Source organism: Winogradskyella eckloniae (genome assembly GCF_013249045.1).
Lineage (GTDB): Bacteria > Bacteroidota > Bacteroidia > Flavobacteriales > Flavobacteriaceae > Winogradskyella > Winogradskyella eckloniae.
Genome location: NZ_JABRWP010000004.1, coordinates 288358 through 346028, shown reverse-complemented (window position 1 = coordinate 346028; position 57671 = coordinate 288358). Strand labels below are relative to the sequence as shown.

The window sequence follows — 57671 nt, the reverse complement described above, 5'->3', positions numbered from 1 at the left end:
AAGAAGAACACTTTAAATGGTATTCACCAACCTTAAGTAAGGATATTGAAATGCTTGTCTTTGGGCATGCTGGTTATCCAATAATTTTGTTTCCCACTACAATGGGAAAGCATAATGAATGTAGAGATATGCAACTTGTAGAATCAATAAGATGGTTTGTAGAACAAGGTCTAGTTCAAATTTATTGTCCGGATAGTATTAATGAATTAAGTTGGTACAATAAAGGTATTCATCCTGCAGATCGTGCTAAAAATCATAATTGGTATGATGAGTTTATTATGAATGAACTCGTTAATAAAATCTGTTATGAGAAAGGCTTGAGTAAATTAGCGGTTGCTGGTCCTAGTTTTGGAGGTTACCAAGCGGCAAATTTTGCCTTTAGACATCCAGAGCGCGTGAGCCATATGTTTAGCATGAGTGGTTCTTTTGATATAAAATCTTTCGTAGATGGTTACTATGACGATAATGTGTATTATAACAACCCAGTAGATTTTTTACCTGGTGCTAATCATCCCGATTTATGGAATATGAAAATTGTACTTGGTGTAGGCGAATGGGATATTTGTTTGGATGCAAATAAAAGACTTGCTAGTATATTAACAGAAAAAAACATACCTTTCTGGTATGACGAGCATAAATGGGCAGAACATGATTGGCCTTTATGGAATAGAATGTTTCCACATTATTTATCAAAACTATAAACTTACTTACAAATTAATTAAACCAACTAATCCATTATTAATATGAGAAAAATAGGAATTTTATTCGGTCAAGAAAATACCTTCCCTTGGGCATTTATTGATAGAGTTAACGAAAAAATAAAAGAACAAGGCATTAAGGATATGATGGCAGAAGCCGTGTCTATTGATACAGTAGAGCAAGCAAAATCCGATGAGTATGCTGTAATTATAGATAGAATATCTCAAGATGTTCCTTTTTATAGAGCCTATTTAAAAAATGCTGCGATTACAGGAACGGCTGTTATTAATAATCCGTTTTGGTGGAGTGCAGACGAAAAATTCTTCAATAATGCCTTAGCGGAATCTATTGGAGTGCCTGTTCCAAAAACCTTTATTTTACCTTCATCACATCGTCCACCAGACACTGATGAAAATTCGTTTAGAAACATGAAATTTCCTTTTGATTGGGAAAAGATGTTTAACACTATAGGTTTTCCTGCATATATGAAACCGCATGATGGTGGTGGTTGGAAAAGTGTTTACCGTGTAGAAAACCCTGAAGACTTATGGGCTAAGCATGGCGAAACTGAGAATTTGGTAATGATGCTTCAAGAAGAAATAAATTTTACGGAGTATTTTAGATGTTATGCGCTTGGTACGGATCAAATTCATATTATGCAATATGAACCAAGAAATCCACACCACTTAAGGTATGTTATTGATGGACCTCCTGTAGATAAGAAATTATTAGATTTAATAGAATCTTATTGTATTAAGCTTAATAAGGCTTTAGGATATGACTTTAATACGGTAGAATTTGCGGTAAGAGATGGTATACCGTATGCAATTGATTTTTGTAATCCTGCACCAGATGCTGATGTGCATTCTGTAGGTCAAGAAAATTTTGATTGGATTGTAGAAAATGCAGCGAATTTAGCGATTGCAAAAGCAAAGCAATACAAAAAAGGTCAAATGAATTTAACTTGGGGAACCTTTGTGAAAGATCAAATGGAAGCGCCAAAAAAGGCTGTAAAAAAAGCAGCAAAAAAGAAAGCACCAGTTAAAAAAGCAACACCAAAAAAAGGAACACCAAAAAAGGTCGCAGAGAAAAAGGTAGATGCTAAAAAGGTGACACCAAAAAAGACCACTTCTAAAAAAGTTGCTAAAAAGACAGTAACAAAAAAGGCAGCGGTTAAAAAAGTGGTAGCAGATGACTTAAAGAAAATAGAAGGTATTGGTCCTAAAATAGCAACCACATTAGCAACAGCAGGTATAACCACTTTTGCTAAATTGGCTAAAACAAAATCTGATGCAATTAGTAAAATAATAGCAGAGGTTAGAGGGAACCATGTCACTGATACTTGGCCAAAACAGGCAAAACTAGCTGCTGACGGAAAATGGGATGCGCTAAAAAAATGGCAAGATGAATTAAATGGTGGCAAAGCAAAATAGCTAAATCACAATAGGTTTTAAGCCATATAAAGGCGTATTAGAACTATCATATTGAGCGCGACCGTAAGCTGTAAATTGTATTTCTGTTTTAGGCTGCGCTCATTTTGTCATAACTCTATTTTGTTTACTAACTAACCCGTAACTCCTTATTATGAAATTTACTTTAGGCATTGAAGAAGAGTATCAAATTATAGATCCGCATTCTAGAGAATTAATTTCTCACGACCAACAAATTGTTACAGAAGCCGCCAAAGTCTTAAATGACCAGGTAAAAGCAGAAATGCATCAGGCTGTGGTAGAAGTTGGTACCAATATATGTGAAGACATAACAGATGCGAGACAACAAATTTCTCATTTACGTAAATCTATTTCTAATATAGCCAATGATTTAGGTTTTAAAATTGGTGCAGCTGGCACACACCCTTTTTCTAAATGGGAACACCAACTCATTACGCCAAATCCACGTTATGATGAAATTATTACGGAGTTACAAGACACTGCACGTTCTAACTTAATTTTTGGATTACACGTCCATGTAGGAATGGCAGATAAAGAAATGGCGATACATTTGGTAAATGCCATGCGCTATTTTTTACCACATTTGTACGCATTGTCTACAAATTCGCCTTTTTGGGAAGGAAGAAATACAGGCTTTAAATCGTTTAGATCTAAGGTGTTTGATAAATTCCCAAGAACAGGAATTCCAGGTGTGTTTGAAAATTATGCGCATTATGAAAACTATGTGAATTTGTTAGTGAAAACTAAATGTATAGACAATCCTAAAAAGATTTGGTGGGATATTCGCGTGCATCCATTTTTTCCAACATTAGAAGTTAGAATATGTGATATTCCATTAACCGTAAATGAAACCATTTGTATAACAGCCATTATACAAGCCTTGGTGGCAAAATTATATGATTTAAGAACACATAATCTTAATTTTATGAATTACCATAGAGCGCTAATTAACGAAAACAAATGGCGTGCAAGCCGTTATGGAATTGATGGAAAAATGATTGATTTTGGTAAAGAAGCAGAAGTCGATACCAAATTATTAATGCTAGAGTTGTTAGATTTTATTGATGATGTTGTAGATGATCTAGGCTCTCGAAAAGAGATTGAATATATACATGAAATGATTAAAAATGGAACAGGTGCAGACCGCCAATTAGAAATTTTTAAGCAAACCAACGACCTTACTAAAGTAGTGGATTACATCACAGAACAAACTATTTTGGGTTTATAAATTACCGACGTATTACACATGATACCAAATAAATTAAAATTAGCAATTTTAGATATGAATAATGACGAGCCCAATCAAGGGTTGCGTTGTATAACCGAAATTGTAAGCACATTTAATGCAGACATTGATTTCCAGATTTTTAACATAAGAGCAAAGCAAGAAATTCCGGATACTTCTTTTGATATTTATATTTCTAGTGGTGGACCTGGTAGTCCGTTAGACCAAGGCGAATGGCGTAAACCGTATTTGGCATTAATGCAAAAGCTTTGGGATCATAATAAATCCTCGAACCTTCAAAAGAAATCTGTTTTTTTTATATGTTACTCCTTCCAAGTTATATGCGATTATTTTCAGCTTGGTGAATTAAAACCAAGACGTAGTACATCCTTTGGGATTTTAAGAGTGCATCAAACCAAAAAAGGACATAACGATTTAATATTTAAAGGATTAAACGACCCGTTTTATGCGGTAGATTCTAGAGATTGGCAACTTATTCAGCCTAAATTAACAGTGTTTAAAAAACATGGTGCCACCATTTTAAGTTTAGAAAAAATAAGAACACATGTAGAGTTAGAGCGAGCTATTATGGCGGTACGTTTTTCAGATGAATTTGTTGGGACGCAATTTCATCCCGAAGCCGAACCTGTAAGTATGGAAGCCTATTTTAAACAAGAAGAAAATAAAACGAAAGTGATTTCTAGTTTTGGCGAAAAAAAATACAATCAAATGATGGATAGAATTGACGATCCGGAGAAAATAGAACTTACATACAATACCATTTTACCAAAGTTTATTGAGAATGCAATACTAAAAATAAAGGAACCTTTAATGTCGTAATAATAATGATAAAGCCATTTAGAGACGCATATAATTCTAATTTTTCAGAACAAAAGTATCAAGATTTTATAGATGATATCAACCAAACACACCATTATAAGGTGCCGTTTAAGGTTTCTGAAACTCCTGTGTTTATACCCAAAGCGTTAAAAGACCAATTAGTAGAGGCGTGTCATGATATTATGTCTGTCATTGAGCAACCCAATTTTAAAGCCTTAACCGATGGTGCTTTTTTTGATGCCAGTACCATCGTACCAAATGAGGATGAGTGTTCTAAATTTATTCAATTAGACTTTGGTATTTGTAAGGATAAAAATGGAGCGATTGCGCCAAAACTTATAGAGCTACAAGGCTTTCCGTCGTTATATTATTTTCAAGAATTGTTAGGACGAAAGTATACAGAACATTTTGGTGCTGTGATGCCTAGTGGTTATTCTCAGCATTTAAACGGAATGACCTCTGCGGATTATTTAGCCTTATTAAAACAAGAAATTGTAGGCGATACGGATCCTAAACATATTATTTTATTAGAAATAGAACCACAACAACAAGCTACTGCGATAGATTTTTTCGCTACAGCCGACGCCATAGGTATCAAAGTGCTCTGTATTACAGACTTAAAAAAGAAAGGCAAAAAACTGTTTTATAAAGATGAGAATAATAATGACGTTGACGTTTTAAAAATTTACAACAGAATTATTTTTGATGAGTTACACCAAAGAACCGATTTAAAAACAGAATTTAGTTTTCAAGATGAGGTTGATGTAGAATGGATTGGTCATCCCAATTGGTTTTATAGAATCAGTAAATATACCATGCCGTTATTAAAAGGCGATTACGTCCCAAAATCGTATTATCTAGATCAACTAAAAGCACTACCAGCAGACTTAGAAAATTACGTATTAAAACCGTTGTATTCTTTTGCAGGAGCAGGTGTGGAGATCCATGTTACCAAAGCTATGATTGATAGTATTACCAACAAATCTAACTACTTACTACAAGAAAAAGTGACTTATGCACCTATAATAGAAACTATGGATGAACCTGCCAAATGCGAAATAAGAATGATGTTGCTACATAATTCTAAAACGAACACGACAGAGATTGTAAGCAATTTAATGCGTTTGAGTAAAGGAGAAATGGTTGGTGTTAAATATAATAAAGACAAGACTTGGGTAGGAGGTAGCACAGGCTTTTTTGAAGAGTAAAGGCTTAAAATAAAGTTTTGGTTTTAAGACTGATCAGTTGATTTAAAATGGTATTTTACTATTTTTGATTGACTATGTATTTTAGTGGTCTGTAATTTAACAAAACTATGAGTAAAGCTATTCTGAAGTTATTATTTTTTATTGTTTCTCTAATAATTTTTGGATGTAAAGTTGATAAAGAAAAGACCATAGTAGGTTCAAAATCAAATAACTGCGAAAGTCCATCTGATGCAATTGTAAAATTTAACAAAGTAAAAGAAAGTGATGTTTCTAAAAGTATTTTAAAATATGCTAAAAGTCAATTTATTGAATTTAGCAGCTTAGAAGAAAAAGAAATTTCTGATTGGATTAATAATAACGTGTTCAGCGAAAAAAGAGGTAATTCTCAAATTAAAGAATGGAATATTAATGATAATGACATTTGCTTAACACAAATTGTAAGAATTGAATCGGCTTCAGATTCATCTCAAGTTTCTGAAGTTGATATCAAAATATGTAATTCGATTTTAAGTGAAGATGTTTCTGCTGGGAATCTTTGGGAATTTGATTCAGAAAATTTTGAAATCAATTTAAGCTACTGCTTCGATTCAATAGAATTTATTATACCTGTTGGCTATTATGAAATTGTAGACAACAATGGAAAATTGGAACGTTCATTAATAACAGATTTAAGAAAATATAAATGTTCCGTAAATATTAATTTGACCTTTCTAGATAAAAAAAGTAATACAGAATATAATAAGCTGATTTTATCTGATAATGGATTTTTATATACTGATTTTAGAAACAGGAATTAGAAAATTACAGACAACAATGTGTATAATTCATTGCTATTTATAGTTTACTTTCGAAAGTCCTCTAGGACTTTCTGTCTGTGATATTTTTGCTAACTTTAGTGCTTAAACGCTTAACGAAATCATACACTAGACCGTTACCTAAATTTAAAAAAAACGATATGCAAACGAAACTAACCATTTACGAAAGAATAGAGAAGTTTTTAGACAAATCTAAAATACCAACTGCTTATGTCCTATTTATATACATCACAAGTGTACAATATATTCCTGATAATTGGGTGTCAGAGGATTTTAAAAATGTAAGCTTGTGGCCTGTAGCTATTACATTAGGTATAATAATATTGAGAATCTTTTTTGATATTTATAAAAAAATTAATGAACCCAAAAAAACGTTACCCTTTTATAATAAATGGGGAGATTTAATTGATTCTGGGGAATTTTTAAAAATATTTAAAAAGCGACTACATGATGATAAAGTATTGAATATTAAAATTATTGGAATATCATTAAGATTCCATTGGAGCTATATTAAAAATTTAATGGAAGAATATTTATTGCAAGATAAAAATGTTGAATTTAATATATCACTATCAATGTTGGACACAGATGCTTATGATAGCTTAGAATTTATCGACGAGAGTTTTAAACAGAAGTTTTTAATTCAAGCACAAGCAACTGAAAATGATATAGAACTATTTAAAAAAAATTATGAAAAGCAAAACAGAACAAGCAAGTGTAATATAACTCTTCATAAATACACATTTATGCCTTCATTTTATGGAATTTTACTCGATGACAAATTTTTGTTTTTGGGAAATACATATTGGGGAAAAGATATGATACGTAGTGCTGGCCAATCATATAATTTATATGTTGAGGATGACGATTTTAGTGGTTCAGAAAGAATAAAGATTTTTAATTCTTGGTTAAATTATATAGAAAACAAGTCAAAGTCAAAATAAAAATGATATACAGTATTGTATAATTAATTACTAGTTGTCGTTTAATTTCGAAATTCTTGATGATTTTTTTGTTCCGTTATTGTTTATTAACTTAGATCTTTAAATCATTAATTAAACATTAAACCATTTTACTCAATCTAACAAATTTTATGAAAAAATACATATTACCATTTATTGCAATTGGCCTAATAACTTGTGTTTGTTCTTCACAACAAAATACAGCTGAATTTAAAACTGAAATTAAAAAGTGGAAAGCAGAACTAATAGCAAATGGAGATGTTGGAAACCCTTGTAGAGAAGATAATGATTGGCAAAAATGGCAAGAAGAAAATCCGAAAGCATATTTTGGATTGCAGGAAATTCAGTCTAGTGAATCTGATTTTAATTCTGATGGCATTAAAGATGGACTTTTTTATTTTCCTGCTGAAAATTGTGTTGGAGGTAATGGGACAGGTTCGGATTTTGGAATGTTAGTCTATTCAAACGATGGTCAATTTTTAACAAATAAGAATATCACTTCAACTATTGAAAGTGGTATTAAAAACGAATTGGCAAAAATTGATATTCAAGATGTTTACAAAATATATATTCATTATAAAGGTCTTGGGAAAACTATAATTGGAGAATATTTTGCGTGGTCAGAAGATGATGCGAACTGTTGTCCGAGTGGTAAAGGAACCTTTGAATATAATCCAACTGAGTTAAGCACTGTAATTAAAAATATACAAGAATAAAATGTTTAGATAGTAAATTATTAATTAAGACTTTGCCTATACGCATGAGGACTCATTGTGGTTTTCTTTTTAAATATTTTACTAAAATACTGTGGGTATTCAAACCCTAAACTATAGGCAATTTCACTTGCACTTTCTGTAGAATTTAGTAATCTCGTTTTGGCCATATTGATAATGTAATTATGAATATGACTTTGGGTACTTTGGCCTGTTTCCTTTTTTAATAAATCGCTTAAATATTTTGGAGACATATGCATCGCTTTACCAAAATAATTTACGGTAGGAATGCCTAATTCTGCCTGCTTATTCGAATGGTAATAGTCTTTGATAATGGTTTCAAATTGGCTAGCTATATCTTGGTTTAAATTTGTCCTGGTAAAGAATTGTCTGTCGTAATAGCGCACACAATAATTTAATAAGAGTTCTAAATTTGAAATTATTAAGGTTTGACTATGCGCATCAATGTTGCTACTAAATTCTTTTTCTATTTTTTGGGAAATTTCAGTAATCGTTTGGCGTTCATCTTCAGAGAGGTGTAATGCTTCATTAGATGCATATTCAAAAAAGGAATAGGTATCTATACGTTTACCTAATTCTGATTTTCTTATTAAATCGGGATGAAACATAATGCTCCAGCCTGTGTCTTCTGTGTTAATTGATTGACGCTCAAACTCAAGTATTTGGTTTGGTGCCACAAATACCATGGAGCCTTCTTGGTAATCGTAGGAGTTTCTTCCGTATTTAGATATGGTGTATTCGCAGTTGTCCTTTAAACTAATATGATATAAATTTAAGGCATATTTAAAGTTTTCAACCTCAATATGTTTTAAGCCATCAGCCACTCTTAGTATGGTAATTAATGGATGTTTTGGTTTTTTTAATCCAAAATAGTTATGTACTTCAGCGATACTATTTATGGTAACTATGGCTTTCATTATTGCGTTTATTAAGTCAATATTATAAGTTTTTCCACCATTGGGAATAATCATTAATTGAATCTTTGACCAAAATTTGTTGTCCAATGGTTGGTGTAATGACCTCTAAGTTAAGGGTTTTTGCTTTAGTCATTACGCGATTAATTGGATCTGTCCATTCGTGCAATGCTAACTTAAATCCTGCCCAATGTATTGGCATTATTTTTTTTGCTTTGACATCTATACCTGCTTGTGCTGTTTCTTCTGGCATCATATGTATATCAGACCATTTTTCATTGTATTGTCCACATTCCATTAAGGCTAAATCAAAAGGACCATAAGCGTCACCTATAGCTTTAAAATGACTGGCATAGCCACTGTCGCCACTAAAAAATATATTTTCTGTTGAGGATTCTATTATCCAAGACGACCATAAGGTGCTTTGTCCGTTATTAAGTTTTCTACCAGAAAAATGTTGCGCAGGTGTACAGATTAAATTAAGGCCTTCAAATTGAGTGTCTTGCCACCAATCTAACTCTGTGATTTTATGGGTTGGGATGTTCCAAGCTTCAAGATGCGCACTGATACCTAATGGTACAAAAAAGTGATTGGTTTTATCTTTTATTTTTAAAATGGTTTTATAGTCTAAATGATCGTAATGATCGTGCGAAAAAATAACAGCATCAATTTGTGGTAGTTTTTCTATTTCTATAGGAAATTCAGCATTGAATCTATTGCCACCTAAAATGTCTAATGGTGCAGCAACTTTACCAAACATAGGATCTAATAAAATGATTTTACCGTTTATTTGTAATAAAAATGACGAATGGCCAAACCAAATCATTCGTGCTTCTCCTTTATAATTTACAATACTGGTAGAATCTATTTTTGTGGCTTTTAAATCTTCTTTAGGTCTACCATTTGGCACTTTTGTGGTAAAAAAAGTATAGGCTAATGCCATCGTTTCTGAAAAACTTAAGTTTTTTGGGACGGGATTGGTATTGTTGAATTTTCCATCTTTAAATTGTTGAGATGTCGCATATACTGCTTTTTTTTCTTTAGAAACGTTGCCACCAAAACTAGGGTAGAAGCTGGTAAAAGCCATATAGGTCACTACCAACAATGCAATTATAATAAGGGTTGTAATCATTATTCGTTTTAAAATTTTTTTAATCATTTTATCAAATTCTAAAGCAAAATTACAGAAGTTATGGGCTATTAAATGTATTCTAATTACATATAGTTGAATACTTTTTTCTGAATTTATTGATTCATTTCAATTAATTGCCAGTCGTCATTGGGTTGTTTGGTTAAGTACACACCAACCTTCACATCTTTTTTATTCCCTAAAACTGTAATGGATAGTTGTGCTTCTCCAAAACCGTTAGTAATATTTATACTACCTGATGGCATCATACCATAACCCGTTATACCACCAGTATCTTCAATTATACGTTCGTTCTGTTCTATGTTTTTTACAGCAACTTGATAGGCATCTGAATTTTTCATGGCCGCACCAACAAATAGGATCATAAACGTTATAAACACTAAACCAGCACCAACTAAGGCGAGAATTCGAAGTGTTTTACTTGGTGTATTAGGATTTTTTACAACAATAGTTTTAGCAATTTTATCACCTAAACGCTTTTTTTCATTACTTGAGGCAAGCATTATAAATTCTACAGGCCCAATTATTAAAAATATATTCCTGAAAAACAATTTACCAATGGATGGTACAATTTCTGGATTGTCTTCATCTCTAACCATAATACCAAAAATCCACTTACCAATACTAATTCCATTAATAGAATCCTTCCCAAAATAAATAGCAAAACCTATTAAAAAGGTTGTTAGCATTATTGCTGTGATTTTAGAGAAATCAGGTTCATTTAAATAATCTGGTCCTAATGCTAAAAAAGTTATGGAAACGATTAAAAATGTCATTACAAAATGATCTACTAAAAAGGCAGCAATTCTTCTTTTTCGACTTGAAAGCTGAAAATCCGTATGTTGATAGTCTTGATTGTTTTGCATGATATTTACATTATTTTGCTACTGATTTACAACTAAGTAACTATTGTTTTGGTCGTCTTAAGGCGATATTTTTATGTACCCATTCGGCTTCATCTTTTGGTGTTACCTCTCCAAGCTTACTGCTACAACGACTAAATGTTGCATTAGCAAAATCATAGGGCTTACTATCCTTAAAATATGGCCCAACAACACCTAGCATCCAGCCGTTATCTGCAGCCCAATGTGGTTCGTAGGTTTTGTATTTAAACACATGGTAAAGGACATTGTTTCCGTCAAAATCTATAGTAACTTCTTCAAGATGTTCAATCTCATCAGGTATTTTGTCTAATTCTGTTGGAAATTCTAGCCAATTGACTAAATGACTTTCTGCGGCACTAATTATGGTAAAATAGGCTTCAGGAAAAAGATCTAGCTTATGGTGTTCTTCTAAAATTTGATACGTTAATTCTCTTGTTTTATTGTCTTTAGCAAGGTTTAAGACTTCAGCACGATTCACCTCTAAACCATTGATGAGTTTATCGTATAGTGGCTTAATTCTATTAAATCTCAATAGGTCTGTTTGTCGTCGTTTTCTTCTAAACGCAATCCATCTGTAAACTACAAATAGAATGATGAGTAGTAGAATGACTCCAATGGTAATAAGCACTAACTTCAAATTAATATATGAATTAAATAAACAATTATTCAGATTTATCTGGTGCAGGTAAACTAGCATGAAATTCTTTACCTATGCGATCTGTGTATTGATCTAATAATTCTAAGACGCGCTCACTAGAATCTGAAACAACGATTAAACCAATATGCCAAGCTTTATCCATGCGCCATACAATTTCTTTGTCTGTAAAACTAGAGGTGTCTGGATGCTCAAATCGACTTAATGACACAACGATGCCTGCATATTTATTGTTGATTTTTGGTAATTTGTATTTCTTTTTTAGAAGATTAGCCGATTCTATTTTTGCCCATTCGCCCCAAAGATTAACGCCTGATGCATATTCTACCATTTCGGCTAAATTAGCACCACCAACTCTAGAGGATGTTTCTAAGAAGAACAATTCTCCAGTGGCTTTAGATTGTATAAACTCTGTGTGTGATGCGCCAAATTGCATACCGAAGGCTTTCATCACTTGAGCATTCATGTTTTGTAATCCTTTTTCAACTTTAGATCCTATTTCAGAACTAGCAGATCTAAAAATTCCGCCACCATGAGCGACTTCAAAAGGTGTGTCTAAATATTTGCTGACTCTTGCAAAAGCGACTTTTCCATCAACGTTTAATCCATCAACATGATACACATCACCTGGCGCAAATTTTTCGATCAAATAATTATCGCGTTCATCACCAAGTTCATTTACAATGTGCCATAATTGTTCTTTAGAATGTATTTTTTTTATACCTGTTGCTGAAGCTTCCATTCTAGGTTTAATTAACCATGGTGGACTCACACGATCTGCATATTCATTAATAGCGTCGTTATTAAATAAGTCTGTAAATTCTGGAACATTAACACCTTCTTCTTTAGCTTTAACACGCATAGCTAGTTTATCTCTAAAATAATGCGCAGTAGTTCTACCCATACCTGGCATTCTAAAATGTTCTCTCAGTAGAGCTACCTTTTCGACATCAAAATCGTCTAGTGCTACAAAACGATCGAATTTTATAGTTCTAAATTTATAGGCGATGCCTTTAACCACGTTGTCATAATTCCATTCTTCAATATAAAAGGTATCTTCAATAGATTCCCATGGCCAAGGTTCTTGGTTTAGTTTACTCTTCGTTAGTAAGTAAACGTTATTGCCTTCTGCTTTTACGCTCTTCAAGAAATCTTCGCCTTTAAAATAAGTAGATATACAAAGAAAGTTTAATGGTGTTTTAGACATGGTTTGGTGGTTAAATTCAAGGGTGTTTTTATATGGTATAAAATGAGACCTTGATGGGTTATGTTTTTATCGCTTATGTTACCATAAAGATATTAAGTTATTTTAACTAAGCAAGTTATGACGTGAGTTTAGTCTTAATAAATTCGGTGATTAATTGAATACCATAACCAGAGGCGCTTTTCATTTTTGCATAGGGCGAACTCCCAAAAGAAACACCTGCAATATCTAAATGCATCCAATTATTATGATCTTCGGTAAACGCTTCTAAAAACTGAGCGGCATTGGTAGCACCTGTTAAAGGTTTTCCACTAAAGTTTCTTAAATCTGCAACATCGCTATGTAAATCACTTTTGTATTCTTCAAACATTGGTAATTGCCATACGCGCTCGTGTACATTGTATCCTATTTGAGACATGGTATTGGCCATGTCTACATTGTGTGTAAACATACCAGCAGCTTCATAGCCTAAAGTTCTAACAACACTACCAGTTAGCGTCGCCAAATCGATTAAATATTCGGGTTTAATCTGTTGTACCGCATAGCTTAATCCATCTGCTAACACTAATCGGCCTTCAGCATCTGTATCAATAATTTCGATGGTTTTACCAGAGTAGGAGTCTATAACATCACCAGGTCTGTAGCTTTCTGCATCTACCGCATTCTCAGCCGAACACACAATACCAACAACATTAATATTAAGTTTTAACTTGGCGATTAATTCTATTACACCTAAAACAACGGCAGCGCCACCCATATCACTTTTCATGTAATGTAAATTGGTCGACGGTTTTATAGATAACCCTCCAGAATCAAAGGTAATACCTTTACCGACTAAAGCAATATCCACTTTTTTACTGGTGTTGCCATAATACTCATTAATAATTACAACCGGTTTGTTTACACTGCCTTTGCCTACAGATAAAACCGCTTCAAAACCTTGTTTTTTCAGTTCTTTGTGTTTTAAAACTGTGCATTTGTAATTGGCTTTTTTTGAAGATTTTTCTGCCCATTTACCTAAATACTCAGGTGTTTTTATATTTGGTGGCGCATCAACCAAAGCTTTAATTTTATTTATTGTTTGGCCAGTAAAATTACCTTCTTCTATAACACTCTTGATGGATTTTGAAGTGACTATGGCAACTGAGGTTTTTTTGCTTTTTTCTTTTTCAGATTTAAAAGCGCCAATTTGATATTGTGCCATTTCTAGGCCAATAACAGCTTTTCTAACGTTAGCTTCGGTGAGTTCCTCTGCATATACTTGTATTGACTTATCCCAATATTTTTGCGTATCAAAGGCTAATTTATGAAATGCATTTTCAAGTTGTGCGTTATGCTTTTCTTCACCTAATCCTATGAGATAAATTCTATTACCATCTTTCCCATAAAGTTGAAGGTATGTAGCAAAACTGCCATCAAAATCTGGTTGTTTTATAGGTAATAGATGTGCTATAGATTTTAAATCGTCCTTTTTGCAAGGTAGAATAAAATCGGTTGAAGTATCTAGTGTTTTAGAATGTGTATATGTCATAATTTATGAATTAAAATAAAGCCATTTTACGGCCTTTGGGAATTCTTCTCTCCAGTGCATTTCGGAATGGTTACCTTCTTCATTGATTGAAAAATGAAAATCAATATGATATCCTTTTATCATTCGTTCTTTAATAATGCTTCCTAATTTATGGGCATTAGGAAGGTGCGCATCACTTTCTTTACCACCAGAATATAAATATATTTTCGCTTCCTCTAAAGGTTGAAAAGACTTAGTGCTTTTAAATATTTTATTAGAAATCCATAGGCTAGGGGAAAAGATCATCATTTTACCAAATACTCTAGGATTTTTAAGTCCTGCATGTAAACTAATTAAGCCACCCATAGAACTACCACCAATTCCGGTGTTTTCAAAATCGGTTTTGGTTCTGTAATGACTATTAATATAAGGAATTAGTCTTTCAATCATAAACTGAATATAGAATTTACCTTTTCCTTCTCCAAAACGTGGATGAAAATAAGGTAGATATTCACTAATGCGCTCTTCGTTACCATGATCTACGGCAATTATAATGAGATCACCTAAACCTTCTTGTGCCAACTTTGCCATAGATTTATCTATAGCCCAATCACCAAATGGAGCAGAAGGGTTAAATAAATTTTGTCCGTCTTGAAGGTAGAGTACAGGGTAGCGTTTATCAGTTTCGTAATAATTGTGTGGTAATACTGCCGAAATTTTTCTGGTAGCATTAAGATGTGGTATTTCGTAGGCTTCTTCTAGAACTTCTATTATAGGTTCAAACTCCGTCACTGTCATATGTTTTAGTATTGATAATATCTCTTTAAAATGGACTCATTTTTTTTGGGATAGAATTTAAAAAATGAAAATAAAGAGTAAACAGCGAAAGTACTATTTTATGGCACGTTTTACCACAATTTTTTTAACAGATTTCAACTTTATTTTAAAGCTTTACACCAAACTTAAACCCTAAAGAGAAATTGAAAAGTTTGCGGTCATGAACACCTTCTAGATAATTATTTTGACCAAAGAATAAAAAATGCCTGTCATCATCAATCAATTGATCTGATTCTGCATTGTATTTGATATTAGGGTTGGCAAAGGTTTTGTTTCTGATACCAAAACCGGTGTACAAATCGATATACATTTGTTTTCCAACAGGGAAATTAAGTCCATATTTAATATTAAATATATCTAGTGATTTTTGTACCGCAATTTGTTCCTTAACATAGTAGTTAATGTTTTCGTTGTTGCGATAGTATTCTATGGATTTATTGTATTGATACCTTACAAAACGCGCTTCAAAACCTAAATATTCATTGACTTTTGGGTTTCTAACAAACTGTGTAAGATTATAATATTTTAGCTCATACCTAAAAGATCGCCCTTTGTTTTCAAAAAATTCTGTACGCGAACTAGAACCTAATCTTTCTGTATAGACTGTACTATATTCTGCACTAAAACTAAGATTGTTTAATGGAAAATACTCAACACCTAATGATATTTGTGGCTGAGAAAACACATCCATAGCCATTAATGGTGAAGTGTAAATAAACGTTTGGTGTTGTTTAAAAGGCCTCGCTTTTCCTTCAAATATTTTAAACCTATTGGCTGTAGAGTCTATTTCTAAAAAAAGATTTCTACGATATGTAAATCGCTTATCATTAGTAAGATCTACAAGAATACCTAAACCATAAGTATAAGGTATATTTAAATAAATTAATGAAGAAATCTCTCGGTTTATTCTTATATCAGTTGAAATGCTATCGTTAGAAATTGTAAATTCTAAAGGCTCATTTGAGCGAAATGGGTATATGGTTGTTGTGCCATTTTCAAGCGGCAATTCTTCACTTTTATATTCAACTTTAGAGTTTTGATCTGCATAGATGTTTACTCTTGTTGTTCGTCCATTTAATATAGTTGTACACGATGTAAGAACAACAGATAACAAGATAAAGGTAACTATGTTTTTCAATGTAATGAGATATGATTGCTTTCTATTAGATGTAAATCTTGTAGAATGGTTGCGTCAAAACATATTAAAATTTAATTGATATTAACCTTAACGCTTCGTTTTCAATATTAGCTAAAGAGACGTCCACGATGTTCTGGTTTTATATCCGTGTATGTGTCAATAATAATGGCGGAATTTTAAAACGCAGGACTTTCTTAACGCAAGATTTTGTTAATCTACAATTTTACCATCTACCATAGTCAACGTTCTATCTGCCATTGTAGCTAATTCTTTATTGTGCGTTACAATGACAAATGTTTGATTAAATTCATCTCTGAGCTTAAAGAATAAATTATGTAGTTGCTCTGCAGACTCACTATCTAAATTTCCTGAAGGCTCATCAGCAAATATAATATTTGGCTTATTGATTAATGCTCTTGCAACAGCAACACGCTGTTGTTCGCCACCAGACATGCTATTAGGCTTATGATGAATTCTATCTTTTAACCCTAAATACTCCAATAATTCTATTGCACGTTTTTCGGCTTCTGACTTAGAGGTGTTATTAATATATGCCGGAATACAAACATTTTCTAAGGCTGAAAATTCTGGTAATAATTGATGAAATTGAAAGATAAAACCAATATTTTGATTTCTAAATTTGGCCAAAGATTTGTCATTTAACGTCTTAATAGATTCGTCGTTAATAACGAGTTCAGTTTGTGAGGCGTAATCGGGTTTGTCTAAAGTTCCTAATATTTGAAGTAAGGTTGTTTTACCAGCTCCAGAGGCACCAACGATAGAGATCACTTCACCTTTAGAAATTTCTAAATCTACACCCTTTAATACCTGAAGATCATTATAGGCCTTTTTTATTTGCTTGGCAGAAATAACTGTTTTATTCATAAGTTGTGAAAATAATACTTAAAGAATTACTGTACAATATTAAGTGGTAGATTTGTTGCTTTTCAACACTGATTTTATCCCATTAAAATCTATAAAATATTGTACTCTTACAGAAAACGTATGCTGAATTGGTTGGTCGAATAGATTATTGAGTGTGTCAATGTAACTTTCTTCGGCTAATGTATCTCTATTAAAAAGTTGATTTCTGTAAAGCGTCGTTAAGAAGCTTCCTGGTGCAAATTGCCATGAATAACTAAAGTCAATATTCCATGTGCTAAAATTAATATCAGGACTGTCTCCAATGTTGTCAAGCGTATAGCCCGAAGCTGTAGTTAGTGATCCGTTGTCTAAAAGCGTAAAAAAGTCATTATCATACTTTACAGTATCCCAGTAGTGTCTGAACGTTAATGCTAACGTATTTAAAGGATTAAAGGTGTAGTTAGCGGATATGCTATTGGTTAAGGTTTGTCTATTTCGCTCGCCAAAAATAGGCTGATCATCTACATACGTTGCGTAACCTCTAGATCCATTAGATACATTTAGTGATGTAGAATAAACCAGTAAAAATTTATCATTAAATCGAAACCTAGGACTTAAGGTAAGGTTGTAGCCAAATAAATCTCTACCATCTTCAAATATTTTGTATGAATTTGCATTGATATCAAACGCAAATTTTTTGTTGTAATTAGAAGAGTAATAGCCTCCTGCGCTTGCTAAGTTTTCAAAGATAAAAGGTCTTCCGTCTCTAGATTCAAAAAAATCGTATTGCTTACCTGGTTCAAAATCTGCCCAAAATCCAAAGTTATTTAAGCCTTTGTTTTGCGCATTGAATTCTGCACCAAAATTTGTGCCTGAAAATGTTCCTGGATTTGCTAAATTTTCGTAATTCAGATAAGTGTTGACGCTATAACTATTTAAATTTCCTTTGGGTTCAAAAATCTGATACGAAATATCAATTCCAAAATTATTGTAGTTGTTTCTATAGATTAAGCCTAAGTCATTGATGTTGTATTTGGTGTCTGCATAACTATGATCAAAACTATATCTTAGATTGCCATGCGTTTTACCTACATATAGAAACGTACTATAACCTGTTTCTAAATCATTGTCTTGATAGTTAACGTTGCTCATTTTTAACTGAGGAATAATTCGGTAAGTATTTCTTTTATTTTTAATATCGCCAACGAGAGCCGTAGCATTACCATCTCTAAAATGGCCTTCTCTTAGCACATTGGTGTTTATTAAACCTATTGAAGAATTGCCGTTAAATTGCTGATCGACAACAAGGATATTGTAATTTGTAAATGGTTCTACAACTTCTCTACGAGATTCTTGCGTATCTGTATTAGTGATTGTTCCGTATGTTTTTTCTGTAATGGCATTAAAAAGACCAATACCAAGGCCGTCTTTTGTTCTACCTGATACTTTTAAAGCATTTAAAACCTTTACATCGTTGGGCATATTTGCTTCTTCATTTTCTGCTAAATTAAGTTGACCACTAGGACCATTACCAATACGTCTTGAAAAAAACAACCCACCTTTAGAGAACAAATCGACACCTTCTGTAAAAAACTGACGTTGCTCAGAAAAGGTTTGCTCAAAAGGACCAAGGTTAAGCGTGACATTATCAAAACCAGCTTGACTAAAATCTGGTACCAACGTCGCATCTAAAGTAAAATTATCTGTAAGACCATATTTTACGTCCATGCCAAATGTAAGATTGGTATTGGTATCACCATCGTAGATGTTAGCAAGACCTGTAGAAAAAGGATAAAGATTTAATCGTACAGGTGGTTTAATATTATCTAAACCTTTTAGTTCACCATGATATAGACCAACGTATCCTTGGGTTGGATCTAATGGATTCCATGTGTATTGAGATCGTAATCGTCTAAAATGTCTATGAAATTGAATGCCCCAAGTTGGTTCTTCTTGATCTGCAAATCGTAAAGCTCTATAAGGGATTTTCATTTCTAATGCCCAACCGTCTTCATTGATTTCTACGGCACTTTTCCAAACGGCATTCCAGCCATAGTCTTCACCAATTGTTGGGTTAGCTATAGCATCGGCTTGCTGACCTGAGCTAAAAACTACAAAATAAGTGTCGTTTTGAGAATCGTTATTTGGATTTAGTGCAATCAGAAAAAAATCACTTTGTCCAAAATTATCTCTAGACGTCAGTTGTTTCATTATTTTTGAAGGATCATCGTAGAGATACGCTGCAATATAGATGCCACTATCATCGTAAGTTATTTTGACTTCTGTGCGTTCTTCATTTGGGAGTTTATTGCCAATCTCTGGTCTTATTTGAGTAAAACCAGTAGCAATTTCTGCATGCTCCCATACTGCATCATCTAATATACCATCTATAATTGGTTCAGTATTGGTGCGCTCTATTTGAAGTGATTTTTTATCTTGAGAGAAAACACAAAGTGTTAAAGCAAAGTAAAGTAGGAGTGAAAGGTGTGAACGAGAGTTCATAATTGATTGATTTCTGATGATTGATAATACCGTACAGATGTAAGTTTTTAGTAATTGTTACATATTTACAGTTACAAATCTAATCTCAGAATTGAGGCTTCCCTCTTAATTATTTGTTAAATCCTGTATTTTGGAGGTTTTAGAGCTCTACTTTCAATATGTTTTGGAACACTTATTGCGTTATAATAGATAATAAATATTATATATGAATAAATACAAATTATTAGGATTAGGCATGTTATTAGATGCTATTGGTATGGTCTCATTTGTAATTCCAGGTTTTGGAGAATTTACAGATATTGTTTGGGCGCCTATTTCAGCATTAATAATGACTAAATTATATGATGGTAAAGCAGGCAAAGTAGCTGGTGTGATTACCTTAATAGAAGAAGGTTTTCCTGGCTTAGATGTTATACCAACATTTACAATTATGTGGTTTTACACATATGTTTTTAGTACACAAAAACGTTACAATGAAGCATAAAAAAAGCACTCGTTAGAGTGCTTTTTTTACTGTATTACAAACAAAATTATTATTGTACTTCTATATCAAAAGTAACTTCTACGTCAGTACTTCCTCCTGCACCAGCTGATGTTCCATCATTTGGCTTTGTAGGTTCGTGCTTTAAAATAATAGTTAATGTACCAGTACTTGCGTCACCAGTAACTAAAGAAGATTCTATACCTATTGGATTTCCGTCTTCGTCCACATCTGTTTTAGTAATAACGATATCACTTATTGACGATGTGATAAAAAATTCGTGTTCATCACCTTCTTCTTCAACTTCTTCGGTAATATCTTCAGCAGGATCTTCAGTTTCATTTAATAATTCTATTGCACCAGTATAGGTAGTGTTAGCTGTTAATGGTCCAGAAATAGAATAGGTTGGTAAAGCGCTACCATCACCATCGATGTCCTTAAATTCTATGGTCACAATGTCTGTTCCGTTAGTAAGTTTGTAGGTTACAGTGGTGATAAGTTCTTCTTCATGATCGTGATCATCATGGTCGTCGTCGTCACTAGAACAGCTTACAAACATAATGCTTGACACAAATAATATTGCTAATAATTTAATGGTATTAATTGATTTAAAATTTTTCATGTTTTTATTGAATTGTATTAATAATTGATTTTAATTTTTAGATTAAAGTTTCTACCTAACTCGTCTGCGTAATATCGAAGTCTATTTAAATAGTCTCTATACGATGTGTTAAATAGGTTTTCTATGTTAAATTCTAATTGTAATTTTCCTTTATTAAAGGCCTTAAATTCTATAGAACTATTAAGGCTAAACAAGGCGTATGAAGATGGTGTAGAACTAATGTCTACATAAACATCTTCTTGTAAAGTAGCGTTATAAGTGTAAAAATTGTAATCTGGATATCTCTTTTGTTGTAATACAGTTTTGTGATTTAAACGAATTGTTAACTGATTTAAATCTTCATTTTTATAAGATATACTATTAAAAAAATTAGTTGAAGGCATATGAATTAAGGCAATATCGTCTGTTTTGTTATCACCTTTTAAAAGACTAATACTTCCTTTATAATCAAACCTTTTACTTATTTTTTTGTTGACATCAATATCTACACCGAATATTTGCGCATTTACTTGATTGTATTCCCAAATAGGAAAAGCACCACGAACTGTGGTGGTTATACCTACAGGAATAAGTTGTATATAATCATTGATATAATTGTAATATGGACTTACCGAAAATCCAAATTGTTCATTGTGTCGTTCTAATGACACTATAAATTTATGAGCTATTTCTTTATTTAATTCTAAAGCGCCTATTTCTATTCTTGCAGCACCATGGTGTAAACCATCACTAAATAACTCTGAAGGATTGGGAACTCTAGAGGCTAATCCATAGCTAAATAGCAAAGAGGTTTCATGTTTTAAGGGCTGCAGATAACTCACGTTAGCCGATATGTTATTGTAACTTTCTTGCCAGTCTGCAGAATCGTTTCTACCATCGGTATTAATGTTTGTATAATCATATCGTACACCAGCACTAATTTCTGCTAAATGCGATGTCTTGTAGTTACCTATAGCATAAATGCCTCCATCATATTTTTCGTAGTCTGGAATTAGTGCTCGAACACCTGTACCAGAGATGGCATCGTTTTGTTGATAACGCAATACTATACCTGTATCGATTTTAAGATTATTGAAATAATCAATTCTTAAATTGGGTTGAAATGTATTCGTAAACAATCTCAAATCAATTACGGGAGTATCTGCTAAGTCTCCTCGTCTTAAATCAAACTCTTTACGTCTATTTATCTGTAAATCGTATTGAAGCGTTAGTTTACCTAAGCCTTTAAAACGATTATATGCTTCTATTTTAGCTAAATGATGTAGGATATCTTGTTTTGGATAATCTATATCATAACTAAAATCTTCTGCAATTCTAGGGACTTTGCTGTTAATAGCTGTAACTAAATCATTTACATTTCCAATATGAGAAGACGTTAATATAGCCAAATCATTATGCACAACACTATAATAAGCGTCAAAGCCTTTTTCAAAGCTGTTGAAACCAAAATTTAGAGATGCATTTAAGTTAGATAAACCTGAATTGGTTAAATAATAATCTGGTGCCTTGAAATCTCCAAATTGTTTGTAACTCGCTTGTAGCTTACTGTAAAAACCAGATTTATAAGTTTTAACGATCTCTGTATTTATTAGGCCACCACGTCCATTAGAATTTAAAGAAACAATAGAATTACCAAAAAGACTATCAGTAATCATATATTTCTTTGGCTTAATTAAAATTAAACCACCAATGGCATCGCTACCATATCTTAATGTATTTGCTCCTTTTATAACTTCAATTCTATTACTAGAGTTAATATCTATATTAGGCGCATGCTCATCACCCCAATCTTGATCAAATTGTCGCACGTTATTGTTAATGATTAACAGTCTACTACTGTGCAACCCATGAATCATTGGTTTTACTATGGTGTTTCCTGTGTTTAGAGAAGATACACCACTTATTGTATTTAACGCATCTCCAAGCGATTTGTCTGAAAAATTTTCTATCACAGATTTGTGTATTGATTTTTCGATACTAGTATCTTCCGTTTTTAAACTAGAATTTAGGACAACTTCACTTAGCTCTTCTAAATGATGTTCTAAGTAAATGGTCTTAGACATATCATTATTTATCAGGTACGACAAGGTTTTGGTTTCGCAACCGATATGAGATATTGTTAACGTTAGGGTGTCACTACAAAGGTTTTCAATTTTAAATTTCCCATCTAAATCTGATACCAAATATGTATCTTGTTGTTTGACATATATGGTTGCCGATTCTATGGCTGTTCCGTCATGAAAATCCTTAAGCTCCCCTAAAAAAATATAGCTACAATTTTGACCAAAGCTTAAACCAGATATGGTTAAAACTAAGCCCATAATTAATTTTATCATTGAGGTAAATTTAATAGAGTATTAGAAATGTTATATTCTAACTAATCTGAGGAGGACCTCTATCAAATCTAGTGGTTTGAAGGTAATTGTTTAATGAAATGTAATATAACGACAGTTGACGAGAAACAACTGTGTTTGAACTTATTTCATAGTTTATAAATTCTACAAATAAGTTATTTGTTAGTTTAAATTTGTAAAAATCACAGTCAAAATCAGTCTCATGAAAATGCGTGTCTGATGTGTCATCATTATCACATACTTTATGTGAATGGTGTGAAAAAACGTGATTTAATTTTACGGCAGAAGGCAATAATACAGCAAGGACTAGTACAATTGCTAATCCTTTAAATAATGATGATATGACTGTTTTGTGATTCAATCTAAAAACCGTTTAAAACCAAATCTTCTTAACATTTTCTTTTCAAATGCCCAGAAAAATTTAAACTGACCAAAAAGCCAGCCAAAGGACACTAAAAGTATTTGATAAAAAATGAGCCCAATGATAATGAATAATATCCAATAAAGCGTTGGGTTTAAGTTTTCTTTAGTAATTCCTATAATTTTCATTATTGGCCGTCCCACAACTAGTGATGATGAGCCTGTAATAGCAAATACCATAAATACACGAATCATTTCCCATTTATAGTCTAGAATCCATTTGTTTTCAAGCTTTTTAAAGATAAATAAGGTGAACTTCAATAAAAGAAAAAATAGGATAGAAGTGACAGCAATTTTTAAAAGTATACTGTTGTCTTTTAAAATTGAATTCGAAATCTTAAATGCAGAATATCCTAAAATAACTAAACCAAAAAAGGGAAATAACAACTGCCAATTCTGTTGTATTTCCCATTGTTCTTTAAATTTTTTCATAGCACTCTTCTAGTGCTGCAAAATTAATGAATTAAGATGTATTTAGTTCTTAAATTCTTGGCATAAATGAAGAGAGTCTTTGGTTGTGCTTTATTTGAAAATATACAAAGTAGTTGTACAATTTGTAATTTACTTCATAACCATAATCTGTTCTGGTGTCGTAATCTATTCTTAATTCATAAAGTGTAGGATCGAATGCGCTTGGTTGTAAATTTCTTTGATTCCAAGATTGTACTAAAATAGCATTTCTAGATTCTAGCCATTCTTGTGAGTAATAACCTTCTGGTCTTGCGGTTGTTAAAAGCCATGAGTTAAAGCCTGGCTCTATGATAATAATTTCGTAATCAGATTCATCACTGCTAATGACTACCGTATCATTTTCAACCAAACTAGTTTCATTTTCTTGACTTATAGTTTGGTTATTGTTGTAAGATTTACAGCTTGCTATTAAAACAAGAAGTATAATAAATGGCATAAGCTTTTTCATAGTTAAAGATATTAAAAAAAAATTGAGTTTTAAGACGTTTACTTTAAACGAACACTACAAATCAATAGTAAACCCAAATTAAAAACAACGTATTTTTAGTGAACACCGCGTTTCAATACGTAAGGTGATGTGTTTTTAAAGTTTACTTCTTTTATACAACAAAGCAGTTCAATTGAACTGCTTTGTATTATCTTATATGAGTGATAGTTATTATTTTCCAAATAAACCACCTAAAAGACCACCAAGTCCTCCAGAGCTTTTATTGCTTCCACCTAAAACCATACCTGCAACATCATCAATAACGCTACCATCACCATCAGCATCTAATATTTTTTCTAAGAAACTTTGTTCGTTAGCAGTGTCGCTACCACCAAGTAAACCACCTAAAAGACCAGTAATTCCGTTTTGGTCACTAACGTTGTTTTGACTAGCTTGTTTTCCTAAAACACCCATTAAAATTGGAGCAGCAACTTTTAAGATATTTCCAACAGCACCAGAATCTAAACCAGCTTTTTGACCAATAACCTGTTCAACACCTTGTTGTTTGCTTCCTAATACATGATTAAGTATTTTAGAACCATCGTTAGTTACTTCTTCATCAACTCCACCTCCAAATAAACCTCCAAGGTTATCTAAAATGCTTCCGTTGTGTTTTCCGCTTAATGCACCCATTAATCCTGCTGCGCCTTCTGGTGTAGAAGCATTGCGTTCCATTGCTTTCATTAATACAGGTAATGCCATTGTTAGTACACTACTTGTTTTGCCTTGATCTGTTCCTGTTGATCCAGAAACACCACTTATAATTGTTTTACCTAAGTCACTGTTTAGTAAATCTAAAATTCCTGCCATTTTTGTTATAAATTAAATTATGTTAATAAAAATTAGTTTGTTAAGGTACAAAAAAAAAGTCCCACAATTGTAGGACTCATTATTTTTACATTGGTCACATTATTTCTTTAACCTAGTATAGAAATGATCTGTTCTGCTAATTCAACACCAATTCTATCTTGAGCTTCGTTAGTTGCTGCACCAGTATGAGGTGTAAGAGATAATGCAGAATTCATTAATAATTGAATTTCTGGTTTTGGTTCTTTTTCAAAAACATCTAATGCTGCTCTTGCTACTTTTCCGCTTTCAATGGCCTTTACTAATGCTATTTCGTTTACAACACCACCACGTGCTGCATTGGCAATAATTACACCATCTTTCATTTGGTTAAATTCTGCTTCGTCAATAACGTAGTCTTTTTGCGCTGGTACGTGTAGTGTTAAAAAGTCCGATTGTTTTAATACGTCTTCTTTTGAAATGGTATTTATTTCAAAATTTACTTTTTGTCCATCAAAGAACTCTAATTCTAAGTCTGCTTTTTCTAAAAATGGGTCAAAAGCTACAACTTTCATTCCTGCGCCTAGAGCGACTTTGGCTGTTGCTTGGCCAATACGACCAAATCCAAGAACACCTAAGGTTTTACCTTTTAATTCTGTTCCTTTAGCGTAAGCCTTCTTTAAACCTTTAAAGTTAGCATCGCCTTCTAAAGGCATATCTCTATTAGAGTTGTGTAAGAATCTAGCGAGTCCGTAAAAGTGCCCGAATACCAATTCAGCAACCGAGTGTGACGATGCTGCAGGTGTGTTAATAACACTTAATCCTTTACTACGTGCATAATCTACGTCTATATTATCCATACCAACACCACCACGACCAATAATTTTTAGACTTGGACAGTTATCTATGAGATCTTTTCTTACTGTAGTTGCACTTCTTACTAATAACACAGAAATATCATTTGTGTTGATGTAGTTTTCTAATTGTTCTTGGGCAACTGTTGTTGTAATTACTTCGTAACCCGCTGCTTCTAGGGCATCAATACCACTTTGAGAAACACCATCGTTTGCTAATACTTTCATTATAGTTTATTTTATTAGTATTAAGAAGTTGATTTTAATCGTCTATAAAATAATTGTGACGTTAACTTCTAAATATCTAACGGTTTTTATTTCATTTTTGTTTGAGTAGACACATTTAAAAATTACGCCTTACTCTCTAATTCGCTCATAACCTCGACAAGCGCCTTTACACTGTCTAATGACAATGCGTTGTACATTGAGGCTCTATAACCACCCACGCTTCTGTGACCGTTAATTCCATTAATTCCTGCTTCTACACACATGGCGTCAAAAGTCTCTTTGAGATTTTCGTTTTCTAAGGTAAAAGTAGCGTTCATGTTAGAACGGTCTTCTTTAACAGCATAGCCTTTAAATAATGGGTTTAAATCAATTTCAGAATAAATTAAGCTAGCTTTTTTGTTATTGATTTCTTCAATAGCTTTAATACCACCTAAATCTTTTAGCCATTGCATCGTTAGCATTGATACGTATACTGCAAATACAGGAGGTGTATTAAACATACTGCCTTTTCCAATATGTACTTTATAATCCATCATAGATGGGATTTTGCGAGATACTTTGCCTAAAATGTCTTCTTTAACAACGACTAAAGTTGTACCAGCAGGTCCCATGTTTTTTTGAGCTCCAGCATAGATTAAGTCAAACTGTGTGAAATCTAATTGACGCGAAAAAATATCACTACTCATGTCACATACCATTGGTACAGGAGCGTTAGGGAAACTCTTCATTTGAGTACCAAAGATGGTGTTGTTAGATGTGCAGTGAAAATAATCGTAATCTTCTGGGATATCGTATCCTTTTGGAATGTAATTAAAATTTGCGGCTTTTGACGAACCTACTTCGTAGATGTCATCATATATTTTAGCTTCTTTAATCGATTTATCAGCCCAAGTTCCTGAGTTTAAATATCCTGCTCTTTTTTCTAATAGATTTAAAGCGACCATTAAAAATTGTGTACTTGCGCCTCCTTGTAAAAACAACGCTTTGTAGCCTTTTCCTTCTAAACCTAATAACTCTAATGCTAACGATCTAGCATTTTCCATAACATCTACAAATGGTTTGCTACGATGTGATATTTCTAAAAGAGATAAGCCTTCGTCAAAGTTTAAAACGGCTGCTGCTGCTTGTTCCATTACTGATTTTGGCAATACACAAGGACCTGCACTAAAATTATGTTTTTTCATGAAAATTTTATTTTCATTTCCTTAGCCTCAATTATTGAGATTACATTGGAAATTTTGTTAATTTTTTAAACAAATACAAAGGTGCTAATTTAATGCTTAAATAATGTTATTAAATTGATAATTTTTGATTCAAATTTCTAATAAAAATTCAATGGTATTTACATTATCGGCATAATCGGATAGTTGCGGATTTTGAGTTTCACCAAAATTAACATCATTAGTCATAAATGAATTAGATACAACACATTGTATGTGATCGCTATCCGCTTTAATTTTTTGTTCTAGCTCGTCTATAGTATCATAATATTCGTAGAATAATGTAGCAATAGGAGAGGCGTAGCTTTCGTCTTCTTTTACCATAAGGAAGCCGTTTTCTAACATATCAAATTCACTCATAAGGTATACGGCCTTGTTGTAATCGTAATTATTAGCATATTTAGATTCATTAATAATAGGATGCCATTTGTAAACCGCTTTAAATAAATCTTGAAAATCATAAGCTTTTGGAACAAAAAGTTTTGATACATTTCTACAACCCAATCCGTAGTATCTAAAAATGTCATCAGACAAAAGCTCTAGGTCTGCTGTTGTTTCTTTGCCTGTTAAAACGGCAACAGAATTTCTATTTTTTCTAATAATAGAAGGTTTGTCTTTGAAATAGTATTCAAAATAACGCGCAGTGTTATTGCTACCTGTGGCAATTACGGCATCAAAATTATTTAGCTTATCTTCAGTAAAACTGATTTTACCTTTAAATTCTGGTTCTACAACTTCTAGATATTTTGCTATAAACGGCAATAAATGTTTGTCGTTAGATGATTGTTTAACAAGAACTTCATGTCCAGAAATCAAGACGCATAAAAAATCATGAAAGCCAACTAAAGGTATGTTTCCTGCCATAATAATGGCTACTTTCTTAGGATTTACATTGTTAAAGTGATACTTTTTAATCCAGTCCGTAATGTTGCTTAATTTCAATGCATTAGACCAATTGTTAAACGAATAAGATAGATTGTTGTTAGTAAACCAACCGTTCGATTCTTTTGCTAACTTAATTTGATGCTTAAAGCCTTCAAAAAATAATTCATTAGCTTCAACGTTGTCATTTTTAATAGGCACTTCATTTTGAAATTGATTTAAAAACTGACCTAATTTTGAAAATGCGTTAATTCTTTGTTGTAAATCCATATAAGGTTTGGTTATACGATGTTTTGGCTTTATTTTTGCAATTGCAAATTTACGTAAAGTAAAAAGAAAAAGATAAAATACTATGGCAATAATAATCACAGATGAATGTATAAATTGTGGAGCTTGCGAGCCAGAATGTCCAAATACAGCGATTTATGAAGGTGCAGATGATTGGCGCTACTCAGATGGAACGAGCTTAAAAGGCACTATTGTTTTACCAAATGGTAAAGAGGTAGATGCAGATGAAACGCAAGAACCTATTGATGATGAAGTGTATTATATTGCTCCAGATAAATGTACAGAGTGTATGGGCTTCCATGAAGAGCCACAATGTGCGGCTGTTTGTCCTGTAGATTGTTGTATACCTGATGATGAGCATGTAGAGACCGAAGAAGAGCTTTTAGGAAAACAGCGTTTTATGCATCCTGAAGGTTAATTTCTATACTATAAAATAATAAAAACCCGAAGTCTAAGGCTTCGGGTTTTTTAGTTCTATTTGGTATGCATTATTCCGATTTTAAGCTCGCTAATTCAAAAACTAAATATTGAATAGAGCGCTCCACAGCTTCAGATTGCGTGGTGCTATTTTTGGTATGAAATGATGAGTATAACACACCACCATCGCCATGCGTAAACGTATAAGCTAAATATATGTCTTCTTCAATACCATCATCATAAACTACAGGTCCATATAACCAAGGTAACACGGTATTGTCATCATAAGATGCAACGGGTTGCCAATTATTTAAAAACTGATCTATAATTACAGTATTATCTGTGGTAGAAACATTAAAATTTAAGGTCATCCAATTTAATAAATCAGCATTTAGGACTTCTGCCGTTGTTGCCAGTGATTGTCCTGATCGATGAGGATCTCTAAAAGAAACGTATTCTGTTCCGTTATTAGTAATGTCATCTAAATAAACAAATGCATAATCTGTAGAATACAGCAAGCCACCATTGGCAACAAAATTAGTAAGATTACTGCTTAAGTCTGTTTTGTATTCATTTAAACCACAATTTAAAAATATGATATCATAATTGGCAATTAAGGCTGGTGATTCAATAAAGGTTCCGAATCCAAAATCTACGTTAGGTTCTAAGAGTTCGTTATTTGTAGTTTTACTTAATGTAGTGTTGGCATTGTGATGATGTCCTTGTTGAGCGTTGCTTGGTCTTCCTGCTAAATCATGGCCATCAATAATGTCAAATAATGGTTCTCCTGTTATTGGGTTTGCAAGTCCAATATTATACAAAACAGTCTCTATATTATCATAATAACCCGTAACCACAGCAATATTGGGAAGGTCTGTAATTGCTATAGAGCTTAAATCAATATCAAAAATGTCATCATCCGTTGTTACGGTTGTGCTTAGGGTCGTTGAGAAAAGCCCTTTAGAGATGTTAACTTCATAGTCTCCTGGTGAAACACCTGTTAATGTGAATTTACCTTCACTATCTGTAAGCGTTTCATTTATTATTATATGATCTTCGTATAGGCTTACGTTAGCTTTTGATACAGGATCTGTGCCATTGGGAGCGACAAATTTTCCGCTGATACTAAAATTACCATCATTTTGGTCTTGTTTGTCTTTGGAGCAAGAAGAGGCTAGAAGTAGAACTAAAATTAAAGCGATTGATTTTTTCATTTTCTGAGGTTTTAATGGATTAGTTTTAATGAAGATGAACAAAGCTCAAAATGGTTGCTTAAGTTGTATCTATTTATATAACAGATTTATATAAAAAATCCCTAGTCTGCCAGTTGCATTTTAAACTATTGTCTGTTGATGTGGTCTTTAAGATAAACAAAAAGGGAGTAGGTGATATCATAAAAGAATATCCAACCTTTAAAAATGTAACCAAACCTAAATGACTTGTAAAATAAACCATCATCTTATGACATAAATGAAGTAATCGGTTAAAGAAGACGTAACTTTGCGCTTATAAATTAATGACATATTATTAGTCTTAATTTTAGATTACGGAACAAACAACTCTTATTTAGGAATATCATTATAATGACACAAACAGAATTTTTAGAAAAAAACGTTTTCACGGATTTAAAAAACGTAAATGATGGTTTCGATGGCGAAACGCATTATTTCTCTGAAACGGATTTTGAAACCGTACTCCAACGTGTACAGCACTTTGGCATTGGTGTCTATGGTATGGAGCCTTGGTTAGATGGTAAACCGTTCGATGTTTTAAGTCATGAAGATTTTAAAAAGAAAGCTACAGATCCTAAATGGTACAACAGAGCATTTACAACTTTTAAAAAACGACAAGAAGGTTTAGCGTATGCGGCAACTTATAAGGTATCAAAGAAGCTTTTGGAGCGTGAATAGATTTAATAATTCATTGCTTTATAATTGAATTCCGGAGTCATTGACTTGGGGTTTTTATTCAACGTTTAATTATCTGCTATAAACCCGATAATTTAAATTATCGGATATTAAGACGATAAAGTTGTATATTGGCTAAAAAACCGATATATTTGTTTAAAACCCAGAAAAATGATCGCAGTAATCACAGGAGATATCATCAATTCTAGAGAGATAGAAGCAGAGCGTTGGTTGGCACCTCTAAAAAAAACGCTTAGTTATTATGGTAAAGAACCTAAAAGTTGGGAAATATTTAGAGGTGATAGTTTTCAGCTTTCAATAGCGCCTCAAACGGCATTACTTGCAGCTATACATATTAAAGCAACAGTTAAGCAGCTAAAATCACAAGATGTTAGAATGGCCATTGGTATAGGTGATGAGACCTATGCATCTAGCAAAATAACAGAATCTAATGGGTCTGCATATATGCTGTCTGGTGATTGTTTTGAAGCCCTTAAAAAGCAAACCTTAGCCATAAAAACAACGGACCAAAATTTCAATGATTCTATTAATATTATGCTTAGTTTAGCATTATTAACGGCAAATAACTGGAGTAGTACAGTGGCTAAAGTAATAACAACAACTTTACAACATTCCGATAAAAAACAAGAAGAATTAGCGCAACTGCTCAATAAATCTCAAAGTAGTATTAGTGAAGCGCTAAAAAGAGGAGGATTTGAAGAAATAATGACTATGAACAATTTTTATAAAGCAAAAATCACTCAATAATGATACTTTTATTTGCTAAGTTTTTAATCGCTCATATTGTTGGAGACTTTGTTTTACAGCCAAACAGTTGGGTAAAAGATAAAAAGGATAAAAAACATAAATCAAAATACTTATACGTTCATGGTTTAGTGCATTTTGTGGCATTATTGGTGTTGTTTCAATTCAATTGGTCGTTTATACCTTATTTTATCATCATAGTTATTAGTCATTTAGTCATTGATATTGCTAAAATACATCTCGAAGAAAAAGTTAATACCAGATGGTTGTTTTTTGTAGATCAAATACTTCATATACTAATTATTGGAGCTGTCGTTTATTTTAAAGCGCCTTATAGCTTAGATATTGAAAAATTATATTCAAAAGAAATCTTACTATTACTACTGGCATTACTCTTAATAACGTCTGTATCTTCCATAATTATGAAAATGTTAATGGGAAAGTGGAGTTTAGAAGAAGATAACTCTGAAGACTCATTAGAAAGCGCAGGTAAATACATTGGTATTTTAGAACGTCTATTTGTGTTTAGTTTTATATTACTAAATCAGTGGAGTGCCATTGGGTTGCTTATTGCAGCAAAATCCGTTTTTAGATTTGGTGATTTGTCAAGAGCAAAAGACAGAAAGCTAACTGAATATATGCTTATAGGTACATTAATAAGCTTTGGTATGGCCATATTCATAGGTTTGTTGTATAAATATGCTATGACCTTAGTGTAAAATTAAATTAGAAACAAACACCAAAAACAGAGACAAACCAGTTTAAATAATAAAATCTATGACCTACCAAGATGTTTTTAATGAGTTCTGGGAACACGTAAAAGACAGCATAGAAGCTAAAACCTTTGCAAAATTAACCATGGCAAAAACCATTGGTAAACCCGAATTAAAAAACATTTTCTTAAGACCAATCTATGCAGAAAACGACTTTAAAGTCATCTTAAAGTATAGCTTTAGACCAAGAGAAACCGAAGATATAGAAGAAGAAATGACTTTAGAAGACGCTTTGCCTATTGTAAAGCAGCATTTAAAATCTTCTTTTTTATCTGTATTATTGTTTACTACTGAAAAAGATGTGGTTTTTAAAATGAATAAAAAAGGTGTTGGTAGTATTACCGAGAACTATCCTACTTTTAAAAATGTAACTTAACTATAGTGAAATATAAAATAGATTGCGACATGTTATATTAAATCCTAAGTCTTTGGTTTGGGATTTTTCTTGTTAAATACGTAGTTATACGTATTGATTTTCTGTTTTGAAAAGGGTAACTTAGCTTAACTTTTGATATAAGTCATTGAAACGGAATCATATTATTAAAGTTAGTTACCATAAAATTTAAAAAATGAGAATAACAATCATTTTAATTATTATGACAATTCAAATAGGTTGTAAAAACCGTAATGAGACTAATATTAAGTCTGAAAATTCTGCCATGACTGAATTCACGAAATGCAACTACAATAATGAAGCAATTGCTAACTATCACACTCTAACAAATAAAGCTGAAATGGCAATTTGTGCCGGTGATTTTGAAAAAGCATCCAAAAATTACGCATTGGCATTTAAAGAAATTAAAAAACCTTTTGGTGCTGATGTTTATAATGCTGCACTTTCAAATCAACTCTCTAATAATTTAGATGAAAGAAATTTAAATCTTCAACTACTTATAAATAATTCTGATGATTTAAGTTCGATAAAGCCAATTTTTGTCAACACATATATAGATGAAAACCTTTGGAATTCTTTTATAGAGAAAAGAACGACTGATTATGACTCGAGTTTAAGAAGTGAATTTAAATCAATTTATGAAAGAGATCAAATGTTCAGACCAATGTATGACACTCATAATGACACTATTCAAGCTAATCGATTATTAAATATGAACAGGATACTTTCATTAACGGATTCTCTTGGCTTCCCTTCTCAGATAGAGCTCGGTTTTAGAAGATCCTTAAGAGGGCAAAATCATGATGTGGTTTTAGTTCATACATCTCAAAGAAGAAGCAGCAATAAAAACATAATTGATCTTGAACCAATTTTTTGCAAGGCAGTAAATGAGGGACGATTTGATCCTGAACAGGCAATCTCTTACCTGAATTTCCAAAATGATAAAGATAAAGGTAATTTTGAGGTTTACTCAACTTGGCAATATAGACATCACTTGTTGCCGGATTCTCTCAATAACCAAATATGGCTTCCAAATTTGAATCAAGAAAAATATGAGAGTGCTAATGAAACAAGAAAAAAATGGAATGCTGATCAATTAGATGAAATTGCAATAAAATCTGATTTTATTTCAAGAAGCTACATACCGTTCATATTTACATCAGTTAAGGTATTCGTAGAAAACATGTCAATAAATCTTACTTTGGAAGAGGCTTTAAAACAATATAAAATGAGTACTTCAGATAAAAGACCATTTGAAAAGTCAAAAATACGTTGACTAACAATGTATATAAAACATAGCTATTATAGGATTTTCGAGAGGTTTATGTGTATTTACGAAGACCGCCAAATTTTTAAATTTGGCTCGTGTATAATCCGAAACGAAAGTGTTTTTTAACACGCTAAGTTTCATATACGGAGACTATAAGCACAATCCAAAAATCGCCTTTCAATTATTCCTAAATCTTTTAAATAACGATTATACTACATGTCTATTGAAGAACCTATGTTTTAATAAAAAATATTACAAAATTTAGTTTCACTTCAGGAACCACTTCTTTACGTTATAAATATTCTTTCATTTCGTTTTTAAGAACTTTATAATGAAAAAAATCATGTACTTTTGCAAACGCAAAAATAATATCACATGAAAGCTGGAATTGTAGGATTACCAAACGTAGGAAAGTCAACCTTATTTAACTGTTTATCTAACGCAAAAGCGCAAAGTGCCAACTTTCCGTTTTGTACTATTGAACCAAATATTGGTGTGGTGAATGTACCAGATCCAAGGTTACAAAAGTTAGAAGAATTGGTAAAACCTGAACGCGTCTTGCCTGCAACTGTAGAGATTGTAGATATTGCTGGTTTGGTAAAAGGGGCTTCTAAAGGTGAAGGTTTAGGAAACCAATTCTTAGCTAATATTAGAGAAACCGATGCTATTTTGCATGTGTTACGTTGTTTTGATAATGAAAATATTGTACATGTTGATGGTTCTGTAGATCCTATTAGAGATAAGGAAACTATCGATATGGAATTGCAGCTTAAAGACTTAGAAACAGCTGAAAAAAAATTAGATAAAGTAAAGCGAGCGGCTAAAACAGGAAATAAAGAAGCACAGAAAGAAGAAGCTGTACTTTTAAAAATAAAAGAAAATATTGAAGCTGGTATTTCGGTTAGAGCGATTGAGTTTTCTGAAGAAGATTACGAAGATTACGTAAAACCTGCTCAGTTTATTACAGACAAACCCGTAATGTATGTTTGTAATGTAGATGAAGGTGCTGCAACTACAGGTAATGCTTACGTAGAAAAAGTAAGAGATGCTGTAAAAAATGAGAACGCAGAAGTTTTAGTGTTGGCTGTTGGTACAGAAGCAGATATTAATGAGTTAGACGACTACGAAGAACGCCAAATGTTCTTAGCAGATATAGGATTAGAAGAACCAGGTTCCGCAAAGTTAATCCGTTCGGCTTATAAACTTTTAAATCAGCAAACGTATTTCACAGCTGGTGTAAAGGAAGTAAGAGCTTGGACTGTTAATGTAGGAGCAACAGGTCCACAAGCGGCAGGTGTTATTCATACCGATTTTGAAAAAGGATTCATTAGAGCAGAAGTTATTGCTTACGATGATTACGTAGAATACGGAAGTGAAGCCAAAGTAAAAGAAGCTGGAAAAATGCGCGTAGAAGGGAAGAATTACATTGTAAAAGATGGTGATGTAATGCATTTCTTATTTAATGTGTAATTAGCTTTTGGTTTTTGCTATTAACTAAGCTTGTTTGCCTTTAGGTAGATTATTGGTTAATGTTGGTTGGTCTGGTTGAGTGCAATCGAAACTTTTTTGGCTTTTAATTATAGAAACTCAACTCATCATTCGGTTTAGGTTGCTATTTTTGATGAATTAAATGATACCAAATGCCAACTATAGAAATCAAAACACTCATTAAAGCAGACATAAAAACGTGCTTCGATTTAGCGCGTAATATTGATTTTCATAAGGCGTCAATGACGCATTCTAAAGAGCGTGCTATTGCAGGCAAAACTTCAGGTTTAATAGCATTGGGTGAATCAGTAACTTGGGAAGCCAAACATTTTGGTATAAGGCAGCAGCTTACGTCAAAAATCACAGCATTTGAGAGTCCAACTTACTTTGTAGACGAAATGGTTTCTGGTGCGTTTAAAAGTTTCAAACACGAACATATATTTTCAACTCAAGAAGATAAAACCTTAATGGTAGATGTGTTTCAGTTTCAATCACCTTTTGGTATTCTAGGGAAATTAGCAAATGGGTTGTTTCTAACACGCTATATGACAAATTTACTGACCCAAAGAAATCAATATTTAAAATCAATAGCCGAATCTTAAATTAAGGTTGAACATCGTAATAGGCGAGCATATGGTTTTAAGTTGTAAGCCTTCCTTTTTAATTTCATATCATGAATTCTAAACCATCCTTCGTTTATGGCCTATTGTTAGGAGTTTTAGGCATTGTGCTATTTTCCTCAAAAGCCGTAATGGTAAAATTGGCATATCGCTATAATATTGATGCATTGAGTATGCTATTGCTTAGAATGTTGTTTGCATTTCCGTTTTATGTGGTTATTGCTTACATCTATAGAAACGAAAAACAAGAAATCACCAAACGTAAAGATTATCTATGGTTAGTGTTTTTTGGATTTGTTGGGTATTATCTCGCTAGTTATTTCGACTTTGTTGGTTTAACTTATATCAAGGCAAGTTTAGAACGTATAATATTGTTTATTTACCCTACGATTGTGTTGCTTTTTAATAAGTTATTCTTAAAAAAAGCGATTACTAAACTTCAGAAATTAGCTATTTTAATCACATACGTTGGTATTGTAATTACCTTTGGTAGTGAGGTTTCAATATCAGGTTCAGATACTTATTTAGGTGGTTTCTTTGTGTTGCTTAGTGCAGTGACATACGCCTCGTATTTAGTTGGTAGTGGTTGGTTGATTCCTAAATTTGGCGTCATGCGTTTTACGGCATTTGCAATGCTTGTGTCTTGTTTGTGTGTGTTTGTTCATTATGGTGTATTCTCTAGAGTAGATCTACTAAATTACCCTTGGCAAGTGTATGCACTTGGATTGGCAATTGCAGTATTTGCAACCGTTATTCCATCGTTTTTGGTGTCAATTTCTATTAAATTAATTAATTCTTCAAATTTTGCAGTGGTTGCAGGAGTCGGACCAATTTCAACCATAATTTTAGCCGTTATGTTCTTAAATGAAAGCTTAACTATGCTTCAAGTGGTTGGAACTTTAGTGGTTATTTCTGGAATTCTACTAATCTCAAAACAGAAAGAAAATTAAGATTTTTAGGCTATTTTAATCATTTTATAGAAAAAATTGAAGCAAAGTCAATGTTCTCAACATTTTCAATATCGTATTGTTAATTACTTTAGCGATTCCGTATTTTATTTTTTAAGCTATAGTATTATATTAGCGTTCCATCTTAAATTTTACCTATCTCTATGTCAGAACAGTCTAACTATACCGAAGATAATATACGCTCACTCGATTGGAAAGAACACATCCGAATGCGACCAGGTATGTATATCGGAAAGTTAGGTGATGGATCTTCTCCAGATGATGGTATATATATTCTTTTAAAAGAAGTTTTAGACAACTCTATTGATGAGTTTGTTATGGGAGCTGGTAAAACCATTGAGATTTCTATACAAGGCGAACGCGTAATTGTGAGAGATTATGGTCGTGGAATTCCGTTAGGGAAAGTTGTGGATGTGGTTTCTAAAATGAATACTGGAGGAAAGTATGATTCTAAAGCCTTTAAAAAATCTGTTGGTTTAAATGGTGTTGGTACAAAAGCTGTAAATGCCTTATCATCTTATTTTAGAGTAGAATCTACACGAGATAGTAAATCGGCTTCAGCAGAATTTGAGCAAGGAAATTTAACAAATCAGGAGCTCTTAGAAGAAACGAGTAGACGAAAAGGTACTAAAGTGAGTTTCATTCCTGATGAAATCATTTTCAAAAATTATAAGTATCGCAACGAGTATGTTGTGAAGATGCTTAAAAACTATGTGTATTTAAATCCTGGACTAACTATTGTTTATAACGGAGAAAAATATTTTAGTGAAAATGGTTTAAAAGATTTACTATCTGAAAATATTAATGAAGCAGACATGTTGTATCCTATTATTCATTTAAGAGGTGAAGACATTGAAATTGCAATTACCCACAGCAAGACCCAGTATAGTGAAGAGTATCGTTCCTTTGTAAACGGACAAAATACCACACAAGGAGGTACACATTTAGCGGCTTTTAGAGAATCTATTGTAAAAACGGTAAGAGAATTTTACGGTAAAAACTATGAGGCTTCAGATATAAGAAAATCCATTGTCGCAGCGATAGCAATAAAAGTGATGGAGCCTGTTTTTGAGAGTCAGACCAAAACAAAATTAGGCTCTACAGATATGGGAGGCGATTTGCCAACCGTAAGAACCTATATCAATGATTATGTAAAGCGTTATTTAGACAATTTTTTACATAAAAATCCTGATTCTGCTGAGAAAATTCAACGTAAAATTCTTCAAGCAGAACGCGAACGTAAAGAATTATCTGGAATTAGAAAATTAGCCAAGGATCGCGCTAAAAAAGCAAGTTTACATAATAAGAAGTTACGCGATTGCCGTGTACACTTTGGTGACACAAAAAATGAACGAAATCTAGAAACGACACTGTTTATTACAGAGGGCGATTCGGCTTCTGGTAGTATAACTAAATCTCGTGATGTAAATACACAAGCTGTATTTAGTTTAAAAGGAAAGCCTTTAAATTGCTATGGTTTAAGTAAGAAGATTGTTTATGAAAATGAAGAATTTAATTTGCTTCAAGCGGCTTTAAATATAGAAGAATCATTAGAAGATTTGCGATATAACAATGTGGTCATTGCTACTGATGCCGATGTGGATGGTATGCATATTAGGCTATTGTTAATCACTTTCTTTCTACAATTCTTTCCTGAAGTAATAAAAGAAGGCCATTTATATATTTTACAAACGCCTTTGTTTAGAGTAAGAAATAAAAAGGAAACTATTTATTGTTATTCTGAAGACGAAAGAAAAGCAGCCATAGAGAAATTAAAAAACAAACCAGAAATTACCCGATTTAAGGGGTTAGGTGAGATTTCTCCAGATGAATTTGTTCATTTCATAGGTGATGATATTCGTTTAGACCCAGTAATGCTAGATAAAGAAATGTCTATTGAAGAATTATTATCGTTTTACATGGGAAAAAACACACCAACACGTCAAGAATTTATTATTGACAACCTTAAAGTTGAACTTGATGTTGTTGAGGATACATTATGAGAACAGATAATAGAAGTGTCAAAAGCACCATAATTTCCATCTATTTTATATTACTGGTACTTGCTATTTTATTAGCTACGGTTTTTAAATCCTATGATGTATTTAAAGGAAGTTCTCTCTATATAGTCATCGGTTTGGTGGTTGCGGTTGTTATTGTTCATTTTGTAGCAAGTTATTTTGAGTATGATAGTGATGGTACTAAATTGGTTATTACAAATCAAGGCTTAATTCTAACGGACTATGTTAACTATAGAGAGCGCAAAATAGAAATTGCAAAAGATAGAATTGTTGGGTACAAAATAAATAACTTTAAGGTGTATAAAACTTTGGTTGTTTCAAAGAAAAATAAAGATGGTAGTGTTTCGCAAGTACGTTTTAATATTACATTGTTAAAAAACAAAAAGATTAAATACGTAAAGCAGTCTTTGAGAAAAATCATTAAGGAAAATAAAAGTAAACTAGGGTAATGACAGAAGAACATGACGAGTTGTTAAATGAAGATAATGGTAGCCAGGAAACGATTAAGAAGGTTACCGGAATGTATAAAGATTGGTTTTTAGATTATGCTTCATACGTAATCTTAGAGCGTGCTGTACCAGCTATAGAAGATGGTTTTAAGCCAGTGCAACGTCGTATAATGCATTCTATGAAGGATTTAGATGATGGTCGTTATAATAAGGTTGCTAATATTGTAGGTCATACCATGCAATACCATCCACATGGTGATGCTAGTATTGCTGATGCCATGGTGCAAATCGGACAAAAAGATTTGCTAATAGATACTCAAGGAAACTGGGGAAATATATTAACAGGAGATAGAGCAGCCGCTTCGAGATATATAGAAGCGCGATTGTCAAAATTTGCTCTAGATGTCGTTTACAATCCAAAAATTACAGAATGGCAAGCGTCTTATGACGGTAGACGTAAAGAGCCTATAAATTTACCAGTTATGTTTCCTTTGCTCTTAGCACAAGGAGGCGAAGGGATTGCAGTAGGTTTATCGACAAAAATATTACCACATAATTTTATTGAGTTAATTGATGCTTCTGTTAAACATTTAAAGGGAAAACGATTTACCATTTTACCAGATTTTCCTACAGCTGGTATTGCAGATTTTACTAATTATAATGATGGTTTGCGTGGTGGAAAAGTAAGAGTTAGAGCAAAAATATCTCAACGTGATAAAAATACGCTTGTAATTACTGAAATTCCTTTTGGGACAACAACATCGTCATTAATAGATTCTATTTTAAAAGCCAATGATAAAGGAAAAATTAAGATTAAGAAAATTGAAGACAATACAGCTGCAGAAGTTGAAATCTTAATTCACTTACCTTCTGGTTTATCACCAGATAAAACTATTGATGCCTTATATGCATTTACAAATTGCGAAACATCCATTTCGCCATTAGGCTGTGTTATTGAAGATAATAAGCCTTACTTTGTTGGTGTTACAGAAATGTTGCGTCGTTCTACAGATAACACAGTACAGCTGTTAAAGAGCGAATTAGAAATAAAATTAGGGGAATTCCAAGAGCAATGGCATTTTGCTTCATTAGAACGTATTTTTATTGAAAACCGAATCTATCGCGATATCGAAGAAGAAGAGACTTGGGATGGTGTCATTAATGCTATTGACAAAGGGCTTCAGCCACATATAAAACATTTAAAGCGTAAAATAACAGTTGAAGATATTACACGTTTAACTGAGATTAGAATTAAGCGTATTTCTAAATTTGATATTGATAAAGCACAACAAAAGATAGATGCCTTAGAAGATCAAATAGCTGAAGTAAAGCATCACTTAGAGCATCTAATCGACTATGCTATAGCGTATTTCGAGAGATTGAAAAAGGATTATGGAGAAGGTAAGGAGCGTAAAACTGAAATACGAATTTTTGAAGATGTAGATGCGACCAAAGTAATTATAAGAAATACAAAACTCTATGTTAATAGAGAAGAAGGATTCATAGGAACTGCGCTTAAGCGCGATGAATACGTATGTGACTGTAGTGATATTGATGATATTATTGTATTTACCAAAGAGGGTAAAATGATGGTTACTAAAGTAGACTCAAAAACCTTTATCGGAAAAAATATAATTCATGTTGCTGTTTTTAAGAAAAAAGATAAGCGCACAATCTATAATCTAATTTACCGAGATGGTAAAGCAGGTCCATCTTATGTAAAACGCTTTGCTGTAACGAGTATGACAAGAGATCGCGAATATGATTTAACCAATGGAAGCAAAAATTCGCCATTATTATATTTTTCAGCAAATCCTAATGGAGAAGCAGAAGTCGTTACAATATTGCTGAGGCAAGTAGGAGGTATAAAGAAAATGAAGTGGGATTTAGACTTTGCTAATGTTTTAATCAAAGGGAGAACTTCAAAAGGAAATATAGTTACCAAACATCCTGTAAAACGTATAGAACTAAAAGAAAAAGGCGTTTCAACTTTAAAACCGCGTAAGATTTGGTTTGATGATACCGTACAACGTTTAAATGTTGATGGAAGAGGAGAACTTATTGGTGAATTTAGAGGAGAAGATAGACTCTTAGTTATTAATCAATCTGGTGTGGTAAAATGTATAATTCCAGAATTGAGCACTCATTTTGATAGCGATATGATTGTTTTAGAAAAATGGATGCCTAAAAAGCCAATATCGGCAATTTATTACGATGGCGAAAAAGAACGTTACTACGTAAAACGTTTTATTGTGGAGCAAGAAGGTAAGGAAGAATCTTTTATCTCAGATCATAAAGATTCGCAATTAGAAATAGTCTCAACAGATTGGCGCCCAATGGCTGAAGTTGAATTTACAAAGGAGCGTGGTAAAGATCGTAAACCTAATATGGAAGTAAATCTTGAAGAATTTATTTCTATAAAAGGTATTACAGCATTAGGCAACCAACTGACCAAGGATAAAATTAACCAAGTTAATTTGTTGGAGCCTTTACCTTATGATGCGCCAGAAGAAGTACATACCGATGAATTAGAGGTGGTTGATGAAGAGACTGTAATGAATTCTGAAACAGCAGACACTACAAAATCAAATTCTGAATCCTCGTCTACTACAGAAAGTAAAACATCTGATGATAGTGATGACGATGATGATATCGAAATGGATGACAAGGGACAAGTGACCTTGTTTTAATTATGAAACGATTTGTAGTGCTTTAGAAGTTCTAAAGAAAAAGTTTCTGCTCCTTTTTTTGATAGATGCGTTGGGTCTTTCCAAAGCGAATGATCTGCTTTGCCTTTAAATAAATTAGTGTAGTCTATATAGTTTAATTCAAAATCATTCATAACATCAGTCAATCTTTGATTATCTTCAAGACATCTATCATTGTACATAGGAGATGTTATAAATAAAAAGGATTTATTTGGCGTTTTTTCAATGTATGATTTAATAGATTTTAAATAATCCATAGCTACAGAATTCAACTCTGTAACTTTAGAACATTCTTCTTCAATATTAGCTTTAGCCAAAATTGCGTCTCTCATTTTTTCTTGAGATAGACTAACATTTAAAGGGTCGTAACCGTTATATGTTTTGAAATTATAACTTGGTTTAAAATAATTTTTTAAAATACCAATAACATTCCCGTTGTAGTTCATGCTATAATAAATCTGTTGTAGGTCAGAGAGTTTGTTAGATTTATTTAACGCACTTGTAATAACCTCATTTCTATTATATTTTGTTTTTAGTCCTCTAATATCAGAACCATCATAATGTGTGTCAAAAAAGTTTTTTGTATCAATATGAACTATGATAAATTGCTTAGTATTGGCTTTCAAAGTGTTTATTAATGTGCTATTGTAAGCAATTCCAACACCATCAACACCTATATTATAGCTGTTTTTGCTAAACAAGTCTACATCTATATGGTGATTGGCTCTAGAATTACCAAATACTAAAAAATCAGTACTATCTTTTACGGTTAAAAATTGGTTGAGTTTTCCTATGGCTTGTCCGGTCATAACATTATCACTAATTTTATTTAAACCATAAAACATAAGTTTGTCTAAGCCGTAACTGATTACTATAGTCAGAACAACGATTTTCAAAAGTTTTTTTGTTATTTCTGTGTTCATAATCTAGAATTGAAAATATATAAAGTTCTCAGCTGTTGAATAGAATAAACAAAGCATTAAAATGATAATAGATATTAGTATTGATAGTTTTACCGTGCTAAATTTAATACCATAATCTTCAAGTGGTGTTTTGGATCTAAAGATTTTTAGGTCAATAGCAAAGCCTATGGTTAAAAGCAATAATCCATTAATAAAGGTGTTGATGTTTCCAACGAATAAAGTGCCGTAATTAAAGCTAAATATTTCTTTAATAATTGTGGCGGCTGTATGGAAATCTGTTGCTCTAAAAAATACCCAAGCAACAAGAACAACAATAAAGGTGTAAATGTATCCAAAGGCATTAAAGGTTTTAATTTTTAATGCTGAAAACGTATATTTTTCTATGCTTAAAAATAAACCATGAATTCCGCCCCAAATAACAAAATTCCAAGAGCTTCCATGCCACAATCCTCCAATTAGCATGGTTAGAAGTAAATTTCTGTAAGTAATTACAATTCCTTTTCTATTTCCACCCAAAGAGATGTATAAGTAATCTCTTAGCCAAAAGGATAAAGACATATGCCAACGTCTCCAAAATTCAGTTAGTGTTCTTGAGAAATAAGGGAAGTTAAAGTTTCTGTTAAAATTGAAACCAAATAGTTTTGCACTACCAATAGCGATATCAGAATACCCTGAAAAATCAAAATATATCTGAAATGCATAAAATACCGTAGCAATTAGCAATGTTGAACTATTGTGTATATCATAATTACCATAAACAGAATCTACGTAAACACCTAGGTTGTCTGCAATAGCAACTTTTCTAAAAAGCCCTATAAATATTTGAAATACTCCTGTTTTTATTAAAGTAACATTGAGCTTTCTGTTGCTCTCAATTTGCGGCATTAAATTAGAAGCTCGTTCTATTGGTCCTGCTACTAATTGAGGAAATAAACTAACAAACGTGAAAAACCCAACAATATCTCTACTTGCCTTTATTTCATTTCTGTAGATATCAATACTATAACTTAAAGTCTGAAACGTATAAAAGCTTATACCCACTGGTAAGATAATATTTAGCGTAAGGTCATTGACTTGCCATCCTACACTAGACATGGCACTAGAGAAAGAGTCTGCAAAGAAATTGTAATATTTAAAAACCGCTAACAAGCCTAAATTGGAGCATAAACTCACTAAAAGCCAACGTTTTTTCTTTTTCTTAGATAGGGCTTCTTCTATTTTTTGCCCAACAAAATAATCTAAAAATGAACTAAAAATAATTAGGGATAAAAACCTATAATCCCACCAACCATAAAACACATAACTAGATATAAGTAGTAATATGTTTTGTTGTTTATAGCGATCTTTTAAGAGCCAATAGACAATAAAGACTACTGGTAAAAAAATAAGATATTCTATTGAGTTAAAAAGCATTGAATAAGTGTTTTACAGATTTAGGGTTGTATCAAAATCATGCTAATTTGACCGAAATATAGTAAAACCAATTTCGCGTATCCTAATAAGCTAATGAATTTTAGTTAAGCGGAATAAAAACAACGTTCTATAACTTTAATTTCAAGATTCAGATAGGATTATTTTTTCTTAGTTGTTTTGAAGTTTATAAATTCTACAAACAATGAAAAAGCAATAGCAAAGTATAGATAGCCTTTAGGGATAGCGCCTACGGTTTTTCCAAATAGTTTGGTGTGAGATAGATGTGCTGCTTCAGTGATTAGCATAAAACCAATTAAAATTAAAAAGGCAAGTCCTAAAATTTGCACACTAGGATGTGCGTTAATAAATTTTCTAATAGGATTCGCAAAACCAATCATAATACCAATTGATATCATCACGGCTATTATCATTAAAACTAGAGTATAATTATGGTTAGCGTGCAGCCCGTTAGTCATACCAACAGCTGTAAGTATAGAGTCTATGGAGAAAATAAAATCTATAATCACAATTTGCACTATGGCGTTACTAAGTGATTTTATGGGTTTAGATTTTTCTACATCTTCGTCATGTGACGGGTTTTCTACCTTTTCTCTTATTTCTGAGGTGCTTTTATAAATTAAAAATAAGCCTCCAGCAAACAAAATAATGGCCTGCCAGCTAACACCAATGGATATCCAATCCGTGTCAATAGTAAAAAACGGTTTACTTAGACCAACTAAAAATGACACAAAGAATAATAAAATAATACGCTGAATCATAGCCAATACTAAACCAATATTTGTCGCTTTGCTACGTTGGTGTTCTGGCAATTTATTTGCGGCTATGGAAATAAAAACAATATTATCAATACCAAGAATAATTTCAAGGAATGTTAATGTTAAAAGCGCCATTATAGCATCTGACGTCAATAGAAAATCTAGCATATCATTATTTTATTTTTACAGCAGTCCCTTTTTCAACATTTAAAGGTCGGTTAGGACGCTTTACGGCCAATTTATATTCAAATGTATATGAGTCTTGAGATGTAGATAGTATTTTCATATGGATGGCATCTTTTTCTGAATTATTAGAAGGATGTAGTTTCTTCAAAATAAATTCACAATCATTGATCCATCTTACTGAAGATGAATCTACAGTGCCATTGTGATAATCTATGTTGTATTTTTCTGTACGCTTAAATGTCGAGGTGTGTTTAACACCATCTAGGGTGTATGAGAATTCAAAAGTACCAGTTTTAAAATCTGAACAATGCCTTTCGGTTTCATAGCAATTGGTAAACATTAATATTGAAAATAGAAGTACTACGACTCTCATAACATCTTTTTAACAAAGATAAGGAATAGTAAAATGAATTTTATGGCTTATAACTCTTAAAAGTTCCGTCTTTGTAAAAAATTACAATTTTTTCAATTTCAGACTTGCTCTCAGGTTTTGTGGTTAGCATTTCTGATTTTGGTAAAGAAGGAGTAGGAGTCGTTGTTTTTTTTGTGTGTTCTGCTGATGGCAGGTCTTTCGGAAAAATACCTTTTCCGTTCATTAACCAATACAATTCTACTTCAGGATAATAGTGGAGGACCTTCATAACAAAATCCAAACTAGGCTTATTTCTGCCTGATAAAATATGTGAAATACTAGAACGCTGAACACCAATTTTTTCTGCAAAACTTGAAGCTGTTTCGTTGTAAAAGTCGATGACTTTTTGAAGGCGTTTTGTAAAATCAACAGAGTTTATCATTGTAAACTTTAGAATTATAAATATGAGTATACAAATGTAAACAATTGCTTTTTGTTTTGTGTTAAATTTTGTTACAAAACTAAATCTATGTTGAATTGTTACTTTAGTAAATTAAAATAAATAACTGATAATAAAATATATAAATATAATTATAAGTGCTGAATACGAAATTTGTAATTAACATATATTAAAACATCTAAAACAAAGTTTTAATAGTTTACTTATGTAAATATTAGTATGAATTTATTTGTTTACAATTGTAAAATATCAAATGATTACATTTGCAAACAATAATTTACCTCGTATGACAGCAGCACATTTGAATGCACTTTTTACCGCTATAAAAACAACTGAACTATTTGGTCGTTATATTACGAATACGCATATTGAAAATTGCTTTAGTAAGTTTTCAGAATCTAGAATTTCAACGATTGGAAACTCAGTAGAAGGTCGACCAATTTATAGTTTTAAGTTTGGCAATGGACCTAAAAAGATTTTATTATGGTCTCAAATGCATGGCAATGAATCTACATCAACCAAAGCTCTTTTTGATTGTTTTAATCTCTTTGAGACTGAACATGATGTTGTAAGGTCTATTCTAGATCAATGTACATTATTGGTAGTACCAATTTTAAATCCAGATGGTGCACAAAAATATACACGTGTCAATGCTAATCTTGTGGACTTAAATAGAGATGCTCAAGATCTAAGTCAGCCAGAAAGCCAGATATTAAGAGCAGTTTATAACAAATTTGCACCAAATTATTGTTTCAATCTTCATGGTCAGCGCACTATTTTTAGTGCTGGTGAAACAAATAAAATAGCAACATTGTCCTTTTTATCTCCAGCGCAAGATGAAGACAGGTCGTTGACGACAAATCGCAAGATAGCAATGGCTATTATTGCTGAAATTAATGCAGTAGTGCAAGAAGATATACCAAATGGTGTTGGACGTTATGATGATGGATTTAATTTAAACTGTGTAGGAGATACGTTTCAAAATTTTGGAGTGCCTACATTATTGTATGAAGCTGGTCATTTTGCAAATGATTACGAGAGAGAAACTGTGAGACGACTTATGTTTATGGCTATATTAAAAGGTCTACATGTCATTTCAGAAGGTGTTAATGCAACGGATTATAAAGCGTATTTAAACATACCGGAAAACGGAAAGTGCTTTAATGACGTTATATTGAGAAATGTAAAATTAAAATCTTCAGACACAATAACAACAGATGTGGCTTTTCAATTTAAAGAGGTGTTAATTGATGATGCTATTCAATTTATACCAGTTGTAGAAGCAATTTCAAATTTAGATCATAAATATGGTCATAAAGAGATTTCTGGAAACGGAAAAATTGTAAGAACATTAGCGGATGATGAACTTAAAATTGGAAACGAAATCGATTTCGTGTTATTGAATAATGAAAGAATCTCGATATATTCGTAAAATAATTCATTAATTATGCGTATTCGTTATATTAAATGTGTTATTTTTGCGTTTAATCTAAAGATTATTAAATAATGGCAAAATTTAAATTAGACGAAGTAGATCATCAAATACTCGATATGCTTATCGATAATACGCGTATTCCTTTTACAGATATCGCTAAGAAATTATTGATTTCCGCAGGTACAGTTCATGTACGTGTTAAAAAAATGGAAGAAGCAGGGATTATAAAAGGGTCTTCATTAACATTAGATTATCACAAGTTAGACTATTCATTTATTGCTTATGTTGGTGTCTTTCTTCAGAATACATCTCAAACTAAGTTTGTTTTGGAACGTATTAATGATATTCCTTATGTTACTGTGGCGCATATCACAACAGGAAAATTTAATATTTTCTGTAAGATAAGAGCAAAAAACACTATGCACGCTAAGGAAATTATCTTTATGTTAGATGATATTGATGGTGTTTACCGAACAGAAACAATGATTTCTTTAGAAGAAAGTCTTAATGATAAAAAACGATTGATGCATACCATTTTTAATGAATTGTAATCAATTTTATTTATAACTTATTAATTGCCCTTTGTATCTTTTACTTAGGGCATTTTTTATTCGATTAATATGAGCTTAAATTCCTTAAATACAAACGAATACAATCCGTATTACAACACTTACATTAAACAATCTACGCAACTTTCTTTGTTAGATGGCTTAGAAGCTAATTTGGCTTCGGTAGTATTATTTTTTTCAGAAATTTCAATTGATAAGCATAATTATAAATACGAAAAAGATAAGTGGACCATAAAAGAAGTGTTGTTGCATATTATTGATACAGAACGCATTTTTGCATATAGAGCTCTTAGAATTGCCAGAAATGACACAACAGCATTACCAGGTTTTGAGCAAGATGATTATGTAGATTATTGCCAAGCCAATGGTCGTACATTAGAGGATATTATCAATGAATTTAAAACCGTTAGACAAGCGACTATTTCGTTGTTTAAAAGTTTTAGTCCTGAAGCCTTATTAAGGATTGGTACAGCAAGTGATTCTTTGATTTCCGTTAGAGCTATTGGATATATAATAGTTGGTCATGAAAATCATCATATAGAGGTCATTAAACAGCGCTACCTTTAACTGGCGTAATAATCAAATGCTTCCATGATTAAATTATTACTTACTACACAATCTATTTTTGGTTGACCTATAGCTTCTAATAGTACAAATTTAACTACACCATGACTATTTTTCTTATCGTGCTGCAGCAGATTAATGATTGTTGATATATCGTTTTTAGATATTTCAACCTTTGAAAAGGTCTTAAGAATTCCGTCTGTAATAACTTGAAGTGTTTCTGGCTTTAAACCACAAATTTTAGTAGACAAATAGCTTTCTAAAATCATACCAATGGCAATGGCCTCTCCATGTAACAAAGGCGTTTTGTCTGCGTTTTCTAAAAAATAACTTTCTATAGCATGACCCAAAGTATGACCGAAATTTAAAATCTTACGCAATCCTTGTTCGGTAGGATCAGATGATACGACCTTATTTTTAATGACAACAGAGTCATAAATAAGCTGGTCTAAATCTGAAATATCTAAAGCTTCAAGATGAGTCAGTGTATTCCAATACGATTCATCGTAAATTAGACCATGTTTAAGCATTTCGGCAAATCCAGATACCATTTCGTTTTTAGGTAGCGTATCTAAAAAGGACGTATCTACGGCAACCATTTCTCCTTCATTAATTACACCAACTTGATTTTTAAGAGCGCCCAAATCTACACCTGTTTTTCCGCCAACTGAGGCGTCTACCATTGCTAATAGTGAAGTTGGTACATTAATATATGAAATGCCACGCATATATGTACTCGCAACAAAACCACCTAAATCTGTCACAACACCACCTCCTAAGTTAATGAGTAAGCTTTTTCTATCTGCATTATATTCTGATAAAGCTTCCCAAACGCCTGTACAAATGTCTATCGTTTTATTTTCTTCACCATTTGGCATTTCCATTACTTCAACTGCAATGTCACCAGATTCTAATTGTTCTAAGAATTTAGGTAAGCAATAATCGTGAGTATTAGTATCTACTAGAATAAAAATTTTAGAAGGGTTTTTAGTCTTTACATAGGTATTAATTTCTGTATATACTTCAGAATTAAAATAAACGATTGCGTTTTTAGTTGAAATAGAATTCATTATATAGGATCTAATTTGATAAGGTGAAAATACTTCCTTTTTCAATAAAAATGAACCTAATAATAAATATATTTGTATATAAACTTCAATTCAAATGATTAATCGTACACTTTTTGAAAATACTGAAACAGCCTTTAGACTAAAGTCTGATTCTGAATTAGAACGTGCCTATTTTTTGTTTAAAATGATATCGTCTCAACCTTTGGTTAGGATCGGTACGGCAGCGACTAATTTTGCATTAAAAGCTAATTTGCCAGTAGAAGGCTTAATACGTTCTACTGTTTTTGATCATTTTTGTGGTGGTGTAAATGAAGATGACTGCTTGAGTGTTATAGATGATTTGTATACTCAAGGCGTGTGTTCTGTATTAGATTATTCGGTAGAAGGGAAGGCAATAGAGAATCAATTTGATAATGCACTAGAAAAAATACTTAAAATAATTAATTTCTGTGACGAAAAAGAAGCGATGCCAATTGTTGTTTTTAAGCCTTCAGGATTTGGACGGTTTTATTTGTTTCAAAAGAAGAGCGAAGGCAAAATTTTTACCGAAGATGAACAAGCAGAATGGGATAGAATTGTAAATCGATTTGATAAGGTTTGTAAACTTGCGCAAGAAAAAGATGTTGAAGTATTAATTGATGGTGAAGAAAGCTGGATGCAAGATGCTGCTGATGATTTAGTGGAAGAAATGATGTTTCGCTATAATAAAAAAGTCCCAGTGGTTTATAATACGTTACAACTGTATCGTTGGGATAGGTTAGATTATTTAAAAGCTTTGCATAAGCGTGCCATTGCAAATGGTTTTAAAATAGGTATGAAAATAGTACGTGGCGCTTATATGGAGAAAGAACGAGAAAGAGCTCTAGAGAAAGGATATGCTTCGCCTATTTGTAAAAGTAAAAAGGAAACGGATGATAATTTCAACAATGCATTGAACTATATTATTCAGAATTTAAATGATATTTCAGTATTTATTGGTACTCACAATGAATTGAGTTGCTATTTAGCTATGGAGCTTATGGAAACTCATCAAATATCAAAAAAAGATAATAATGTATGGTTTGGTCAGCTCTATGGAATGAGTGATCATATTAGTTTTAATTTAGCTGCTGAAGGTTATAACGTGGCAAAATATATGCCTTTTGGCCCTGTAAAAGATGTTATGCCTTATCTGATAAGAAGAGCAGAAGAAAACACATCTGTTGCTGGGCAAACAAGTAGAGAATTATCTTTATTAAAATCTGAAAAGAAAAGGAGAAATTTATAGTAATTAAATAACAAAGCCACTCAAATTGAGTGGCTTTGTTATTTAATATATATTTGTTTTGTTATGACTTCTTATAAAACTCATACCATTTTTTCTTTTTGTTAGGGTTATTACCATAACCGTAGCCATAACCATAGCCACCATAACCTTTTTTACCAGATCTAACACCATTTAATAACATGGTCATTCTAGGTAATCGTTTTTCATTATATAATGGTACAGCTACATGTTGTAACAATCTTCTATCTATCTTTGCGGCACTTACAACATATACAAAGGTATCTGCTAAATGAGATATTAATAAGGTGTCACTAACAATACCGACAGCAGATGTATCTGCGATTATATAGTCATACTTATCTTCAAAATATTTAAACAATTCTACAACTCTGTCATTCATCAATAATTCAGATGGGTTAGGAGGTATAGTTCCTGAAGGAATAATATCTAACAATTCATTTTCTTTATGCTTTAATACTACACTTTGAGGCTTAAGAGAAGGATCGGCAATGAAATCTGATAAACCTTGATTTGGTTGCTCATCCACACCTAAATAATCTAAAATTTTAGGGACACGTATATCTGTTTCAATTAATAAAACTGTTTTCCCAGAATGTGCTATTGAGGTTGCTAAATTAGTACTTGTATGTGATTTTCCCTCTTGTGGAATCGTAGAGGTGATAAAAATCTTTTTTGCACGCCCTTTGACATCGCGCAACATAAAATCTAAATTAGATTTTATAATTCTAAAAGCTTCTGCTTTAGGTGAGTAATCCACCTTTTTCACAAGTTTTTGCTTTTTTGATGTTCTTGGTACATCTCCTATATAAGGTATATCTAATAAATCGACCAAATCATCTTTTCTGTATAATTTAGTGTTTATTAAATCAGAAATATATATTAGTGCAATTGGAATACCTAATCCAAATAATAATGACGCTATATAAACAATCATTGTGTTAGGTGCTACTGGTTTATGCGAAGAAAATGCACTATCTACAATCTTAGCATTAGGTGAATCCATACCTAATTTTATCGCAGATTCTTCTCGCTTTTCTAATAAATATAAATACAGCGATTCTTTAATGTTTTGTTGTCTTGTTATATCTCTAAATTGTCTTTGTTTTGTAGGTGCAGTAGACAATCTTCCTTGTATTCTATTGTTTTCTCTACTTAAACTATTAAGTGTAAGTTGAGAACTCGATTTAATGTTTTTTAATGAATTCTGAATATTTAATTTTAAAGCTGAAATCTGATTATTAAGCTGGATAACTACAGGGTTTCTCTCTGTAGAATTTTTAAGCAAATTATCCCTTCTCGCTACTAATTCATTGTGGTTTTTAATGACCTGATCGGTATTGGCATCACCAATGGCTACACCTGCAGGAATAATATCACTTGTTCTATCAGTTCTAGAAATATCTTCTTGAAGGTAATCAATAATCTGAATATTTCTAGCCGTTGAAGCTATTTCTGATTGTAGTTGTTGCCCTGTTTGTAAATTTAAATCTGCTCTAGAATCTAAAGCGGTTAATCCTTGTTTTTTCTGAATAGTTTCTGCAGTATAATCCACTTTTTCTAATTCTTCAGACACCTGCTTAAGCCTATTATCTATAAATTCTGAAGTTGCTTTAATAACAGCCTCCTTTTCATTAAGAACATCTTTGTTATATTCTGAAACAAGCTCATTTAATATATCTACAGCTTTATAAGAATTACTTTCATTTAATGTTAAATGTAATACACTAGATCCTGTCTCTGTAGAAATTTTAATTTTCTTTTGGTAACTATTAACTAATTTACTTACCGAACTAATTGTAATTTTTAAGTTGCTTCCTACAATAGGAGCATGGTTTCCGGAACTAGGAGTTAAGACCATGTCGCCAAAACCTGTTTTTATTCGCGATCCAAAACTGTATAACTTTCCTTTTGTCTCATCTCTATCTAATAAAGATTTCCCTTCATTTTTAAAGGCTAGAAATTGCGTTGGAGATTTGACTTTTAAATATAAGGTCGTATCTACAAAATGTATTACTGAATCATTTGCGAAAAAATCAATTTTTACAGGAGGGTTTCTGTAAATCTCTCTTTCCTTTATACTACCTTCGGCAAAACATCTAATGTGTAATTTTAAATTCTTTACTACGTTAGATATGAGCGTTCTAGATTGTAGTGTTTCAATCTCATCTTTAATTTTATTTGTTCCATCAGAGAATAGACCTTCTGCAGACATTTCGCCTATAGATGGTAGCTTTTTAGATTGCTTTTCGTCTCTAATTTTAATTGTTGCATTTGCACTATATTCGTAAGTTGCGTATCGTAAATACGTAAAACCTAAAAATATTGCAACAACTACGCAGAATAGAATAATCTTCCAATATGAAAGAAATAATTCAACACTTTGTCTTATTTCATTTGACTTCGCAGAAGGTTTTGAATCCATAAATGATATAATAAATTATGCTATTTAATCAAAAATACTGCTAAGATAGTAGTAAGGGTACCAATTGCAGAAATTAAAACGCTATTATTTTGATTATATGTAGAGGATCTTACTTTAGCATTATTTGGTTCCACATAGATAATGTCATTTTGTTGAAGATAATACAAATGAGAATTTACTGTATTTATTGAGGTTAAATCTATAAAAGCAAATTTCTTAACACCATCTATTTCTCTAATTAACTTAACGTTTGTACGTTTTCCAAAAATTGTTAAATCGTTAGCGTATCCTAAAGCTTCTAAAAGTGTTACTCTTTCATCTTGCATGGTAAACGTTCCAGGATTAGACACTTCACCTAACACAGTTACTGTAAAATTAACTAATCTTACATTTACAATAGGATCTGTAGCCATTACCTTTATTTTATCGACAAGCATTGCAGTAAGATCTGTACGTGTTAAGCCTTCTACTTTTAAAGTTCCTAAAACAGGAAATTCAATATTACCATTATGATCAACTAGATAAGATTGTTGTTGTAATGTACCTTGAGCACTTCTTAAATCAGAGGTGTTATTTGAAACCACTGGTAAATTAAATGGTCTTACCGTATCCGGATCTAGTGCTGAAACGTTGATGGTTAATATATCATCTGGTTTGTATATAAGTTCCGTAGGTTCGGAAGTTAATTGTCCTTCTTCAATTGGCTCATCTTGAAAATAAATGAGATCTTTTCTCGTTGCACAAGAGGTAGCAGTAAAAATTGCTAACAGTGAAATCATTAAGATACGTGTTTTCATGAAATAAGTATTATATGTTTATTTATAATTTGGGTTCTTTTCTTTGGTCTAATACTTCGTAAGTAGAGTTGTTAGAAATATATTCTGGTATTAATTGTTTAATTGAAGATACTATCTCTAATGGTTGCGTTAAGGTGTTAACAGAGGTTAACTTATTAATTTGGTTTTCAACACTTACAATATCTACCTTTCTAGATTTAGCAATCATTATTTTATCATGATAGGTTTTCTTTGTGTTTTCACCGTCTGCTAAAAGTTCTTCATATATTTTTTCGCCAGGTCTTAACCCTGTAATTTTTATATCTATATCTTCAGGATAACGCAGACCAGATAAAATTATCATATTCGTTGCTAGGTTAAAGATTTTGATTGGTTCTCCCATATCAAACACAAATATTTCTCCACCATTACCCATTGCGGCTGCTTCTAATACAAGCTGACAGGCTTCAGGTATTGTCATAAAGTATCTTGTGATTTCTTTATGTGTTACGGTTAATGGTCCTCCTTTTTCAATTTGCTTTTTAAATAATGGTATAACAGATCCATTAGACCCTAAAACATTTCCAAATCTTGTGGTTATGAATTTTGTATGGCCTTTTCCTTTGAGACAAGTTACATATAATTCTGCAATTCGTTTTGTAGCACCCATTACATTTGTTGGGTTAACCGCTTTATCTGTAGAAATTAATACAAATTTGTCTACACTGTGTTTTACAGCAATATCTGCGACATTTTTTGTGCCACCAATATTTACACTAACAGCTTCAAAAGGATTGTTCTCCATTAAAGGCACGTGCTTGTACGCTGCCGCATGAAAAACAATTTTAGGTTTACATTGATTAAATATTTGATCAATCCTAGTTTTATTTCTAACGTCGGCTACAATGGCTTCAATGTTTTCTAACCCTTGTTGTCTAAACTCTTGCTGAATATCATACAATGCAGACTCCGCATTATCGACTAAAATTAATTTTTTAAAATTATATAAACTTGCTTTTCTTGCTATTTCACTACCAATAGAACCAGCGGCTCCTGTAATTAAAATGACTTTATTATCGTATTGATCTTCTAAATCTGGATTTTTAATATTAATGGGATCTCTACCAAGAAGGTCTTCAATTTTTACTTCTTTTATTTGCCCTACACTTAAATCACCATCTATCCAATTTTGAACAGGAGGCACAATTTTCACTTTTAATCCTAATGAAAATAAATTTCCTGTGATTTGTAATAATCGGGAAGGGTCTATGTTTTGAATAGAAATGATAACATCTTCAACATTGTGCTTCTTAATGAACTTTTCGTCAATATTTTTAACGCTATAAACCTTTAATAGATTTATCTTTTTTCCTATTTTTTGCTCGTCATCATCAATAAAACCAACGACATCAATACCGTTTTTTGTATCATTAACAATGGCATCATAGGTAAGCATTCCAGAATTTCCGGCACCAAATATTAAGACTTTTGAAATCGACTGAAAATCTTGAGTTATATAATTATATACCGATTTAATAAATAATTTAAACCCAACTAAAAACAAAATATTTAGTAATAGATGTATATAAACTATTGATCCTGAAATACTAAAAAGACTGTCTTCACCAATAAATTTTCGACTTAAAAACGTAAAGCAAATTAATATTGTAGCCAAAATATTAGCACCAATAATAATGTTTACAATATCCTTAAAACCAGTAAATCGAACAACACCTTTATATATACCTACAGAAATTAAACTAATTGCTGCAACGATAGAAACGTAAGGTATCTGATTAATAAGTTGATGAAAGTCAAAATTTAATGTAAAATTATATCTAATTAAATAGGCAAAAAAGAAAGTCGCAATGACTATGGCAATGTCAAACAACAGTACCATCCACTTTGAGGCATATTTTTTCGATATTTTATTTAGAAATTTTACTAACATTTTTCGAAATATACGTTAATAGCTGTTTTTACTCTATTTAATTCTACATCCGACAGATTCGATCCACTTGGTAAACAAAGGCCTTTTTCAAACAATTCATCTGAAACACCATTTAAATAACTAGGAGCATCCTTAAAAACAGGTTGTTGATGCATTGGTTTCCAAAGTGGTCTAGATTCTATGTTTTCTTTTTCTAGAGCTAATCTTAATCCTTCTCTTGTGTCATAAGAATCTAATAATATACAACTTAACCATCGGTTAGAAAAATAACCTTCTGGTTCAGATAAAAATGAAATCTTATCGATGTGTTGAAAGGCATTTTTATAAAACTCATGGTTAGCACGTCGTTTAGCAACATGGCTATCTAATATGGTCATTTGTCCGCGACCAATACCTGCCACGATGTTAGACATTCTATAATTATAACCAATATGAGAATGCAAATAATGTGGAGCGTTATCTCTTGCTTGCGTTGCCAGAAATACGGCTTTATCTTTTAACGCCTTCGTTGGTGCAACTAAAGCACCTCCTCCAGAAGTTGTAATTATTTTATTTCCATTGAACGATAGTATGGCTAAATCGCCAAAAGTTCCGCAGTTTTGACCTTTATAATGACTACCCAATGACTCTGCACTATCTTCAATAATTGGAATATCATATGTTTTTGCTACTTTATGTATAGCATCTACATTGTATGGCATGCCGTATAAATGCACTGCAATGATCGCTTTAGGTTTTTTGCCTTTAGCGATTCTATCTTTAATAGCAATTTCTAACTGAATAGGGCATAGGTTCCATGTAGTGCTTTCGCTATCTACAAATACTGGTGTTGCACCTTGATAAACAATTGGATTTGCTGAAGCAGAAAACGTTTTACTCTGACAAATGACTTCGTCACCAGCTGTAACACCTAATAATATTAAACTAAGATGAAGTGCAGATGTACCAGATGCTAATGCTGCAATATGACTTTCTTTACCTAAGTAAGATTGTAAATCGTTTTCAAAACCATTTACGTTAG

At 32.2% G+C, this 57671-nt stretch carries 55 protein-coding genes and 1 pseudogene (2 of these 56 only partly in view); 26 read left to right on the top strand and 30 right to left on the bottom strand.

All coding sequences use genetic code 11. The features are described 5' to 3' along the window. From HNV08_RS09150 to HNV08_RS09110, 9 genes and pseudogenes are all read left to right on the top strand, one after another. Positions 1–701, top strand: the 3' portion of a protein-coding gene (locus HNV08_RS09150; protein ID WP_173280989.1) for an esterase family protein. It extends 4 nt beyond the left edge of the window; 701 of the gene's 705 nt are visible here — the last part of the coding sequence; the start codon falls outside the window, past its left edge; the stop codon is at positions 699–701. 42 nt (positions 702–743) lie between these two features. Continuing rightward, positions 744–1694: pseudogene (locus HNV08_RS16455) on the top strand (ATP-grasp domain-containing protein); the annotation flags it as partial. Then, complete coding sequence (locus tag HNV08_RS16450) at positions 1689–2132, top strand: DUF4332 domain-containing protein (protein WP_394353398.1); 444 nt, start codon at positions 1689–1691, stop codon at positions 2130–2132. The pseudogene HNV08_RS16455 and the gene HNV08_RS16450, both read left to right, overlap by 6 nt. Before the next feature lie 151 nt (positions 2133–2283). Further along, a complete protein-coding gene (locus HNV08_RS09135) occupies positions 2284–3378 on the top strand; it encodes a carboxylate-amine ligase (RefSeq protein ID WP_173280987.1) in 1095 nt (364 codons plus the stop codon). Between the two features lie 18 nt (positions 3379–3396). Beyond that, a complete protein-coding gene (locus HNV08_RS09130) occupies positions 3397–4215 on the top strand; it encodes a type 1 glutamine amidotransferase (RefSeq protein WP_173280985.1) in 819 nt (272 codons plus the stop codon). Between the two features lie 5 nt (positions 4216–4220). Further along, on the top strand, positions 4221–5423 hold the full coding sequence (locus HNV08_RS09125) for a hypothetical protein (protein WP_173280983.1): 1203 nt from the start codon (positions 4221–4223) through the stop codon (positions 5421–5423). A gap of 107 nt (positions 5424–5530) precedes the next feature. After that, positions 5531–6220, top strand: coding sequence for a hypothetical protein (locus HNV08_RS09120; protein ID WP_173280982.1), 690 nt, complete (start codon positions 5531–5533; stop codon positions 6218–6220). Between the two features lie 158 nt (positions 6221–6378). Then, on the top strand, positions 6379–7182 hold the full coding sequence (locus tag HNV08_RS09115) for a hypothetical protein (protein WP_173280980.1): 804 nt from the start codon (positions 6379–6381) through the stop codon (positions 7180–7182). A 149-nt stretch (positions 7183–7331) separates the two neighbouring features. Next, on the top strand, positions 7332–7916 hold the full coding sequence (locus HNV08_RS09110) for a hypothetical protein (RefSeq protein WP_173280979.1): 585 nt from the start codon (positions 7332–7334) through the stop codon (positions 7914–7916). Positions 7917–7936: 20 nt separating this feature from the next. On the opposite strand, the gene HNV08_RS09105 is transcribed toward HNV08_RS09110, so the two are convergent. The 10 genes from HNV08_RS09105 to HNV08_RS09060 form a co-directional block, all read right to left on the bottom strand. Then, a complete protein-coding gene (locus HNV08_RS09105; RefSeq protein ID WP_241697202.1) occupies positions 7937–8905 on the bottom strand; it encodes a helix-turn-helix domain-containing protein in 969 nt (322 codons plus the stop codon). Next, positions 8874–10007: an MBL fold metallo-hydrolase gene (locus HNV08_RS09100; protein ID WP_241697201.1), complete on the bottom strand. Its 1134-nt coding sequence runs from the start codon at positions 10005–10007 to the stop codon at positions 8874–8876. The genes HNV08_RS09105 and HNV08_RS09100 overlap by 32 nt, the downstream gene beginning before the upstream one ends. Before the next feature lie 86 nt (positions 10008–10093). Further along, positions 10094–10864 carry an RDD family protein gene (locus tag HNV08_RS09095; RefSeq protein ID WP_173280977.1) on the bottom strand — a complete coding sequence of 257 codons (771 nt, stop codon included), beginning with the start codon at positions 10862–10864 and terminating at the stop codon, positions 10094–10096. A 40-nt stretch (positions 10865–10904) separates the two neighbouring features. Further along, complete coding sequence (locus tag HNV08_RS09090) at positions 10905–11510, bottom strand: hypothetical protein (RefSeq protein ID WP_317170228.1); 606 nt, start codon at positions 11508–11510, stop codon at positions 10905–10907. Between the two features lie 34 nt (positions 11511–11544). Beyond that, positions 11545–12744 (bottom strand): ATP-grasp domain-containing protein, encoded by a 1200-nt coding sequence (locus tag HNV08_RS09085; protein ID WP_173280974.1) that lies wholly within the window; start codon positions 12742–12744, stop codon positions 11545–11547. A gap of 115 nt (positions 12745–12859) precedes the next feature. Further along, positions 12860–14272, bottom strand: coding sequence for a leucyl aminopeptidase family protein (locus HNV08_RS09080; protein WP_173280972.1), 1413 nt, complete (start codon positions 14270–14272; stop codon positions 12860–12862). 3 nt (positions 14273–14275) lie between these two features. Then, positions 14276–15049, bottom strand: coding sequence for an alpha/beta hydrolase (locus tag HNV08_RS09075; RefSeq protein ID WP_173280970.1), 774 nt, complete (start codon positions 15047–15049; stop codon positions 14276–14278). A 145-nt stretch (positions 15050–15194) separates the two neighbouring features. Then, complete coding sequence (locus HNV08_RS09070; protein ID WP_173280968.1) at positions 15195–16226, bottom strand: hypothetical protein; 1032 nt, start codon at positions 16224–16226, stop codon at positions 15195–15197. Between the two features lie 210 nt (positions 16227–16436). Next, entirely contained in the window at positions 16437–17111 is a 675-nt protein-coding gene (locus tag HNV08_RS09065; protein ID WP_173280966.1) for an ABC transporter ATP-binding protein, read from the bottom strand. Positions 17112–17150: 39 nt separating this feature from the next. Then, positions 17151–19592, bottom strand: a complete 2442-nt coding sequence (locus HNV08_RS09060; protein WP_173280964.1) for a DUF5916 domain-containing protein — start codon at positions 19590–19592, stop codon at positions 17151–17153. A gap of 205 nt (positions 19593–19797) precedes the next feature. On the opposite strand from HNV08_RS09060, the gene HNV08_RS09055 reads away from it, so the two are divergent. Further along, complete coding sequence (locus HNV08_RS09055) at positions 19798–20076, top strand: hypothetical protein (RefSeq protein WP_173280963.1); 279 nt, start codon at positions 19798–19800, stop codon at positions 20074–20076. A 49-nt stretch (positions 20077–20125) separates the two neighbouring features. Here HNV08_RS09055 and HNV08_RS09050 read toward each other — a convergent pair whose 3' ends face one another. From HNV08_RS09050 to HNV08_RS09010, 9 genes are all read right to left on the bottom strand, one after another. Beyond that, positions 20126–20695, bottom strand: a complete 570-nt coding sequence (locus HNV08_RS09050; RefSeq protein ID WP_194241992.1) for a type 1 periplasmic binding fold superfamily protein — start codon at positions 20693–20695, stop codon at positions 20126–20128. Between the two features lie 17 nt (positions 20696–20712). Continuing rightward, positions 20713–23031 carry a TonB-dependent receptor gene (locus HNV08_RS09045; protein WP_173280961.1) on the bottom strand — a complete coding sequence of 773 codons (2319 nt, stop codon included), beginning with the start codon at positions 23029–23031 and terminating at the stop codon, positions 20713–20715. Positions 23032–23068: 37 nt separating this feature from the next. Next, entirely contained in the window at positions 23069–23410 is a 342-nt protein-coding gene (locus tag HNV08_RS09040) for a hypothetical protein (protein WP_173280959.1), read from the bottom strand. Further along, positions 23407–23901 carry a DUF6787 family protein gene (locus HNV08_RS09035; RefSeq protein ID WP_173280958.1) on the bottom strand — a complete coding sequence of 165 codons (495 nt, stop codon included), beginning with the start codon at positions 23899–23901 and terminating at the stop codon, positions 23407–23409. The genes HNV08_RS09040 and HNV08_RS09035 overlap by 4 nt, the downstream gene beginning before the upstream one ends. A gap of 49 nt (positions 23902–23950) precedes the next feature. Then, on the bottom strand, positions 23951–24388 hold the full coding sequence (locus tag HNV08_RS09030) for a DUF6146 family protein (protein WP_173280956.1): 438 nt from the start codon (positions 24386–24388) through the stop codon (positions 23951–23953). A 210-nt stretch (positions 24389–24598) separates the two neighbouring features. After that, positions 24599–25237, bottom strand: a complete 639-nt coding sequence (locus HNV08_RS09025) for a DUF937 domain-containing protein (RefSeq protein ID WP_173280955.1) — start codon at positions 25235–25237, stop codon at positions 24599–24601. A 107-nt stretch (positions 25238–25344) separates the two neighbouring features. Continuing rightward, positions 25345–26295, bottom strand: coding sequence for a D-2-hydroxyacid dehydrogenase (locus HNV08_RS09020; RefSeq protein WP_173280953.1), 951 nt, complete (start codon positions 26293–26295; stop codon positions 25345–25347). Positions 26296–26417: 122 nt separating this feature from the next. Then, entirely contained in the window at positions 26418–27479 is a 1062-nt protein-coding gene (serC, locus tag HNV08_RS09015; RefSeq protein WP_173280951.1) for a 3-phosphoserine/phosphohydroxythreonine transaminase, read from the bottom strand. 129 nt (positions 27480–27608) lie between these two features. Continuing rightward, positions 27609–28667: an acyl-CoA reductase gene (locus HNV08_RS09010; protein ID WP_173280949.1), complete on the bottom strand. Its 1059-nt coding sequence runs from the start codon at positions 28665–28667 to the stop codon at positions 27609–27611. A gap of 82 nt (positions 28668–28749) precedes the next feature. On the opposite strand from HNV08_RS09010, the gene HNV08_RS09005 reads away from it, so the two are divergent. Beyond that, complete coding sequence (locus HNV08_RS09005; RefSeq protein WP_173280947.1) at positions 28750–29103, top strand: 4Fe-4S dicluster domain-containing protein; 354 nt, start codon at positions 28750–28752, stop codon at positions 29101–29103. Positions 29104–29173: 70 nt separating this feature from the next. Here HNV08_RS09005 and HNV08_RS09000 read toward each other — a convergent pair whose 3' ends face one another. Next, the gene (locus HNV08_RS09000; protein ID WP_173280945.1) at positions 29174–30316 is read right to left on the bottom strand and encodes a carboxypeptidase-like regulatory domain-containing protein; all 1143 of its coding nucleotides are present in this window, start codon (positions 30314–30316) and stop codon (positions 29174–29176) included. A gap of 369 nt (positions 30317–30685) precedes the next feature. Between HNV08_RS09000 and HNV08_RS08995 the strand changes: the two genes are divergently transcribed. The 11 genes from HNV08_RS08995 to HNV08_RS08945 all read left to right on the top strand — a co-directional run bounded on the left by HNV08_RS08995 (position 30686) and on the right by HNV08_RS08945 (position 42447). Beyond that, positions 30686–31012, top strand: a complete 327-nt coding sequence (locus tag HNV08_RS08995) for a hypothetical protein (RefSeq protein WP_173280944.1) — start codon at positions 30686–30688, stop codon at positions 31010–31012. Between the two features lie 168 nt (positions 31013–31180). Next, positions 31181–31777: a SatD family protein gene (locus tag HNV08_RS08990; RefSeq protein ID WP_173280942.1), complete on the top strand. Its 597-nt coding sequence runs from the start codon at positions 31181–31183 to the stop codon at positions 31775–31777. Next, the gene (locus tag HNV08_RS08985) at positions 31777–32493 is read left to right on the top strand and encodes a DUF3307 domain-containing protein (RefSeq protein WP_173280941.1); all 717 of its coding nucleotides are present in this window, start codon (positions 31777–31779) and stop codon (positions 32491–32493) included. Before HNV08_RS08990 ends, HNV08_RS08985 begins: the two co-directional genes overlap by 1 nt. A 58-nt stretch (positions 32494–32551) precedes the next feature. Next, positions 32552–32923, top strand: coding sequence for a hypothetical protein (locus tag HNV08_RS08980; protein WP_173280939.1), 372 nt, complete (start codon positions 32552–32554; stop codon positions 32921–32923). Positions 32924–33116: 193 nt separating this feature from the next. Further along, entirely contained in the window at positions 33117–34217 is a 1101-nt protein-coding gene (locus HNV08_RS08975; RefSeq protein WP_173280937.1) for a hypothetical protein, read from the top strand. Between the two features lie 369 nt (positions 34218–34586). Continuing rightward, positions 34587–35681 (top strand): redox-regulated ATPase YchF, encoded by a 1095-nt coding sequence (gene ychF / locus HNV08_RS08970; protein ID WP_173280935.1) that lies wholly within the window; start codon positions 34587–34589, stop codon positions 35679–35681. A gap of 170 nt (positions 35682–35851) precedes the next feature. Beyond that, on the top strand, positions 35852–36301 hold the full coding sequence (locus HNV08_RS08965; RefSeq protein ID WP_173280934.1) for an SRPBCC family protein: 450 nt from the start codon (positions 35852–35854) through the stop codon (positions 36299–36301). A 71-nt stretch (positions 36302–36372) separates the two neighbouring features. After that, positions 36373–37269, top strand: coding sequence for a DMT family transporter (locus HNV08_RS08960; RefSeq protein ID WP_173280932.1), 897 nt, complete (start codon positions 36373–36375; stop codon positions 37267–37269). Positions 37270–37430: 161 nt separating this feature from the next. Beyond that, positions 37431–39290, top strand: coding sequence for a DNA topoisomerase IV subunit B (locus HNV08_RS08955; RefSeq protein WP_173280930.1), 1860 nt, complete (start codon positions 37431–37433; stop codon positions 39288–39290). Further along, positions 39287–39757 carry a hypothetical protein gene (locus tag HNV08_RS08950; protein ID WP_173280929.1) on the top strand — a complete coding sequence of 157 codons (471 nt, stop codon included), beginning with the start codon at positions 39287–39289 and terminating at the stop codon, positions 39755–39757. Before HNV08_RS08955 ends, HNV08_RS08950 begins: the two co-directional genes overlap by 4 nt. Next, complete coding sequence (locus tag HNV08_RS08945; RefSeq protein WP_173280927.1) at positions 39757–42447, top strand: DNA gyrase/topoisomerase IV subunit A; 2691 nt, start codon at positions 39757–39759, stop codon at positions 42445–42447. Before HNV08_RS08950 ends, HNV08_RS08945 begins: the two co-directional genes overlap by 1 nt. Here HNV08_RS08945 and HNV08_RS08940 read toward each other — a convergent pair. The 5 genes from HNV08_RS08940 to HNV08_RS08920 form a co-directional block, all read right to left on the bottom strand. Beyond that, a complete protein-coding gene (locus HNV08_RS08940; RefSeq protein WP_173280925.1) occupies positions 42444–43388 on the bottom strand; it encodes a hypothetical protein in 945 nt (314 codons plus the stop codon). The genes HNV08_RS08945 and HNV08_RS08940 overlap by 4 nt on opposite strands. Before the next feature lie 3 nt (positions 43389–43391). Then, positions 43392–44801: an MBOAT family O-acyltransferase gene (locus HNV08_RS08935; RefSeq protein WP_173280923.1), complete on the bottom strand. Its 1410-nt coding sequence runs from the start codon at positions 44799–44801 to the stop codon at positions 43392–43394. 158 nt (positions 44802–44959) lie between these two features. Next, a complete protein-coding gene (locus tag HNV08_RS08930) occupies positions 44960–45745 on the bottom strand; it encodes a TerC family protein (protein WP_173280922.1) in 786 nt (261 codons plus the stop codon). Positions 45746–45749: 4 nt separating this feature from the next. Next, on the bottom strand, positions 45750–46136 hold the full coding sequence (locus HNV08_RS08925) for a hypothetical protein (protein WP_173280920.1): 387 nt from the start codon (positions 46134–46136) through the stop codon (positions 45750–45752). Positions 46137–46176: 40 nt separating this feature from the next. Then, positions 46177–46557 (bottom strand): helix-turn-helix domain-containing protein, encoded by a 381-nt coding sequence (locus tag HNV08_RS08920; protein WP_173280918.1) that lies wholly within the window; start codon positions 46555–46557, stop codon positions 46177–46179. Positions 46558–46828: 271 nt separating this feature from the next. Here HNV08_RS08920 and HNV08_RS08915 point away from each other — a divergent pair, with 271 nt between their 5' ends. From HNV08_RS08915 to HNV08_RS08905, 3 genes are all read left to right on the top strand, one after another. Next, positions 46829–48007: a M14 family zinc carboxypeptidase gene (locus HNV08_RS08915; RefSeq protein ID WP_241697200.1), complete on the top strand. Its 1179-nt coding sequence runs from the start codon at positions 46829–46831 to the stop codon at positions 48005–48007. A 74-nt stretch (positions 48008–48081) separates the two neighbouring features. Continuing rightward, positions 48082–48561 carry an Lrp/AsnC family transcriptional regulator gene (locus HNV08_RS08910; protein WP_173280916.1) on the top strand — a complete coding sequence of 160 codons (480 nt, stop codon included), beginning with the start codon at positions 48082–48084 and terminating at the stop codon, positions 48559–48561. A gap of 69 nt (positions 48562–48630) precedes the next feature. Beyond that, a complete protein-coding gene (locus tag HNV08_RS08905; RefSeq protein WP_173280915.1) occupies positions 48631–49146 on the top strand; it encodes a DinB family protein in 516 nt (171 codons plus the stop codon). Here HNV08_RS08905 and aroB read toward each other — a convergent pair. After that, entirely contained in the window at positions 49143–50213 is a 1071-nt protein-coding gene (gene aroB / locus HNV08_RS08900; RefSeq protein ID WP_173280913.1) for a 3-dehydroquinate synthase, read from the bottom strand. The genes HNV08_RS08905 and aroB overlap by 4 nt on opposite strands. A gap of 94 nt (positions 50214–50307) precedes the next feature. Here aroB and HNV08_RS08895 point away from each other — a divergent pair, with 94 nt between their 5' ends. Next, the gene (locus tag HNV08_RS08895) at positions 50308–51480 is read left to right on the top strand and encodes a proline dehydrogenase family protein (RefSeq protein ID WP_173280911.1); all 1173 of its coding nucleotides are present in this window, start codon (positions 50308–50310) and stop codon (positions 51478–51480) included. 61 nt (positions 51481–51541) lie between these two features. On the opposite strand, the gene HNV08_RS08890 is transcribed toward HNV08_RS08895, so the two are convergent. The 4 genes in view from HNV08_RS08890 to HNV08_RS08875 are tightly spaced (at most 22 nt apart) and all read right to left on the bottom strand, a layout consistent with a single transcriptional unit that may run on beyond the window. Next, positions 51542–53923 carry a GumC family protein gene (locus HNV08_RS08890; protein ID WP_173280909.1) on the bottom strand — a complete coding sequence of 794 codons (2382 nt, stop codon included), beginning with the start codon at positions 53921–53923 and terminating at the stop codon, positions 51542–51544. A gap of 20 nt (positions 53924–53943) precedes the next feature. Next, positions 53944–54720, bottom strand: coding sequence for a polysaccharide biosynthesis/export family protein (locus tag HNV08_RS08885; RefSeq protein WP_173280907.1), 777 nt, complete (start codon positions 54718–54720; stop codon positions 53944–53946). A gap of 22 nt (positions 54721–54742) precedes the next feature. Beyond that, entirely contained in the window at positions 54743–56650 is a 1908-nt protein-coding gene (locus HNV08_RS08880; protein WP_173280905.1) for a polysaccharide biosynthesis protein, read from the bottom strand. Then, positions 56644–57671 carry the 3' portion of a DegT/DnrJ/EryC1/StrS family aminotransferase gene (locus HNV08_RS08875; protein ID WP_173280903.1) on the bottom strand. It continues 100 nt past the right edge of the window, so 1028 of the gene's 1128 nt are visible here — the last part of the coding sequence; the start codon falls outside the window, past its right edge — the gene reads right to left on this strand; its stop codon occupies positions 56644–56646. The genes HNV08_RS08880 and HNV08_RS08875 overlap by 7 nt, the downstream gene beginning before the upstream one ends.

Bases quoted from the DNA above. Each gene is read 5' to 3' on its own strand.
- HNV08_RS08880 (WP_173280905.1), bottom strand. From the start codon at position 56,650: ATGTTAGTAAAATTTCTAAATAAAATATCGAAAAAATATGCCTCAAAG.
- HNV08_RS08980 (WP_173280939.1), top strand. From the start codon at position 32,552: ATGACCTACCAAGATGTTTTTAATGAGTTCTGGGAACACGTAAAAGAC.
- HNV08_RS08985 (WP_173280941.1), top strand. From the start codon at position 31,777: ATGATACTTTTATTTGCTAAGTTTTTAATCGCTCATATTGTTGGAGAC.
- HNV08_RS09050 (WP_194241992.1), bottom strand. From the start codon at position 20,695: ATGAAAAATTTTAAATCAATTAATACCATTAAATTATTAGCAATATTA.
- HNV08_RS09075 (WP_173280970.1), bottom strand. From the start codon at position 15,049: ATGACAGTGACGGAGTTTGAACCTATAATAGAAGTTCTAGAAGAAGCC.
- HNV08_RS08945 (WP_173280927.1), top strand. From the start codon at position 39,757: ATGACAGAAGAACATGACGAGTTGTTAAATGAAGATAATGGTAGCCAG.
- HNV08_RS08935 (WP_173280923.1), bottom strand. From the start codon at position 44,801: ATGCTTTTTAACTCAATAGAATATCTTATTTTTTTACCAGTAGTCTTT.
- HNV08_RS08965 (WP_173280934.1), top strand. From the start codon at position 35,852: ATGCCAACTATAGAAATCAAAACACTCATTAAAGCAGACATAAAAACG.
- HNV08_RS08915 (WP_241697200.1), top strand. From the start codon at position 46,829: ATGATTACATTTGCAAACAATAATTTACCTCGTATGACAGCAGCACAT.
- HNV08_RS09065 (WP_173280966.1), bottom strand. From the start codon at position 17,111: ATGAATAAAACAGTTATTTCTGCCAAGCAAATAAAAAAGGCCTATAAT.
- HNV08_RS08995 (WP_173280944.1), top strand. From the start codon at position 30,686: ATGACACAAACAGAATTTTTAGAAAAAAACGTTTTCACGGATTTAAAA.
- HNV08_RS08895 (WP_173280911.1), top strand. From the start codon at position 50,308: ATGATTAATCGTACACTTTTTGAAAATACTGAAACAGCCTTTAGACTA.
- HNV08_RS09130 (WP_173280985.1), top strand. From the start codon at position 3,397: ATGATACCAAATAAATTAAAATTAGCAATTTTAGATATGAATAATGAC.
- HNV08_RS08960 (WP_173280932.1), top strand. From the start codon at position 36,373: ATGAATTCTAAACCATCCTTCGTTTATGGCCTATTGTTAGGAGTTTTA.
- HNV08_RS08975 (WP_173280937.1), top strand. From the start codon at position 33,117: ATGAGAATAACAATCATTTTAATTATTATGACAATTCAAATAGGTTGT.
- HNV08_RS08940 (WP_173280925.1), bottom strand. From the start codon at position 43,388: ATGAACACAGAAATAACAAAAAAACTTTTGAAAATCGTTGTTCTGACT.
- HNV08_RS08925 (WP_173280920.1), bottom strand. From the start codon at position 46,136: ATGAGAGTCGTAGTACTTCTATTTTCAATATTAATGTTTACCAATTGC.
- HNV08_RS08955 (WP_173280930.1), top strand. From the start codon at position 37,431: ATGTCAGAACAGTCTAACTATACCGAAGATAATATACGCTCACTCGAT.
- HNV08_RS16450 (WP_394353398.1), top strand. From the start codon at position 1,689: ATGGAAGCGCCAAAAAAGGCTGTAAAAAAAGCAGCAAAAAAGAAAGCA.
- HNV08_RS09105 (WP_241697202.1), bottom strand. From the start codon at position 8,905: ATGATTATTCCCAATGGTGGAAAAACTTATAATATTGACTTAATAAAC.
- HNV08_RS09035 (WP_173280958.1), bottom strand. From the start codon at position 23,901: ATGAAAAAATTTAAAGAACAATGGGAAATACAACAGAATTGGCAGTTG.
- HNV08_RS09000 (WP_173280945.1), bottom strand. From the start codon at position 30,316: ATGAAAAAATCAATCGCTTTAATTTTAGTTCTACTTCTAGCCTCTTCT.
- HNV08_RS08885 (WP_173280907.1), bottom strand. From the start codon at position 54,720: ATGAAAACACGTATCTTAATGATTTCACTGTTAGCAATTTTTACTGCT.
- HNV08_RS08950 (WP_173280929.1), top strand. From the start codon at position 39,287: ATGAGAACAGATAATAGAAGTGTCAAAAGCACCATAATTTCCATCTAT.
- HNV08_RS09115 (WP_173280980.1), top strand. From the start codon at position 6,379: ATGCAAACGAAACTAACCATTTACGAAAGAATAGAGAAGTTTTTAGAC.
- HNV08_RS08905 (WP_173280915.1), top strand. From the start codon at position 48,631: ATGAGCTTAAATTCCTTAAATACAAACGAATACAATCCGTATTACAAC.
- HNV08_RS09125 (WP_173280983.1), top strand. From the start codon at position 4,221: ATGATAAAGCCATTTAGAGACGCATATAATTCTAATTTTTCAGAACAA.
- HNV08_RS09135 (WP_173280987.1), top strand. From the start codon at position 2,284: ATGAAATTTACTTTAGGCATTGAAGAAGAGTATCAAATTATAGATCCG.
- HNV08_RS09025 (WP_173280955.1), bottom strand. From the start codon at position 25,237: ATGGCAGGAATTTTAGATTTACTAAACAGTGACTTAGGTAAAACAATT.
- HNV08_RS08890 (WP_173280909.1), bottom strand. From the start codon at position 53,923: ATGGATTCAAAACCTTCTGCGAAGTCAAATGAAATAAGACAAAGTGTT.
- aroB (WP_173280913.1), bottom strand. From the start codon at position 50,213: ATGAATTCTATTTCAACTAAAAACGCAATCGTTTATTTTAATTCTGAA.
- HNV08_RS09095 (WP_173280977.1), bottom strand. From the start codon at position 10,864: ATGCAAAACAATCAAGACTATCAACATACGGATTTTCAGCTTTCAAGT.
- ychF (WP_173280935.1), top strand. From the start codon at position 34,587: ATGAAAGCTGGAATTGTAGGATTACCAAACGTAGGAAAGTCAACCTTA.
- HNV08_RS09120 (WP_173280982.1), top strand. From the start codon at position 5,531: ATGAGTAAAGCTATTCTGAAGTTATTATTTTTTATTGTTTCTCTAATA.
- HNV08_RS08920 (WP_173280918.1), bottom strand. From the start codon at position 46,557: ATGATAAACTCTGTTGATTTTACAAAACGCCTTCAAAAAGTCATCGAC.
- HNV08_RS09110 (WP_173280979.1), top strand. From the start codon at position 7,332: ATGAAAAAATACATATTACCATTTATTGCAATTGGCCTAATAACTTGT.
- HNV08_RS09100 (WP_241697201.1), bottom strand. From the start codon at position 10,007: ATGATTAAAAAAATTTTAAAACGAATAATGATTACAACCCTTATTATA.
- HNV08_RS08990 (WP_173280942.1), top strand. From the start codon at position 31,181: ATGATCGCAGTAATCACAGGAGATATCATCAATTCTAGAGAGATAGAA.
- HNV08_RS09085 (WP_173280974.1), bottom strand. From the start codon at position 12,744: ATGTCTAAAACACCATTAAACTTTCTTTGTATATCTACTTATTTTAAA.
- HNV08_RS09055 (WP_173280963.1), top strand. From the start codon at position 19,798: ATGAATAAATACAAATTATTAGGATTAGGCATGTTATTAGATGCTATT.
- HNV08_RS09010 (WP_173280949.1), bottom strand. From the start codon at position 28,667: ATGGATTTACAACAAAGAATTAACGCATTTTCAAAATTAGGTCAGTTT.
- HNV08_RS09005 (WP_173280947.1), top strand. From the start codon at position 28,750: ATGGCAATAATAATCACAGATGAATGTATAAATTGTGGAGCTTGCGAG.
- HNV08_RS09060 (WP_173280964.1), bottom strand. From the start codon at position 19,592: ATGAACTCTCGTTCACACCTTTCACTCCTACTTTACTTTGCTTTAACA.
- HNV08_RS09030 (WP_173280956.1), bottom strand. From the start codon at position 24,388: ATGAAAAAGCTTATGCCATTTATTATACTTCTTGTTTTAATAGCAAGC.
- serC (WP_173280951.1), bottom strand. From the start codon at position 27,479: ATGAAAAAACATAATTTTAGTGCAGGTCCTTGTGTATTGCCAAAATCA.
- HNV08_RS08910 (WP_173280916.1), top strand. From the start codon at position 48,082: ATGGCAAAATTTAAATTAGACGAAGTAGATCATCAAATACTCGATATG.
- HNV08_RS09045 (WP_173280961.1), bottom strand. From the start codon at position 23,031: ATGATAAAATTAATTATGGGCTTAGTTTTAACCATATCTGGTTTAAGC.
- HNV08_RS08930 (WP_173280922.1), bottom strand. From the start codon at position 45,745: ATGCTAGATTTTCTATTGACGTCAGATGCTATAATGGCGCTTTTAACA.
- HNV08_RS09080 (WP_173280972.1), bottom strand. From the start codon at position 14,272: ATGACATATACACATTCTAAAACACTAGATACTTCAACCGATTTTATT.
- HNV08_RS09020 (WP_173280953.1), bottom strand. From the start codon at position 26,295: ATGAAAGTATTAGCAAACGATGGTGTTTCTCAAAGTGGTATTGATGCC.